At 51.8% G+C, this 48,540-nt stretch carries 40 protein-coding genes and 1 pseudogene; 26 read left to right on the forward strand and 15 right to left on the reverse strand.

All coding sequences use genetic code 11. The features are described from left to right. Positions 1-710: pseudogene (locus WCX19_RS10300) on the forward strand (hypothetical protein); the annotation flags it as partial. 90 nt (positions 711-800) lie between these two features. On the opposite strand, the gene WCX19_RS10305 reads toward WCX19_RS10300, so the two are convergent. The 3 genes from WCX19_RS10305 to WCX19_RS10315 form a co-directional block, all read right to left on the reverse strand. Further along, positions 801-1,085: a hypothetical protein gene (locus WCX19_RS10305; protein ID WP_373007796.1), complete on the reverse strand. Its 285-nt coding sequence runs from the start codon at positions 1,083-1,085 to the stop codon at positions 801-803. Between the two features lie 195 nt (positions 1,086-1,280). Then, a complete protein-coding gene (locus tag WCX19_RS10310; protein WP_373007798.1) occupies positions 1,281-2,072 on the reverse strand; it encodes a helix-turn-helix transcriptional regulator in 792 nt (263 codons plus the stop codon). 11 nt (positions 2,073-2,083) lie between these two features. Continuing rightward, positions 2,084-2,260 (reverse strand): hypothetical protein, encoded by a 177-nt coding sequence (locus tag WCX19_RS10315; RefSeq protein ID WP_373007800.1) that lies wholly within the window; start codon positions 2,258-2,260, stop codon positions 2,084-2,086. A 260-nt stretch (positions 2,261-2,520) separates the two neighbouring features. Here WCX19_RS10315 and WCX19_RS10320 point away from each other — a divergent pair, with 260 nt between their 5' ends. Together WCX19_RS10320 and WCX19_RS10325 are read left to right on the forward strand one after the other, a co-directional pair. After that, positions 2,521-2,964 carry a peptidase domain-containing protein gene (locus WCX19_RS10320; RefSeq protein WP_373007802.1) on the forward strand — a complete coding sequence of 148 codons (444 nt, stop codon included), beginning with the start codon at positions 2,521-2,523 and terminating at the stop codon, positions 2,962-2,964. A 19-nt stretch (positions 2,965-2,983) separates the two neighbouring features. After that, entirely contained in the window at positions 2,984-3,685 is a 702-nt protein-coding gene (locus tag WCX19_RS10325) for a winged helix-turn-helix transcriptional regulator (protein WP_373007804.1), read from the forward strand. A gap of 720 nt (positions 3,686-4,405) precedes the next feature. On the opposite strand, the gene rnz is transcribed toward WCX19_RS10325, so the two are convergent. The 6 genes from rnz to thiC form a co-directional block, all read right to left on the reverse strand. Continuing rightward, positions 4,406-5,344, reverse strand: a complete 939-nt coding sequence (gene rnz, locus WCX19_RS10330; RefSeq protein WP_373007806.1) for a ribonuclease Z — start codon at positions 5,342-5,344, stop codon at positions 4,406-4,408. After that, the gene (locus WCX19_RS10335) at positions 5,341-6,114 is read right to left on the reverse strand and encodes a sugar phosphate isomerase/epimerase family protein (protein WP_373007808.1); all 774 of its coding nucleotides are present in this window, start codon (positions 6,112-6,114) and stop codon (positions 5,341-5,343) included. Before WCX19_RS10335 ends, rnz begins: the two co-directional genes overlap by 4 nt. Next, positions 6,111-6,659 (reverse strand): dephospho-CoA kinase, encoded by a 549-nt coding sequence (locus WCX19_RS10340; RefSeq protein WP_373007810.1) that lies wholly within the window; start codon positions 6,657-6,659, stop codon positions 6,111-6,113. The genes WCX19_RS10335 and WCX19_RS10340 overlap by 4 nt, the downstream gene beginning before the upstream one ends. Continuing rightward, the gene (locus tag WCX19_RS10345; protein WP_373007812.1) at positions 6,619-7,362 is read right to left on the reverse strand and encodes an anaerobic ribonucleoside-triphosphate reductase activating protein; all 744 of its coding nucleotides are present in this window, start codon (positions 7,360-7,362) and stop codon (positions 6,619-6,621) included. The genes WCX19_RS10340 and WCX19_RS10345 overlap by 41 nt, the downstream gene beginning before the upstream one ends. 74 nt (positions 7,363-7,436) lie before the next feature. Next, the gene (locus WCX19_RS10350) at positions 7,437-7,907 is read right to left on the reverse strand and encodes a carboxymuconolactone decarboxylase family protein (protein WP_373007814.1); all 471 of its coding nucleotides are present in this window, start codon (positions 7,905-7,907) and stop codon (positions 7,437-7,439) included. A 249-nt stretch (positions 7,908-8,156) separates the two neighbouring features. Continuing rightward, positions 8,157-9,434: a phosphomethylpyrimidine synthase ThiC gene (gene thiC, locus WCX19_RS10355; protein ID WP_373007815.1), complete on the reverse strand. Its 1,278-nt coding sequence runs from the start codon at positions 9,432-9,434 to the stop codon at positions 8,157-8,159. 217 nt (positions 9,435-9,651) lie between these two features. Here thiC and WCX19_RS10360 point away from each other — a divergent pair, with 217 nt between their 5' ends. The 16 genes from WCX19_RS10360 (at position 9,652) to WCX19_RS10435 (ending at position 28,151) form a co-directional block, all read left to right on the forward strand. Then, positions 9,652-12,063 carry a CDC48 family AAA ATPase gene (locus WCX19_RS10360; RefSeq protein WP_373007817.1) on the forward strand — a complete coding sequence of 804 codons (2,412 nt, stop codon included), beginning with the start codon at positions 9,652-9,654 and terminating at the stop codon, positions 12,061-12,063. A gap of 806 nt (positions 12,064-12,869) precedes the next feature. Next, a complete protein-coding gene (locus WCX19_RS10365; RefSeq protein ID WP_373007819.1) occupies positions 12,870-13,025 on the forward strand; it encodes a hypothetical protein in 156 nt (51 codons plus the stop codon). A gap of 21 nt (positions 13,026-13,046) precedes the next feature. Beyond that, positions 13,047-13,592 (forward strand): nucleotide exchange factor GrpE, encoded by a 546-nt coding sequence (locus WCX19_RS10370; RefSeq protein WP_373007821.1) that lies wholly within the window; start codon positions 13,047-13,049, stop codon positions 13,590-13,592. 12 nt (positions 13,593-13,604) lie between these two features. Next, positions 13,605-15,488, forward strand: coding sequence for a molecular chaperone DnaK (gene dnaK / locus WCX19_RS10375; RefSeq protein WP_373007823.1), 1,884 nt, complete (start codon positions 13,605-13,607; stop codon positions 15,486-15,488). 19 nt (positions 15,489-15,507) lie between these two features. Continuing rightward, positions 15,508-16,560 (forward strand): molecular chaperone DnaJ, encoded by a 1,053-nt coding sequence (dnaJ, locus tag WCX19_RS10380; RefSeq protein WP_373007825.1) that lies wholly within the window; start codon positions 15,508-15,510, stop codon positions 16,558-16,560. Between the two features lie 219 nt (positions 16,561-16,779). Continuing rightward, positions 16,780-17,037 (forward strand): hypothetical protein, encoded by a 258-nt coding sequence (locus WCX19_RS10385; protein WP_373007827.1) that lies wholly within the window; start codon positions 16,780-16,782, stop codon positions 17,035-17,037. Further along, positions 17,034-19,625, forward strand: a complete 2,592-nt coding sequence (clpB, locus tag WCX19_RS10390) for an ATP-dependent chaperone ClpB (RefSeq protein ID WP_373007829.1) — start codon at positions 17,034-17,036, stop codon at positions 19,623-19,625. The genes WCX19_RS10385 and clpB overlap by 4 nt, the downstream gene beginning before the upstream one ends. A 92-nt stretch (positions 19,626-19,717) precedes the next feature. Next, positions 19,718-20,179, forward strand: coding sequence for an Hsp20/alpha crystallin family protein (locus WCX19_RS10395; protein ID WP_373007831.1), 462 nt, complete (start codon positions 19,718-19,720; stop codon positions 20,177-20,179). A 386-nt stretch (positions 20,180-20,565) separates the two neighbouring features. Continuing rightward, positions 20,566-21,468, forward strand: coding sequence for a class 1 fructose-bisphosphatase (locus WCX19_RS10400; RefSeq protein ID WP_373007873.1), 903 nt, complete (start codon positions 20,566-20,568; stop codon positions 21,466-21,468). A gap of 25 nt (positions 21,469-21,493) precedes the next feature. Then, positions 21,494-22,633: a class II fructose-bisphosphate aldolase gene (locus tag WCX19_RS10405; protein ID WP_373007833.1), complete on the forward strand. Its 1,140-nt coding sequence runs from the start codon at positions 21,494-21,496 to the stop codon at positions 22,631-22,633. 85 nt (positions 22,634-22,718) lie between these two features. Beyond that, a complete protein-coding gene (locus WCX19_RS10410) occupies positions 22,719-22,955 on the forward strand; it encodes an LSM domain-containing protein (RefSeq protein ID WP_373007835.1) in 237 nt (78 codons plus the stop codon). 22 nt (positions 22,956-22,977) lie between these two features. Further along, entirely contained in the window at positions 22,978-23,322 is a 345-nt protein-coding gene (locus WCX19_RS10415) for a helix-turn-helix transcriptional regulator (protein ID WP_373007837.1), read from the forward strand. A gap of 55 nt (positions 23,323-23,377) precedes the next feature. After that, positions 23,378-23,977 (forward strand): hypothetical protein, encoded by a 600-nt coding sequence (locus WCX19_RS10420; protein WP_373007839.1) that lies wholly within the window; start codon positions 23,378-23,380, stop codon positions 23,975-23,977. A gap of 200 nt (positions 23,978-24,177) precedes the next feature. Further along, positions 24,178-25,857: a PAS domain S-box protein gene (locus WCX19_RS10425; protein ID WP_373007841.1), complete on the forward strand. Its 1,680-nt coding sequence runs from the start codon at positions 24,178-24,180 to the stop codon at positions 25,855-25,857. Positions 25,858-26,059: 202 nt separating this feature from the next. Beyond that, positions 26,060-26,677 (forward strand): hypothetical protein, encoded by a 618-nt coding sequence (locus tag WCX19_RS10430; protein ID WP_373007843.1) that lies wholly within the window; start codon positions 26,060-26,062, stop codon positions 26,675-26,677. Positions 26,678-27,809: 1,132 nt separating this feature from the next. After that, the gene (locus WCX19_RS10435) at positions 27,810-28,151 is read left to right on the forward strand and encodes a hypothetical protein (RefSeq protein ID WP_373007845.1); all 342 of its coding nucleotides are present in this window, start codon (positions 27,810-27,812) and stop codon (positions 28,149-28,151) included. Positions 28,152-28,307: 156 nt separating this feature from the next. Here WCX19_RS10435 and WCX19_RS10440 read toward each other — a convergent pair whose 3' ends face one another. Together WCX19_RS10440 and WCX19_RS10445 are read right to left on the reverse strand one after the other, a co-directional pair. Then, a complete protein-coding gene (locus tag WCX19_RS10440) occupies positions 28,308-28,796 on the reverse strand; it encodes a hypothetical protein (RefSeq protein ID WP_373007847.1) in 489 nt (162 codons plus the stop codon). A gap of 83 nt (positions 28,797-28,879) precedes the next feature. Further along, positions 28,880-30,967: an acetate--CoA ligase family protein gene (locus WCX19_RS10445; protein ID WP_373007849.1), complete on the reverse strand. Its 2,088-nt coding sequence runs from the start codon at positions 30,965-30,967 to the stop codon at positions 28,880-28,882. 1,009 nt (positions 30,968-31,976) lie between these two features. Between WCX19_RS10445 and WCX19_RS10450 the strand changes: the two genes are divergently transcribed. Further along, on the forward strand, positions 31,977-32,315 hold the full coding sequence (locus tag WCX19_RS10450) for a hypothetical protein (protein WP_373007851.1): 339 nt from the start codon (positions 31,977-31,979) through the stop codon (positions 32,313-32,315). After that, the gene (locus WCX19_RS10455; protein ID WP_373007853.1) at positions 32,312-32,731 is read left to right on the forward strand and encodes a hypothetical protein; all 420 of its coding nucleotides are present in this window, start codon (positions 32,312-32,314) and stop codon (positions 32,729-32,731) included. The genes WCX19_RS10450 and WCX19_RS10455 overlap by 4 nt, the downstream gene beginning before the upstream one ends. A 743-nt stretch (positions 32,732-33,474) precedes the next feature. On the opposite strand, the gene WCX19_RS10460 is transcribed toward WCX19_RS10455, so the two are convergent. Beyond that, positions 33,475-33,639 carry a hypothetical protein gene (locus WCX19_RS10460; protein WP_373007855.1) on the reverse strand — a complete coding sequence of 55 codons (165 nt, stop codon included), beginning with the start codon at positions 33,637-33,639 and terminating at the stop codon, positions 33,475-33,477. 168 nt (positions 33,640-33,807) lie between these two features. Between WCX19_RS10460 and WCX19_RS10465 the strand changes: the two genes are divergently transcribed. From WCX19_RS10465 to WCX19_RS10485, 5 genes are all read left to right on the forward strand, one after another. Beyond that, entirely contained in the window at positions 33,808-35,562 is a 1,755-nt protein-coding gene (locus WCX19_RS10465) for a PAS domain S-box protein (RefSeq protein ID WP_373007857.1), read from the forward strand. A gap of 227 nt (positions 35,563-35,789) precedes the next feature. Then, positions 35,790-39,263: a PAS domain S-box protein gene (locus WCX19_RS10470; protein WP_373007859.1), complete on the forward strand. Its 3,474-nt coding sequence runs from the start codon at positions 35,790-35,792 to the stop codon at positions 39,261-39,263. A gap of 42 nt (positions 39,264-39,305) precedes the next feature. After that, positions 39,306-39,860, forward strand: coding sequence for a TATA-box-binding protein (locus tag WCX19_RS10475; protein ID WP_373007861.1), 555 nt, complete (start codon positions 39,306-39,308; stop codon positions 39,858-39,860). Positions 39,861-40,141: 281 nt separating this feature from the next. Further along, positions 40,142-40,546: a Tfx family DNA-binding protein gene (locus tag WCX19_RS10480; RefSeq protein ID WP_373007863.1), complete on the forward strand. Its 405-nt coding sequence runs from the start codon at positions 40,142-40,144 to the stop codon at positions 40,544-40,546. Between the two features lie 895 nt (positions 40,547-41,441). Beyond that, positions 41,442-42,512: a metallophosphoesterase gene (locus WCX19_RS10485; protein ID WP_373007865.1), complete on the forward strand. Its 1,071-nt coding sequence runs from the start codon at positions 41,442-41,444 to the stop codon at positions 42,510-42,512. 209 nt (positions 42,513-42,721) lie between these two features. On the opposite strand, the gene WCX19_RS10490 is transcribed toward WCX19_RS10485, so the two are convergent. The 3 genes from WCX19_RS10490 to WCX19_RS10500 all read right to left on the reverse strand — a co-directional run. Next, positions 42,722-43,588 (reverse strand): alpha/beta fold hydrolase, encoded by an 867-nt coding sequence (locus WCX19_RS10490; protein WP_373007867.1) that lies wholly within the window; start codon positions 43,586-43,588, stop codon positions 42,722-42,724. A gap of 336 nt (positions 43,589-43,924) precedes the next feature. Continuing rightward, a complete protein-coding gene (locus WCX19_RS10495) occupies positions 43,925-45,352 on the reverse strand; it encodes a DHA2 family efflux MFS transporter permease subunit (protein WP_373007869.1) in 1,428 nt (475 codons plus the stop codon). A gap of 505 nt (positions 45,353-45,857) precedes the next feature. Then, the coding region (locus tag WCX19_RS10500) for a beta strand repeat-containing protein (RefSeq protein WP_373007871.1) at positions 45,858-48,540 on the reverse strand (2,683 nt) is incomplete at its 5' end.

A 48,540-nucleotide genomic window follows, 5' to 3' on the forward strand; every position in this document is an offset into this window, starting at 1 on the left:
CCTGGGATGAGGCACATGCAACCGGGTACCAGAAGTTCGGCGATTACGGCGACGTGATCATCTATCGCCCCAACGGTGAGACAGATTTCTGGGCTCAGATCGGCCTGCTTCCGCTCTCAAGCCCCACTCCAATCATCCACCGGGTCATGACCTGGGTCGATGCGGGAGAGCCTGAACCGTATTACTTCAATTTCTATAGGGGCGCAGCGACTCCAACCAAGTATCTCCCTCTTGAGATAAGCAACGCAACCGTTGAAGGCTATAAGATCCTCTATACGGGGGTCAACCCTCCGCAATGGAACCTCACGCTGACATCCCTTGGTGATGGATTCAGTTACTCTACAGACCATTACCGCCTGCCCGCATCGTATGAGTCAAACGGGACCGGCTTTATTTGGTACGGTAATGTAACGACGCACGGGGGGTACATCACCAAAGGGGACAATAACCCAGTAAGTGATGAAGGAGGGTACCTTCCGGTTGGTGATATTCAGAACATCGAACCGGTGGAGAAAAACTGGGTTGTGGGAAAAGCTCTCTTTACGATTCCCCTAATAGGTCTGCTCCCGCTTCACATCTGGTGGGTGGTCGCCTTCGTTCTTGTGGTGATGGTTGCCTGGGAATTGTATGCCAGGAGTAAGGAAGCAGCTACCGGCAAAACGGCCGGAAAATCAAAGAACCCGAAAAGAGGTTCCCGGAATAATAAATAATCCGGCCCGTCCCGGTGGTAGTGAACATGGCACCCCTACTCATCCCCCTGTTAAGTGTTCAGTCCTGAAATAATTTTTCATTGATCTTTATTAAGAGCACATGAACGTTTCATCATCTAACTCACTTCCAAAAACACGGATACCGATATCTTTGATGCCACTGAATCCGACAGGAAGTCCTTTCAGGATCTTGGCTGGAATATTGAGGAATACCACCGAGGTATCAAACAATGCTTCGGTATCGAGAAGTGCCAAGGCAGAAAAGAAGTGTTCCAGCGAGGACATATCCTCTTTTCTCTCTTTGCCTTTCTCCGTATGGAATCTCACCGGTTGAATGCCGGAATCAACTGGTTCGAGGCTAAACGCAAAATCCACAGGTCTGTTACTGCCCGGTTTATTGCACATCCGGGGTTTTAGATCCGCGTCTTCTCCCTTCTGTCAATACGGTACGTTATTTTTTTCTGTAAATCCAACTGCTTTAGTCATAATGATTTAAAAAGTGGCTCTGTAAAGTCTGCGGGTGGTTGCATTAAGCCTTCTTCGAGGAAAATATGTCGCCACCCGCAGACTTTACAGAGCCCCTTCCTTGTTGACAGGATAGGACTTTTTCAGGTAGTGGGAGAAAAGATCCTCCCCTAACCTGATTGCGGATGAATCATTACTCACAATCTCCCTCGTTGAATCAAAAACACCGCTTTTCATGAAAAGGCTCATCGAGAAGTGAATATCAGTTACAATAAAAGCAAATCTTATATCTGTATCACAAATCGAAAGACTGGCTTTTTCGTACTGAAGTCCTTCGAGAAGCATATCATAATACTCATTCTGGATCTTGCTGTATGCTTTTTTCGTAAGGATAAGTCGAACTTCTCGACCCTCTTTTGCAAGGGAACGGAAGAATTTGGGGTATATAGGATGAACAATTGGAGATATACATGCTACCTTTTTGGACTGGATGATCATTTCAAGAAGCTGTTTATGTGGCTCAAAGCTTTCTTCTAAACCTTTTTCGAGAGTACGAGAATTTTGTATTTCCCCAATCCTAACGAAAATGTCATGAGGAAGTGCTTCGCAATCATGTTCCTGCCAATATTTCTTCTGTTGCTCAATTACCTTGAGTGTATTATCGAATGTTTTAAGATGATAAGCAATCAGACGACCGATATCCGTCAGACTATACTTCCTATCTTTTTTAACAATTAATCCTTCCTCTTCGAGAATTTTAATTTGAGGTAGCATTCCAGAAGCAGAGACGTTAAGTCGTATCTTGATTTCATCCCATAATAGCGGACCTTCATGTAATAAGATCAGGAGCCGTTTCCTTTTCTCCGAGGTAGTGACAACGGTGAGTAAATTCAGCATATTCAAAAATACTATTTACGAAGGTACTCAGAATTCGCGGGATTTAGGATAATTACTGAACCGTTACAAAGTGAAAAATCCTGCTGGGTAGTGCCGTAACGTTCTTCTGCGGCACTCACCATCGGTACTGTCACCATCGCTGCGAGCAGGAATGCAAGCAGGATGATGCCCCAGTATACTGTTTTCATCTGTATATCCCCCCATTTTTGATACGCGTCGCTCTCTAGCCTAGAATCTGCACAATCCTAATTCTTTCACGCCATCAAGATTTTAGGGCCCCAGATTTTGAGACTGGGATCTATCATCCGAGACCATAGGAATACCCCGAAAGTATTCGCAGATGGATCTCCTACATTTCCAGTTTTATATTTTCTGTCCAGATATTCCAACTGCCAGTTGGGATCTTTGGACAGAAAACATAAGTCACCCCTGTTTGAACGTCAGGTTCATGTCAAAAAGACTGGGATTATTGGTGATGGTGGTGCTCTTACTCTGCACCTCATCTGTAGTAGTATCGGCAAAGGAATTACCGGCATCTCTCTCAGTGAACGGTGGATACACCATAGTACCCGCTCATGGCACCGGGATAATTCCCCTAACGGTGTACAATTCCATCACTCAGGGAAAGACAAACTGGGAATCAAAAACGGTTTCCTCATACATCACTACCCTCAATGTGAACCTGAACTGGGGAAACCCCTCCAACTCGTTGCAGCTCACCATCTATTCCCCTGACGGGTACGTCTTCGGTCCGTATTACGATAGTTCCGACGGTGCTACTGATGGCCGCATTAATCTTAACATCCAGAACAGCAACGGGATTGCAGAAGGAACGTGGTATTATAAGGTGTACGGATACCAAGTCTCGGGGACACAAACTTATTCCATCTGAATTATAATGTACCGTTGTTATGAAAACTGCAACAAAGGTACTTCCCCTTTTTTTGCTTTTTTCTGTTTTTATTGCCTCGGTAAGCGGAGATTATACGGTAACACCGTACTCACCCCCAACCGGGCCCTATGACGCTTCCGGTGCGGATGCCAACGTATCGTTCTTCCAGCTCCCACTCTGGGTACAAGCGAGTGAGATTATCGGCGTTGTTGTTGCCGGCCTTGGGGCGAACAAATTCGGCCCGCTGGTCCTTGGCAGGATCGAGGAACTGCTGAACAATAAAAAACGTCGTACCATCCTTGAGTATGTCAGCAGCCACCCGGGTTGTACTATTGCGGATATTTCCCTCAATACTACTATCAACAGAGGGACGGTCAAGTTCCATCTCTTTCTCTTGCTCCGAGAACGAAAAATTGTCCGGAAAAATGATGGCAACAAGATGTACCATTTCAAAAACGGCGGCGCAAGCCCGGAGAGAAAACAGATGTACGGGTATATCCGGAATCCCCGGAAACGGGAGATCCTCATGGTCATTCTCAATGAGCCCGGCATCAGCAACACCACTCTTGCAGAACGATTAAGTCTCGACAAAAGTTCCGTTCACCGGCACCTGCGCCAGTTCCTAGACGAACAGATGGTGGAGAGTCGCTGGGATGGGAAAAATGTGGGTTATTCCGTTACACCGGAAGTGGTGAAACTGCTGGCAGAGTTTTCCGGATAAGGTGGCACGGTTAAGTTAACAGGCAATCACGTATTCTTCTCATTCATAAAAATTTTCTTATACCTACCATTTTCTAATAAGTAAATCCAGCCTGACCTTCACTCGACAGGTTATCATTAAACGCCCCTGAAAATCCGGGCCCAATTTGCCCGTTTTTCCACTCCTCTCCTGAAAAAAGATCCTCATATTCGCGTTTTTTCGGCCTTTCCGGGTACCGGATGGGTAAAAACATAGATCAAAATGATCCTCGATTCCTGGGCCGTTAAGGGCCATTCTTTGACATTGAAATCGGGCGAATTTCGACAAATGGAGCGATTTAAATGCTTATTTTCCACGCGAACTGAAAAGAAGCATTTTACTGGCGTTTCCACGAGGGGGCAGAACAGGAAACGGATAATCCGGGCTCAATTCAGGCCCGGATTAGTGCACGCCTGATTCAGGTATGGCAGGGGTGTCGGATCCACAACTTCATGGGGGGTGTCTGCTACCCAACGGGACGCCCGTGTGGTAAGGGAGCGGCAGATACCAAGCCGCGGAATCTTCCTCTCGTAAAAACCTTAAATCAACCGACAATGCATCCACACCCATAACCATATTATGCGAGTCGAATTGTTTACGGAACCCCCCACGCAAAAAATGGGTGTAGCCGTGCCACCCATTTTTTGTGAAGGGGGGACTGGGGGGAGTTGGCTCGTAACCCAGTTGAGACAAAAATCTCGATCAATCCTGCCACGTGACTTCCAGCATGAACCGGTCTTCAGGAACAATGACGGTCCCGGCAAATGCAGCCTTGGCCTCATTGGCATGGTTTGCCGTGTCAGTATACCGGGAACTGATATGGGTGAGGGCGAGGGTCCGGGCATTCACCGCGGCTGCTGCCTGCCCGGCCTGTGCAGCGGTCGCATGATAGAATTCTGCGGCCCGCTTTACCTCGCTCTCATCGTACGTCGCATCGTGGATGAGGAGATCCGCATCCTTTGCGTATCCCAGGAGCGCCGGGATCACGGGGCGTGTATCGCCGGTATAGACGATCTTGCGGCCCGGGCGCGGCGCACCCATCACGTCCGAAGGTGTTACTTCCCGTTCGGCACCGTCTTTTGTCACCCGGATCGTCTCGCCGCGCTGGAGCCTCCCAAAGAGCGGCCCGGGCGGAACGCCGAGTTCAATTGCATGTTCACGGTCGAACCGGCCCGGGCGGGGATCTTCTTCGAGCACGTACCCGAGGGCCGGCATCCCGTGGCTGACCGCAAAACCGGTCACCGTGTACCCGTTAAAGCGCACCCACGATCCATCCGAAAGTTCTACTGAATCAAGGGTAAATTTCAGGTTGAACCGGCTGATCTTTTTCAAGGTCTCGACAAACTCGTGGACCCAGGTCGGGCCGTAGATGGTCAAAGGCTCGGTACGCCCGTTGAACGACATGGTCTGGACAAGGCCGAAGATCCCGAGGAAATGATCCGCGTGCCAGTGGGTCACAAAGATCGCGTCAACCGTAAACCCGCACCGGGCCCGCATCATCTGCTGCTGCGCCCCTTCCCCGCAGTCAAAGAGGAGCGTGTCGTTCCCGCGCCGGACCATGATGCAGGAGGGATTGCGCGTCGGTGTCGGGAGCGCCCCGGCCGTCCCGAGGAAATAGACCTGAAGTGTCTCGCCGCTCATACAAACACCTTCGAAAATACGGAAAAGCTCTTTTTTGCTTCCTCAACCGAGCGCCCTTCGACAACAATCACGCCACTGTACCGGGCGGCAATGGTTTTCCCCACGTTTTTCCAGTCGATGGTGCCGTCACCGAGCGGGAGGTGTTCGTCAGAGAGCCCGTGGTTATCGTGGATATGGATGTGGTTTGCATGCCCGATATTGGAAAGAAACTCCGGGACTTTCCCGAGCGTGTTTGCGTGCCCGAAATCAAACGTGAGACCGATGCCCTCGATACCCTCTGCCATCCCCATGAGTTCCCCGGCATCCCTGCAGAGAAATTCTTTCTGGCTGATCATATTCTCAAGGCAGGCAAGCACCCCGTGCTCAACGGCACATTTACCAATCCGGCGCAGGGCCTCTTTCTGGAGTTCCCAGACCTTCTGGGGCAGGAGTTTTCCCGCGGGAGACAGATACCCCGGGTGGATGGTGACCCGGTCGGTGATCTCTCCTGCCCGCTCGATGCAGATCTCAATCTGCCGGATGGACTCGTGCCAGATCGGGTCGTTGAGGGTGGCAAGGTTAAGATCCCCATAGGGTGCATGCACCGTGATCCCGAGGCGGGTACTTGCGATCACTTCTTTAATCTTTTCAAGGTTTCCCGGTTTCTCCAGCCGGTAGTTGCCGTCCGCGACGATCTCCCAGCCGGCATAACCGGCCTCTTCAATGCCGTACACCCACGTGATATCGTCCCAGACTTTTGCCGACGAGGAGAAATACGGGCGGAGGGTCATGCGTCACACCCCATCCGTGCGATCAGTTCCGTGACTTGGGCGGTAAAGTCTTCGAGACTGCCATCGTTGTTGATCCTGATATCTGCAAGTTTCAATGCGTTTGCAAGACCCCACCCATTTTCGCGCTCGTCCCGGGTCTTCAGGCCCACTTCAGATCCCACGTCGTCGCTGCGCTTGCGATCACAGAGACGCTCCAGCCGTTTTTCAAACGATGTCTCAATAGCAATAAGGCGAAAGCCCGGGAAATTCTGCCGGAAGACCCGGACTTCTGCATCGCCACGGATGCCATCGACAAGGACAAGCGGGGCGGCCTGTTCTTTTATTGCGTCAACACAGAGATTGGCAATCGCGTCCATGCCCCTTTCGGCCCGGAGCCGGTTTGCCGTCGCCCCGAGATTTGCATCGGTGGGAGGGAGGCCGGCTTTTTTCACGGCGTTCCTGATCACATCCCCCATGACGACGACCGGGATCCCCAGCCTCTCCGCTATCTTTGAGAACTCGCCTTTACCGCTTGCGGGAAGCCCGACGACTCCGATCACTTTCATAGACGATTTCACCACTTTCGCGCGTACGGATCAGGACCCTGCGCGAGAGCCCGTCCGCAATTTTTTTGAGTTCTTTTTCTGAGAGCGGGGGAACGCTTTCGGTTACACCCTGCTGGAGGACGAGATCGATATCGCCGGTTTCGGATGCGATGATAGCAACCTCGTCATCGTAGCCACGGAAGAGTGTGACAACGACCTGGAATTCGGGCAGCGCTCCGCTTATGTGCGCCTCTGTGCAAAGGGCAAGTGAGCGCTGCACGTTCTTTACATAATTTCCCCCGAGAAGGTTATTATACCGCGCCCAGCGGGCCTTGATGTCAAGTGCCACACGGTCGAGCAACCGTTCCTTAATGAGCGTCTCAAGAGTGTCGGGAAAGACGCCGTTTGTCTGGATACCGGTTGCGAGTCCAAGGTTTCGTGCCGCGCGGGCGAGCGTGACAAGCGCGTCCTTCTGCAGGGTGGGCTCTCCCCCTGAGAAGACCACGCCACTGATTGCAAGTTTCGAGCCTTTGATAAGCGCGACAACCTCGTCGATCTCGCGGAAATCCTGCCCGGTAAGGATCATGGCGTTCTGGCAGTAGGTGCACCGGACCGGGCAGCCCCGGAAAAAGACCGTGCAGACCGACCGGCCCCGCCAGTCGACTGTTGAGAGCGGGACAAAACCCCCGTAATTCAGCTGGATAGCATCACCGTTAAGGATCATTTTGAGACGGGATTATTTAGCGTACCCGGGTAACGGCGCTGTTTTTTCTTCACGGATCTCCTGTCTGGTCCGTTTCACCGGGATTTCCTGCGGGATTTCCCGGTTGTGCCCGAAGTCTTATCGCATAATGCGGTCTTTTCTTTTTTATCTGCGGGAAACACGTCGACCATCTGCCGGAGTGCCGATGCAAGCACTTTTGTCTTTCCGATCGTGCCGGCAATCATGATGGTATCAAAGATCTCATCCCGCGTCGCGCCCGCTTTTATTGCTGCTTTCAGGTGTACTTTCAGGCAGTTGTCCGCCCCCGCCCCTGCCGCAGCGGCAATGGCCACAAGTTCGGCAGTCTTTGGCGTGAGATGTTCCGGGCGGCAGACCCGGTAATCGGCAAGCGCAGAAAGCGCAAATGTTCCTGTGCGTTCCCGCATGACAGGAAAGATAAACGGCAGCGTGCCAAGCATTTCCTCGGTATCGTCCATAACCTCGTCGCTTATTGCATCGGCATGAGCAAGGAATTCATTGACAATTTTCTGGTTTTTCTTCTGCATCGAATCACTTCTCAAACGTACTTTTTTTTAAAGTACTCTTTTTTAAGGTACTCTTTGTTATCGGGCTATAAATGGAAAATGATATGATTGGCAGGGGCCCGGTTAATCCGTTGGCAAACAAGGATGGGCGAAACAAGTACCTGTGCAGCAGCATCGTACCGGGACAGGAAAGGAAATCAGATCCCATCGCGAATGAAGGGGAAAATCTGAAACGACGATCGTCTGGTGAAAAACAAAAAAAGGGGAATATCAGAACTTGAAATACCGGTTTACAATCTTGATGGCGCAGAAGTCCCCGCACATCGTGCAGCCATCGGTATCGGCCGGCATGCGTTCCGCACGGATCTGTTTTGCCCGGGCCGGGTTCATGGCGACGGCGAACTGGCGATCCCAGTCAAGGTCGCGGCGGGCATGGCCCATTTCGAGATCTGCGGCCCTCGTCTTCTTGAGTTTTACCATGTCGCCGACATGGGCGGCGATCCGCGAGCTCATGACACCCTCATACACTTCTTCGGGAGTCGGGAGTGCAAGGTGTTCGGCCGGGGTCACGTAGCAGATGAAGTCAGCGCCAAGGGACGAGGAGATCGCTGCACCGATGGCGGCGACCCGGTCGTCATAGCCCGGCGCGATATCGGTCACGATCGGCCCGAGCATGTAGAACGGCTTGTGATTGGTGACTTTCTTCATGAGCTGGACGTTTGTTGCGATCTCGTCGATCGGCACGTGGCCCGGACCTTCAACAATCACCTGCACGTCCTTGTCATGCGCCTTGTCCGCGAGTTCCGCGTTGATAAGCAGTTCCTGGATACCTGCCCGGTCGGTTGCGTCGTGAATGGCTCCTGCCCGCATACCGTTCCCCATCGAGAGCGTGACCTCGTGCTCCTTCATAATTTCGAGCAGGTAATCGAACTCCGAGTACAGCGGGTTCTCCTTCTCGTTGTGGAGCATCCATGCGGTCATGAACGCCCCGCCCCGGGAGACAAGCCCGGCGTGCCGGCCCTGGTTGCGGAGGCGCTTTACCGTCTCCCAGTTGATGCCGGTGTGGATCGCCATGAAGTTCGTCCCGAGTTTTGCCTGCTCGGCCGTGATCCGGAAGAGGTCGTCCTCTTTCATGTCTACGACGGCGCCGTTCTTCTTGACCGCCTCAATAAATGCCTGGTACAGCGGGACACACCCTACAGAGAGCGTGGTATTGGCAATGATCTGCCTTCTGATCTCGGCAAAATCCCCGCCGGTCGAGAGTTCCATGAGGGTATCTGCGCCGGCTAGTTCTGCCTGTCTTGCCTTCTCGATCTCCTCGGGGATATTGACAATATCGGTGGATGTCCCGATCGAGGCATTCACCTTGGTGCGGAGGCCTTCGCCGATACCGCAGATCTTCACTTTGCGGTAGGGCGAGACCGGGATTACGATGTGGCCTTCGGCAACGCTGCGCCGGACAAAGTCTTCGGTGACTCCCTCCTGCGCCGCGACCTGCTTCATCTCATCTGTCACGATGCCGCGCTTGGCATCAGCAATAATACTCATACCTTACCGGTACCACAAAAGGACAAATAAAGGCTCGGTTTTGCATTATCGGGTGAAATCTGGCTTGTCCTCCGGACAAGTAAAATTGCGTTTAAGTAAAAAACAAGGGGTTATGGCGGAGTCCCAATCTCCGGACATATTTTTGCTGCTGCCCTTACTGGTGCTTTTATGATTTGCCAGAGCCAATCATAGAAGTTAAAAATATCACAGGTTATCGATGGCAGATGAACATTTCTTTGAAGTAACGGTTAAAGAGGCGGCGCACAACGATGCGAGTCGCGGGATTGCCCGGCTTAGCATCGATGTGATGAAAAAGCTCGGGCTTGTATCCGGTGACATCATTGAGATCGTGGGAAAGCGGCACGCGGCGGCGATCGTCTGGCCGGGTTTTGCCGAGGATATCGGTTTTGCCACCCTGCGCATAGACGGGAGTATCCGTGCGAATGCGAATGCCGGCATCGATGAAAAGGTGAAAATCCGCAAATCGGAAGCAGTGTACGCCACAAAGGTGGTGATCCAGCCGGCCCAGGAAACGAAACTTGTTGGGGGGGAGCAGTACCTCTCCCGCATCCTGCGGGGACGGTCAGTGGTCGAGGGTCAGACGCTGCGCCTCGATATCATCGGTAATTCCGTCACGTTTGTCATCGTAAAGGTTTCTCCACGGGCGATTGCTGTTGTCTCGGATGATACGGAGATCGAACTTAAAGCGGAACCCTTCAAGCCCGAAGAGGGCAAACGGGAGATCACCAATATCCAGTACGAGGATATCGGCGGGCTCGAACGTGAACTCCAGCTCGTCCGGGAAATGATCGAGCTCCCGCTGCGCCACCCGGAGATCTTCGAAAAACTGGGGATCAAGCCCCCGAAAGGTGTCCTCTTCTACGGGCCGCCGGGCACGGGAAAGACCCTTATTGCAAAAGCGGTCGCAAACGAGGTCGATGCCCACTTCATCACGCTCTCGGGTCCCGAGATCATGAGCAAGTTTTACGGGGACAGCGAGAAGGCCCTGCGCGAGAAGTTCCACGACGCGGAAGAGAATGCACCCTCGATCATCTTTATTGATGAAATCGACGCCATCGCGCCGAAACGCGAGGATGTCCAGGGCGAGGTTGAACGTCGCATCGTTGCACAACTCCTGGCCCTCATGGACGGTCTTGCCGGCCGGGGGCAGGTCATCGTGATTGCGGCGACAAACCTCCCGAATTCCATCGACCCGGCGCTCCGGCGGGGCGGGCGGTTCGACCGGGAGATCGAGATCGGTATCCCGGACAAGAGGGGCCGCTTAGAGATCTTCCAGGTACATACCCGGGGCGTCCCGCTTGCAAAGGATGTCGATATCGCCGCGTTTGCCGAAACAACCTTCGGGTTTGTCGGCGCGGATATCGCGCTTCTCGTCAAAGAAGCGGCGATGAACGCGATACGGAAGATCATCCCCCTCATCGATATCGAAAAGGAAATCCCAAACGAGGTCATCGACCAGCTCAAACTCACGAAGGGTGATTTCGATGCTGCACGGAAAATTGTCCAGCCAAGCGCCCTGCGGGAAGTCCTTATCGAAGTCCCGGATGTCCCGTGGGAAAATATTGCGGGTCTTGATGAGGTTAAGGAAGCACTCATCAAAATTATCGAGGGCCGGTTGCGCTATCCCAAAATCTTCGAACAGTTAAACTACAAACCCCCAAAGGGCATCCTGCTCTTTGGCCCCTCGGGAACGGGGAAGACCCTGCTTGCAAAAGGCCTCGCAAGCAAGCGCCACCTCAATTTTATCTCGGTTAAAGGGCCCGAACTGCTCTCAAAAGGGGTGGGCGATTCCGAGAAGCACGTGCGGGAAGCGTTCCGGAAGGCCCGGCAGTCCGCGCCCTGCATCATCTTCTTTGACGAGATCGACGCGCTGTTTCCCAAAAGGGGCACGGTGAACGATTCCACGCACGTCACCGAAAGTGTCCTCTCCCAGTTCCTGACCGAACTCGATGGCGTCGAGGAATTAAAGGAGGTGTTTGTCATCGGTGCAACGAACCGTCCCGACCTTTTAGATCCCGCACTCCTGCGCCCGGGCCGGCTTGAAAAACACCTGTACATTCCCCCGCCCGACGAGGCGGCACGAAAGGAAATCCTTTCCCTCTATCTTAAAGATCTGGAAGGTGTTCTTGACCCCGATATAAACATCGACGAACTGGCCGCGAAGACCCGGTTCTTTGTCGGGGCCGATATCGAGGCGCTGGTGCGCGAGGTAAAGGCGCTCGTCATCGATGAACTGACCCATAACGAAATCCCGGGTGAACACGGCACAACACCCGAATACGGCATAAAAATTACCCGGCAGCATTTTGATACCGTTCTTGAAAATATCAAAGGCACGCTCGATGGCGCGGATTTCGAGCGGCACGAGGAGAAGTCCTGGGATCTTTTGTATGCAAAAGGAAAACGCGACATCCTGCACCAGGCAGTCATCCTCGTCAACCAGATCGAGTACCTGAAAGAAAAACACGCACTCGGCGATAAGATTGTCCGGCAGGCCGATGAGCTCAGGGACCGGGTATACTGGCAGAGAAAATCCTTCGACGAGATCCAGAAACGTACCGAGAAACTCAGGAAGGCGCTTGAGGCCGCAGCGGGTGCGGGTAAGTAAGTACAGTACCCTTTTTTTGTTCCTTTCCCGGGCCGGGTGGATTTTTTGTCCGGGAATCCATGGTTCCGGGAAAAGTGGGGAGGGGGTACCCCCACCCCCCTCCCCTTTGCAGAAAAAATCTGAAACCCGGTTGTCAGATGTTCATTTGATTATCAGATGTACACTTGATTATCAATTGTCCATCTGACAAAAAACCGGTAGCCTGCGCCGGACGATCCGGGCTAGGGGGGTAGGGGTACCCCAATTTTATTTTTCTTTCCAAAGGGGGGGTGCCTTGGTTTTTTTGTGCGTGAAGGTGGGGGTGGGGGGATAGGTCATTTGAAAAAAAAGTCCGGAAACCGGTTGTCTCATGTACATGCGTTTATCGCATGCGTTTGCGATTATCGCATGGCTATGTGACAAAAAACCGGCAGCCCACGCCGGACGATTCGGGTAAGGGGGTGGGGATCCCCCTTAAAAAAAAAGAACGGTGCGGAAATTTTTTTTGCGGGCAATGAAGTGCCCTAAAAGGGGGTAACCGGATCCTGCAAGAGGCCACCCCCTCCCCCGGGCATTGAGTGGGGATGCGAATACCCCGCCCGGTATCGCAGCGTTATTTTAAAAACCGGTGACTTATGGGATTATCGAAAGCAAAAGCGCCACCTCATATTTATCGCGTATTGTATACCAAAAACCCGCTTTTTTAATCCCTCCATCTGGCTCCTGTTTGTTTTCAGTCTAAAGGCCCGGCGACGCACCAGGATCCCCAACCCAACGTTTTATATACCAAACCATACTAACTTATGGTTAATCCTAGAAAAGGAGGCATGACGATTATAACAGATACTAAAGGCGTAAAACTGACCGTGCAGGAAGCGTTGATCAATGAAAACGTCGGACGAGACCTTGCGACACTTCCCTGGCGGGTGATTGACAGGTTACACATGTCCGGCGGGGACATGGGGAAAATATCACCGGTCTGATGAAGGCCCGGCCAAGTGCAAATGTTAAAGAGCGTTAAGAAATCAATGCAGGTTTCAATGGATACCGATGATGTTCAGCAGAAAATTCAACTGCTGACGGAAGAGATCGAACGGCTGAAAAAAGAACTCGATGAAAAAACAGTTCTTGCAGAGGAGCGGCTCAACCGGCAAAAATACCTCCAGGCAGAGTTTGATAACTATCGCAAATGGTCTGAGAAAGAGAAAGGAGCGGTAATCGCGCTCGCAAACGAGGACCTGGTCAATGACCTCCTCGTGATTCTCGACGATTTCGACCGGGCGCTGCCATCTCTCGAACAGGAAAAAAACAAGGAGGGGATTCTTATGATCCAGAAAAAATTCTTGAAAATCCTGTCTGGTTATGGACTCCACCCCATAGACTGCGTGGGAAAAAAATTCGATCCGAATTTTCACGACGCGCTGTGCAGGGAGCAATGCGACAAAGAACCCGATACGATCTTAAGTGAGATCGAAAAGGGCTATATGCTGAAATCAAAGGTTATCCGACCATCGAAAGTTGTGATTGCAGGAAAAAATGAGAGAACATGAAGGTGAGGAATTATGAGTAAAGAGAAAATTATTGGAATTGATCTCGGGACGTCGAACAGTGAAGGTGCGGTGATGCTCGGGGGCAAAGCGACTATCATCCCATCCGCAGAAGGGGCAACCGTTGCCGGGAAGATGTTTCCCTCGTACGTTGCGTTTACCCCGGACGGTCAGCTCCTTGTGGGAGAACCGGCGCGGCGGCAGGCAGTGAGCAACCCTGAAGGTACGGTTACGGCGGTAAAACGGAAGATGGGATCGGATCACGTGTACAAAATTTATGGCAAGCAATACACGCCCCAGCAGATCTCTGCATTCATCTTACAGAAGATAAAAAGAGATGCAGAAGCCTTCCTGGGAGAACCGGTGACAAAGGCCGTGATCACCGTCCCCGCCTACTTTAACGACAACCAGAGAACGGCAACAAAGGACGCAGGCAAAATTGCAGGGCTGGATGTTGTCCGGCTGGTCAATGAGCCCACGGCAGCATCGATGGCCTATGGCCTTGACCGCAGCGGGGAGTACAAGATCCTTGTCTTTGACCTCGGAGGAGGCACGCTCGATGTGACCATCATGGAATTCGGCGGCGGGACGTTTACGGTCCTTGCCACCTCGGGCGATACCCAGCTGGGCGGGACCGATATGGATAATGCAATCTTTGAATGGATTGCTGACGAATTCAAAAAACTCGAGGGGATCGATCTCCGGAGTGACAAGATGGCCGTCAACCGGGTAAAAGAGGCAGCGGAAAAAGCGAAGATCGAACTTTCCACGGTCCTTGAAACCGAGATTAACCTTCCCTATGTTTCCGCAACCCAGTCCGGCCCGAAACATCTCTCCATGAAACTCTCCCGGGCAAAACTCGAACAGCTGATCGAGCCGATTATCCGTCGCTGCATCCAGCCGTGTGAACAAGCCCTCAAGGATGCTAAACTCAAAAAGGAGGATATCCAGAAGGTGATCCTTGTCGGAGGGCCGACACGGATGCCCGTTATCCAGAAGTTCATCGAGGACCATGTCGGCAGCAAGGCAGAGCGGGGAATCGACCCGATGGAATGTGTCGCTATCGGAGCGGCGATCCAGGGTGCAATCTTAGGTGGCGAGATCAAGGATATGGTGCTCCTTGATGTGACACCGCTCACGCTTGGTCTTGAGACGCTCGGCGGTGTGAGGACCACGTTAATCGAGAGGAACACGACGATCCCGATTAAAAAGAGCCAGATCTTTTCCACCGCAGCGGACACCCAGACCTCGGTTACCATCCATGTGCTCCAGGGTGAACGCCCCATGGCTGCAGACGATGTGAGTCTCGGGCAGTTTAACCTCGTCGGTATTCCCCCGGCACCCCGGGGTATCCCCCAGATCGAAGTCTCGTTCGATATCGATGCATCGGGTATCCTGAATGTATCCGCAAAGGATCTCGGGACCGGAAAAGAGCAGAAGATGACCATCACGGCCTCGACCAAACTGGCTGAAACCGATGTAAAAAAGATGGTCAACGAGGCAAAACAATTCGAAGAAGAAGACAAGCGACGAAAAGAGGAGGTCGAGGTCCGTAATACGGCTGACTCCCTGGTCTACACGGCGGAAAAGACAAAATCCGATCTTGCCGGAAAGATAAGTGCCGATCTCGTTGACAAGGTGAATGCAGCCATCGTTACGGTAAAAACAGCACTGGAAGGAAAAGATACCGCAACGATCAAGGCCGAGGTCGAAAAACTCCAGAAAGCCTTAGAAGAGGCCGGGTCAGCCGTTTACGAGCAGGCTGCCCGGCAGCAGGCCCAGGCACAGGCCCAACAGCAGGCGGGTCCTTCAGGCGATGAAGGTCCCCGGCAGGAGACGACCGGGCCGGGCGGCGAAAAGGTCGTCGACGCTGATTTCAAGATAAAGGATGAAAAATAATTTTTTTTAAAGAAAAACCATGGCAGAGAAAGACTATTACGAGATCCTCGGCGTGAAAAGGGATGCATCGCAGGATGACATCAAGAAGGCATTCCGGCAGCTTGCACGGAAGTATCATCCGGATCTCAACAAGGGGAGCAAGGAGGCCGAGGAGAAATTCAAGGAGATTAACGAGGCCAACCAGGTGCTTTCCGATCCCCAGAAAAAAGCGCAGTACGACCAGGTCGGCCACGCGGAATTCCGGCCCGGCGACGCTGCCGGGTATACGCCGCCCAGTTATGATGATCTTTTCCGGGACTTTGGTCTCGGGGATATCTTCGATGCATATTCCGGTGGGTCCGCCCGCACCCGGCAACGCAGTGGTGCTGACCTGAGGTACGAGATCGAGATCTCCCTCGCCGATGCATTTCACGGCACGAAAAACACGGTCGGGGTGCCGCATCATTATACCTGCGGAGCCTGCCATGGCACCGGCGCAGAATCGGGTTCTATGCGGATCTGCCCGACATGCGAGGGGAGTGGGGAGGTCAGGAATATCCAGAGAAATGGCAACCGCCAGACGATGAATATCGCGATCTGTCCTGCCTGCCGGGGTGAGGGAAGGATCATCGACAAGCCCTGCCCGACATGCAAAGGAAAAGGATCGGTGCAGAAGATCCGGAAGATCGAAGTCTCGGTTCCCCGTGGTGTGGCCGACGGGCAGTTCCTGAGGATCCCGGGGGAGGGGGAACCCGGAGAGAACAATGGGCCCCCCGGTGACCTGTATGCGGTCATCCATATCAGGCCGGACCGCACGTTCGAGCGCAAAGGTGCAGATCTCTATAGTTCCGTCGTCATCAAAATTGGCACCGCACTTCTCGGCGGGGATGTGGAGGTACCCACCCTCACGGGCACGGCGCACCTGAAAATTCCCCCCGGCACCCAGAGTCATACCCTGTTCCGGCTCAGGGGACAGGGGATGCCGCAGCTCTCTTCAGACAACCGTGGAGACCTGCTGGTAAAAGCGATTGTAAAGATCCCGGAAAAATTGTCAAAAAAACAGGAAGACCTCGTCAAAGAGGCTTTTGGGTAGGGAAGGATAAGAACAGGTTATTAAAAAAAATTGCACCATGCAACAGATAAGAAAAATAAAAGCATCAATTTTTTTGGTTTTCTCGTAAAAAGTTGAATGTTGTCAATTGTGTATCTGTTTTAAAAAAATCCCTTCAAAACACCAGATCCGCCCAACCAATAATTTATATACTATATTTCACTAACTTATGGTAAATCACATGAAAGGAGAATTACGATTATGACAGATAACAAAGGCATAAAACTGACCGTGCAGGAAGCGTTGAACAATGAAGACGCCGGACGACGCACCATTGCGACACTTCCCTGGCGGGTGATAGACCGGCTGAACCTGTCCGGCGGGGACGTGATCGGGAGAGAAGGCCAAAACAAGACCTGTGCGATCGCGTACCCGTCGCCGAGTACTGAGTTTATCCCCATCGAAGAGTATACCCGGCCTGCGGCTGGTGAGGGAATCAGGGAGATGGTGACACTATGAATTTCAACAATTTCACCATAAAATCACAGGAAGCCGTGCAGAAAGCAACCGAGATAGCGGAGGCAAAACAGAGCCCGGCCATCGAGACGTCCCATATACTCAAAGGGATGCTTATGGTTGACGAGGATGTCATCCCCTATCTCTTAAAGAAACTGAATGTGAACCTTGATAGTCTTACTCCAGCACTCGACCGGATCATCGATTCGTCTCCAAAAGTCAGTGGCGGGGATCAGTATCTCTCACGTGATGCCACAAAAGCCCTGCAGAAAGCCACCGCACTTGCCCAGGAATTTAAAGATGAATTTGTCTCCATCGAGCATCTTCTCCTGGGAATTCTCTCGGTAAACGACAGCACCTCCCGGCTCTTAAAGGAGAACGGGGTTACGGAAAAAGACCTGAAAACTGCCATCAGCCAGTTACGGAAAGGTTCGACGGTGAAAAGCCAGAACGCGGAAGAGACCTATAATGCCCTGAACAAATACGCCCGGAACTTAAATGATCTTGCCCGTACAGGCAAACTCGATCCGGTCATCGGCCGTGACGAAGAGATCCGCAGGGTGCTCCAGATCCTTTCACGGAGAACAAAGAACAACCCGATCCTTATCGGGGAACCGGGCGTGGGAAAAACAGCCATAGCCGAAGGTCTGGCCCACCGGATCATCGACGGGGATGTACCGGATAACCTGAAGACCAAGCAGATCTATGCCCTCGATATGGGCGCCCTGATCGCCGGGGCAAAGTTCAAGGGAGAATTTGAAGAACGGTTAAAGAGCGTGATAAAGGAAGTGATCTCTGCTGAAGGAGAGATCATCCTGTTCATCGACGAAATCCATACCCTTGTCGGGGCCGGCGCGAGCGAGGGCGCAATGGACGCGGCAAACATCCTTAAACCCGAGCTTTCACGGGGAGACCTGCATGTCATTGGCGCAACGACCTTAAAAGAATACCAGAAATATTTCGAGAAGGACAAAGCACTTGAGCGACGTTTCCAGCCGGTGATGGTCAATGAACCGGATACCGTAGATGCTATCTCCATCCTTCGCGGCATCAAAGGGAAATACGAAACCCATCATAATGTCCAAATCAAGGATGAAGCGATCATCGCCGCCGTTGAACTTTCGCAGCGCTATATCTCCGACAGGTTCCTTCCGGACAAGGCGATCGACCTGATCGACGAAGCTGCCGCAAAACTGCGCCTTGAGAGAAACTCAAAACCGGAAGAACTCGAAACAATTGAACGCAAAATCCAGCAGCTAAAAATTGAGATGGAAGCCTTCAAACGTGAGAAGGACCAGGAAAAACTCAAGGCATTAAATACAGAGATCGGGAACCTGACCGAAGAACGAAACCGGCTGGAGGCAAAGTGGCAATCGGAAAAAGATCTTGCAGACCAGATCCAGTCGCATAAAAATGAGATCGAGACCCTGAAATTCGAGGCCGAAGGTGCCGAACGGAGTGGCGACCTTGGCAGAGTGGCAGAGATCCGCTATGGTCGCATCCCGGAGACCGAGAAGGCCAGTGAGGGCCTCAAGCAAAAACTTACCGCGCTGCAAAAGGATTCGCCGATGGTAAAAGAGGAGGTGGACGCAGAGCAGATTGCCGAAGTGGTTTCGCGGTGGACCGGGATTCCCGTGAGCAGGATGCTGCAGAGTGAGAAACAAAAACTGCTGAACCTCGAGGCCGAACTCCACAAGCGTATCGTAGGCCAGGATGAAGCCATCGGGGCAGTGTCCGATGCAATTCGCCGGAACCGTGCCGGGCTGCAGGACCCAAAACGTCCGATTGGTTCTTTCATCTTCCTTGGGACGACCGGGGTTGGAAAGACTGAACTCGCAAAGGCGCTCGCAGAATTCCTGTTCAATAACGAGAACAGCATGGTGCGGATCGATATGTCGGAATACCAGGAACGGCATACCGTATCAAGGCTGATCGGCGCACCGCCGGGCTATGTCGGCTACGAAGAGAGCGGACAGCTGACCGAAGCGGTCCGGAGAAAGCCCTATTCCGTGGTATTGCTGGATGAGATCGAGAAAGCCCACCCGGATGTCTTTAACATCCTCCTGCAGGTTCTTGACGACGGCCGCCTGACCGACAACAAGGGCCGCACGGTGGATTTCAAGAATACCATCATCATCATGACCTCGAACATCGGGTCACACCTCATACAGGAAAACCTGGAGAACGTCACCGACAAAAACCGGGACGAAGTATTCGACCGCACCCGGGAACAGGTCTTTGACCTGCTCAAGAAGACCATCCGTCCCGAATTCCTCAACCGGATCGATGAGGTCATCATGTTCAAACCGCTCACAAAAGGCGAGATCATGGAGGTTGTCGAGATCCAGCTGGGGCTCATTCAGAAAATGCTCGGGAAGAGCGACATCCGGCTCAAGGTAACAAAGAAAGCCATCCAGTTCATCGCCACCTTAGGCTTTGACCCGCAATTCGGCGCACGGCCGATCAAACGGGTGATCCAGAAGAACCTGCTGAATGAACTGTCAAAAATGATCCTCGAAGGAAACGTAAACAAAGACAAGGAGATCGTGGTTGATGAGAAAGAAGGAAAGCTGACATTCAGGAATGCCTGATCCTGAAACCTGCATTCAGGTGGAAAAAAACAGAGAATCAGAAATCCTGTAAACAAGCATATCAAAGAAGAAAACTAACGGATGAACCTGCTATGAGCATCGACAACAAGGATCTGTTCAATGCGATAAACGGACTGATGGACCGGCTGATGGCTGAAATGGGGGAAAATTCTCCCTCGTTTCAGCCGCACATTGTCGGTTACCGTATCGTCATCGATGGAGTACCGGTAGCGCCCGGGACGCCCGGGTCAGCGCCGACCGACGGGGCGGACCAACCGGCACCCGAGGTGGACCGGATCGGCGACGAAGTTTTCGTAGTCGCGAGCCTCCCCGGGGTAAGCGAGGAGTCCTTAAACCTCACCTGCAACGGTGAAACGCTGGTCATCGAAGGCACGAGCAGCCTTGGCACCTGTCATGCCACCACACCCCTGCCACCGGTGGACCCGGCCACCATGAAGCATGCCCTTAAACACGGCGTACTTGAGGTAACGTTCAAAGCCCTGCCGGAAGCAGCGGAAACCGGCGAAACACCAGAGCCGGAAAAGACCGGTTAACTTTTTTGGCATCCCGCTATTACGGGGTACGTTAAACGATTGATTCACTTTACCGGTAGTTGCCTGATCCGCCCCGGGGGCTTCCCCGCCGGGGCGGCGGAGTCCATCGTAATGGGATGGTTCTCAAAGCGTCAGCCCCCACCAATGTGCCTGGCAAGGACTGGGATTTACTCCTGCAATTTAACCAAGCGCCCTTTTTTTTAGCACGTCCTTGCACCCTTCAAGCGTCAGGAATAATTGCCGTCGGGGAACACACCTCCCGGAAAATCCCCGGAACCAACCGATAATAATCCTGATAAACCTCAAGGATCAAAGGACTAACCACAGACCCGGACACCCGTCCGGGTAATCGAGAAAAACGCCCGGGAGGGCGGGATCCGGTGGCAATGATGATTCTCAAAGACTTCCTTATACAATCCGGAACGGAAAAAAACCTCGCTGAACTCATCCTCTTCTTAAGCGAGCAGGCAGCGCCGGTCAGAAAAGGCTTCCTTACCTGCATGAATACCTCTGCGAGCGGCACGAAGAACATGTTTGGCGAAGACCAGAAGCCCCTTGACAAGTACGCCGACGACGTTTTTGTCCAGGGCCTCAAAAAATCCCGCCTTGTCCGGTACATCGCGACCGAAGAACAGGATTCGATCATCGAGGTCAAAGACGCAAAGAATAATTTCGGCGTCGTTATCGATCCCCTTGACGGTTCCTCGCTCCTTGATGTAAACCTCTGCGTGGGCTCCATCATCGGCATCTATCCCGGCCATGTCCTCTCCAAAGGTTCGACCATGGTCGCCGCCCTGTACATGCTGTACGGGCCCCTCACCCTCCTGACCGTTACCACCGGGCACGGCGTCCATGAATTCGTGAGAGATGAGACCGGAGCATTTGTGCTGCGCGCGAAAGATATCCGGATCCCGGACGGGAAAATTTACGCACCCGGGGCGCTGCGCAGGGACTGGCTCCCGGCCCATGCACGGTGGATCGGCGATCTTGAAAACGCCGGTTACAAACTCAGGTTCTCCGGCTGTTTTGTCGCAGACGTCCACCAGATCCTCCACAAGGGCGGGGTGTTTACCTACCCGGGGTACAAGGGAAAGGAAAAGGGAAAACTCCGTATCCTCTATGAGGCAAACCCCATGGGCATGATCGTCTGCGAGGCCGGCGGGGCGGTAAGTAACGGCAGCACCGATTACCGTGAGATCAGGCCGGAAGCGATCGATCAGGTCACGCCCATCTACATTGGTGGCAAAAAAGAGATCAGCCTGATTGAAAAATATATGAGGGAAGGATAAGTATACTCTTCACGTGAGCAGGAACATGAACGCACAAACCTTTGGTCCAATCCCCGGTTCGACCATCTTAAACGGCATCTCCGGTAAAAAAGCCATTATCATGGCGGCAAATACCCGGATCGCAACCGTCGCCGAGGGAATTTTCAAGGCAGCACAAGACACCGATTCTGCGGTTTTCATGGAACTTGCCCGGTCCGAATGCGATCTCAAAGGAGGATACACCGGGATGACACCGCAGGTATTCTCCGAAAAGATGAATGCAGCAGCAAAGGCAGTCGGATTTGATACATGGGCGCTCCACGCAGATCATATTACCATCAAGAAAGGCGATGCCGCTGAAGTCGAGGGGACAAAGCAGCTGATCGATGCGCAGGTAAAAGCCGGGTACACCTCCTTTGCTATCGATGCGTCGCACATCTTTAACTTCGAAGGGAAAAATGTCCGGGAAGAGTTAGAGGAGAATATCCGGGTCACGACAGACCTTGCCCGGCATATCCGGCAGAAAATGAACAAGAAGGAATTCGGCCTTGAAGTTGAAGTGGGCGAGATCGGGAGAAAAGGCACGGAAGGTCTTGTCCTGACCCGGCCGGAGGAAGCCGTCGAGTACATCAAAGCCTTAAACGAAAACGATGTCCATCCTCACGTGCTTGCCATCGCAAACGGCAGCTCGCACGGCCACGCATATGACGCGAACGGGAACGTCATCGAACAGCTCTCCATCGATATCCCCCAGACAAAGGCAATTGCAAAAGCCCTCCGGGACAACAACCTGCATGTCGGCATCGCCCAGCACGGCATCACCGGCACCCCCCGAGATCTCATCAACCTGCATTTCCCAAAGGGCGACATCATCAAGGGCAATGTCGGGACGTTCTGGCAGGATGTTGCGTTTAACACCCTGAAGATCTACGAACCTGCCCTTTACAAGGATATCATGGACTGGACACTTGAGAAATACCGGCCGGCAAATCCCGGCAAAAAAGATCGCCAGATCATTGACGGCAACTGCAAGAACGCCATAAAGCAATTCTATAAAGAAATTTATTCTGTCGATGAAGAGACCAACAAGGCGATGCAGGCAATGGCCTACGCGGAAAGCCTGGTCTTTTTTAAGGCGTTCGGGTCGTACGGCACGGCGTCAGTCATCAGGAAAGCCCTGCACTGATCCAACCCTCGTTTTTTTAAGATCCTTTCCCGTGTCTTTGCCATTCTAGCAAACTTTAATTATCTTACGACCCTAATCCGGACAGATGGTTAACGGAATTGTTTTGCCCATAAAAAAAGTGTTTGCACTCGTAGATTCCAAGATTACTGTTGAGATCAAGGATGAGGGGCGCAAACTGCAGGGCCGGCTTGTCGGGGTTGATGAATACTTAAACATCCACATGGACGAGACGATTGAGTATGTCAACAACGTGCGCGGGCGCAGCCTGGGCACGGTCGTTATCAGGGGCAATAATATTCTTACCATTGCCCCGGTTCTCTAAATGTATTGGGACTTGATTTACGATGCCTGAACCTGAAGATGAAGCATTTACCCTGATCCAGTCAAAACCGGAGGGTGTCCTCCAGAGCGAACTCTGGAAGGAACTGGGTGTGGACAGCCGGAAATGTTCAAGGATCGTAAAGAAATTAGAAGAGAGCGGGCTTATCGGTCGTGAAGAATTCAAAAAAGATGGGATCAAGACCTATCTTCTCCGGGCGCTAAGGCAGCCGGTTCATCCTGAAAACCTGCTTGCCGGGGACGAACTCATCCCGTGCATTGCCTGCGATCTGGAATGTGTCGTACAGGAATGCCATCCCCTGATGGACTGGATGTACCAGCTTGTAATTGTCGGGAACACCAACCAGTGATCGGTTCCCGGTCATTCCCGAAATTTTTGGTACATAAAAAACGTTTTTACCTGTCATGACCCGTCTCCGGCTGGCGTTCATCTTTGAGTGCCTGCTCTTTTTTGTCCCGCTTAATATCTATGGTATCGGGGACAACCTGGCAAACGGCGTGCAGTGGGCCCTCTTCCGGTACCAGCAGAGTTACCTTGGAAACAGCCTGATTACCCTGCACAGGGATCTCTTCTACGTCATTGATGGTGTCCTGAAAGGGACAACTGCGTATTCAACCGGCATCTGGTTCTTCGGGGCGCTTCTCCTTGTCGCCGCACTCATCCTGCTTGCTTTTGCCGTAATGCAGGGTAAAACCTGCCTGGTAAAACCCGCCGGCCTCCTCACGATCACCGGGGGTCTGCTCTTTTTGGCCGCGATGCTGGTCCAGTACGGCGTTACCCTTCACAGCGACCACGGTTTTTCTCTTCCCATCGGCGTCCCGCTCATCGTTGTTACCGGAGGCTGGCTCGCCTGCGGGGAATTCTGTGACGAAGGAAAAGACACCGGGGATGACGGAGAAGACGGGGATAATGGGAATAACGAGGATAACGTGGATAATGGGGATAACAGGGATAACGGAGATGACGTGGATGATGGGGACAATGTGGATGCAAAAAAACCATGAAGGCGATGGCTCCTGGAAAAAAAGAGTGGCTGAACTACCCTCATGCCTGTGAGCCCGTCACTGGAGAACAATTTTGCATTCCGGCCATAAATCACGTGAAATCTGCAGTTTCTCCTTCGTCCAGTGTACTATTTATCGCAAAAATATACAGATTATAGGTATACACCGGAGGAAAACCGCCCCCGCCCCGGGAGTTCCTGATGATATCCGTCCTGTTTGTCGATGACAATACCGATTCTCTCGCGCAGTTCCGCCCGTTTTTAGAGAAGAGCGGAGAAGTTCAGCTGGACGTGGTGCAGTCCGCAAAACTGGCAATCGAGAAGATCAAGAGCCGGAGATTTGATGTCATCATATGTTACGGGAAAGTGTCAGCGGTCAACGGGATCGAGTTTGTCTCTGACATGGACGGCATCGGGTTCCTGCTCTACCTTCGCTCCATGGGAAACCCCACACCGGTCATTCTTTTCAATCGTGTGAGCGAGAACCGGATTGCCTTTGAGGAGGTTAATAACGGTACCGAGATCACCCTCCCCAGAAATGCGGATCTGCGTTCCCCGGCAGCAGAGCTTGTCACCCTGATCAAGCAGGCGGCGCTGCGCAAGAAATCGGAGCGCGATATCAAACTACAGAACGAGCAGCTGACCGCGATCCTCTCGGCAACACCGCTTGGGATCTTCCAGATGCGTAACGCGACCGTCGAATGGGTCAACCACCCGTTTTTGGCACTGTTAGGCATGACTGAATCCGTTATTGTGGGAAAACCGGTCCGGGCGCTCTTTAAGAGCGAGGAAGAGTTCGGGCAGGTCTGCCGGGACCTCCAGATCCACCGGGATATACTCGGCAACGGTCTGGCGGAATGCGAACTTGTGCGGGCCGGTGGCGGTCTTGTCGCGTGTATCCTCCAGGCCCGCCTGCTCGACCCGCTTGACGCAAAAAAAGGCGGCACGGTCGTCGTGACCGATATATCCGACAAAAAGAAAATGCGGGATGCCCTCAAGGAGAGCGAGGCAAAGTACCGGGAGATGATGCAGAACTCCCAGAGTATCATCATACGCATGGACATGCAGGGCGTCATCACCTACGCCAATACCTTTGCAGCGGCATTCTTTGATTTTTCCTCAAGCGAACTTGTCGGAAAGAATGTTGTCGGGACGATTGTGCCGGAGAAGAACCGGGGCGGCCACGATCTCTCGATGATGGCAAACGACCTGGGTTTTAACGCTGAAGGGTACGCCATCAACGTGAGCGAGAACATTCGCCGGAACGGGGACATCGTCTGGATCGCGTGGATCAACAAGGCGATCCGCGACCCGCAGGGCCACATTATTGAAATCCTCTGTATCGGCCACGATATCACTGACAGGAAACGGACCGGCGAAGTAAGGATCAGCACCGATACGTGGAAGGACCAGGTGATATCCGATACCGATGTGCGGGATGAGGTCTTTGATTCAGTCTTCCACATTTCCACCGAGATCTCGATCGAAGGCCGGGAAGGAAAGGCGGTCGGCACGACATTTTTAATCGGCGATACCAAAAACGTGCTTGCCAAGTCCCGGCAGATCATGCTCAATGCCTTTGAAGGTCACCAGCCCGAGATGCGCATGGTGACAAATCCCGACCTCAAGGAAAATATCAAGGAGTTTGCCCAGCTCGACGGGGCATTCGTGATTACCGGCGACGGTTTTATCGAGGCTTCGGGACGATACATCACGGTGGACTCAAGCAAGGTGACGCTCCCAAAAGGCATGGGCACCCGGCATAACTCGGTTGCAGCGATCACGAGCGTGACAAAAGCCGTCGGGATTGTTGTTTCCCAGAGTGGCGGGGGGATCACGATCTTCAAGAACGGGCAGATCTTAAAGAAGATCACACTATGAGGGCCGAATTTCGGAAGAGTGCGTTAATAACTGTGATAAGTAGGACTATTATTCATTTCTTAATCGATATTTAAAAGGAGTTTCTGCCCTGATCTCATGATTTCTTTTAAACAAGAACGCCAATAAAATTTTAACACACATAACGATATCAATTGAAAAAAATGGAATGGGTATTATTTTATATCACACCAAAAATTGAATAATGACAAGACTTTTGGCTCCCGGTGGAGGGTACGAAATAATCAATTATCCAACATGTGAAATTAAGGATGATGATAATAATACATCATTTCTTCATATTACACCGGAAGCTTGGCAAAATGCCAATGTGATAATCACGTCAATCCGTCAAAATCGTGGAAAATTTATATCCGGGTGCGTGGATGTTGAAAACTATTTAGGACAGGCCATTTCCTACTTCTTTTTTAAAGAGGATCCAACTAATAGAGAGATGTTACACAATTTTATTCTCGATACAACAGTTTTTTCATTCTCTCAAAAGAGAAAAGTCCTCCAAAGAATTATGGAAACATATCCCGAGAGATTTGAAAGTTTTTCGAATCAATCTCGGCAGGAAATGTTCGATAAAATTAACTATCTCATAAAAACTCGTAATATTTTTGCTCATGGTGAGATGATTATTGACTTTAAAGAGGACAAGGCATATCTTCGATATTATGATTCTATGACTAATCAAAAAGCAGAGATAATTGTTTCTATGGAATTATTTGAAAGTTTAAAGAAAAAAACTGAAGCCGTTATCTCTGACCTGTTAATAATAATACCCGAACCCAGATTTACGGCGATGAGGTTTGGATAACTTCTAATTGATGCAATTGATTCTGTACGAGCCTAGAGACCTATATCGTCGGGAAGATTATTCACCAGTTAAGATCCCAACACAGTCTTCCATTTTAAACAGAGAAAAAAGATACTGGGTGGCACTTTGTCTCGTAACTGTGCGAGCACGCGCCCCCTCCGCCCCCTCGCGCTCGACGGGTGGCACAGCCACACCCGTCTCGCTAGGGGGAACAACCGGGAAACCCACCTCTCTTTTTCGCGGCCAGCTGTTGTTTGATGAAAAAGGACAGCTCAGCAGCTGATAATTTCGTAAAAAGAGTGATCCTGTTGTGGAAGATTTTCGAAAACGTCCGGGTCGGTAGCTGAGAATTGAAAATTTTGAAAAAAATTGAATTGTTGGATGAAAAATCCTGCCCTCCCTAACTGGGGTACAGGGGCATCCGCCCCCCAGTCATCCGATCTGAGTTACACTAATCCGGGCCCGAATTGAGCCCGGATGCACTCTCCTGGGATCCAAACGGGGCCCGTATCGGGCTCCTTTCCAAAACAAGCCAAAATCAGCCGTATTTTCTCAAACGGACGAATTAAAACGGCCTCATAGCGCGGTTTTAAGGCCCAATCCCCGGCCCGGATGGGTGTTTTGTTGATGAAGAAAATGATGGCCGTTACAGGGCCGCCACGGCACGGTAAAACACATTATATGGGACTCAATTTGGGCATATTTTCGCGAATAACGCGTAATACTGGCCCAAATTTACTTCCACTGGAATCGGGCGGTTTTACGGGCGTATTTTTGGGAGGGTATCGAGACAATCTCATTTGCGATTCCCCCCCTCGCGTTGCCCGGAGTCGCTCGGACGCTTCGTCAGACCCTCTGCTTTGGCGAGTGCTAATCCGGGCAACTCCATTGATCCGCCGCGGGGGCGCCCCGTCGGGGGCGGCGGCACTCCTCGCTCGTGGGGGTGTGGGGGCGACAGCCCCCACGATATCCCCACCATGCAATCCGGATCATACGGCTCAAAAATTTTCGAAAAGTTTGGGTCAGGAGCCACCTATTCCGGAAAATGATCGATCAGGCAGCGGAACATTTCAAAAAAATCCGGACACTTTGTTGAACGTTTCAAAAAAATTTCAGGAAGGTTATCGAGATTTTGCAAAAACGTCCGACAACGTTATCGAACTTCCCCAAAAAAGGCCACCAACATTATCGAACTTTTCTAAAATTATCTGGCAACGTTATCGATCTTTTCAAAAAAAGTTTGTTTGAGTTCCCGGCCTTTCCGGAAAAAAAAAGAAGGCACAAAACATACCACTCCATGCCTGATCGACCAAAGGACTTTGCCGGACTTTCTGGAAAATGGCCGGCAAAGTTATCGGACTTTTTGAAAATTGTTCGCAAAAGTCATCGGTCTTTTCAAAAAAAGTCTGGCAATATTATCGATCTTTCCGAAAAAAGTTTGCCAAAGTTCCCGAACTTTCCGGAAGATGTCTGATGAGGTTATCGAACTTTTATAAAAAAGTCCGGCAAGGTTCATGAAGATTAAAAAAAAAGATTAATCTCGCAACTGAAGATTCCAAAAATGTTCAACTCAGCTGCCGAGAATTTTGGAAAATGGATATGTTGGTTTTCCCGGTTTTTCCCGGAACCGTTATCCGGTATTATACGACCGGAACGGCACATACTGGTCGACGATCTTGACCCGGTCACCCTGCGGAGTGATTGCCCAGACGATAGCCCGGTCGTTGTTCTGTGTTGTACCTTGTAACGTGACGGTCTTACCCACATAGAGGGGCTGGTACATTGTACCGGTCTCGACGATCCCATCCGACCGGATGACTTCGAGATCGATTTCGGGAATAAAGTTCAGGCCCTTGCCGCCACGGAAGGTCATGATGATCTGCGGGTCAATAGACTTCCCGTTGCTTGCGACCTGAACATCTGCTTCCCAGATATCAGGCAGATGTTCTGTCGGTCCCGGGGTAACGGATATTGTCGGGAGGGTGGTGGGGAGCGGGGTTGCTGCCGTCGTGGGGATGTGAACCGGAAGGGGCATGATAGATTCCGCTTCCGTGCAGCCTGCAACTGCGAGCAGCAGCGAGAGCAGGAGTGCGAAGCAGAGGATAAGTTTTGAATGCATAGCTGAACGTTTCACCAACCGGTATTTAGGATGGTAGGATGGCAGAAGTATGTTGATGTATCTGGTAGTTTCTGCCATCCCGCTTACGGTGTACGGGGTTTCGGCCGGCACCCGCAGGGAGCATCCGTGTTCCGGCACGTGTACTGGCAGATGTTTCCCACCGCACGGAACGCATCTTCAAGGTCCGGGAAGTTCTGGATGTGTGCCTCCCTTAATATCCGCTGCGGGGTCTTCATGGAATCGCCACCGATCATGCAGCCGACGATCATCTTATGCGTGTGCGTGGAGAACCGGACGATCTCGTTTGCAATCCGGATGGGATCCGCGATCGCGGTCGGGACGGTGATCACAAACGCGATGTCCCAGAGGTCCTGGTGTTGGATCATCACATCGAAAGTCTTTGCGTACCGGTCCGGATGGGAATCGCCCACCATGTCGATGGGGTTTGCCCGGCTCCAGTTTGCAGGGAGCACTGCGTCCAGTTCCCGGGTGAGCTCCTCCGGGAACTCCACAAGCCTGATCCCGAACCGCTCGGCATAATCCGAGGAGAGCACCGCAAACCCGCCGGCGTTTGAGATGACGACGGCTCGGGTGCCATTGGGATACCCTTCGGATGCGAGGAGTTCTGCCGCCTGGAACGCTTCCCGGATCGACCGGACCGGGATCATTCCTGCCTGGCGGAACGCAGCCTGGTAGACCATTTCACTGCCGGCAAGGGAGCCCGTGTGCGACGAGGCCGCTTTCTGCCCGATCTGTGACGAGCCGGATTTCAGCACGATCACGGGTTTTACCGGGGTGATCCGGCTGACGGTCTCCATGAAGCGCCGGCCATTTTTAATCTCCTCGACATACAGGATGATCGCGTTTGTTGCAGGATCGGCAGCGGCCCACCGGATGAAGTCCTCAAAGGTGAGGTCCAGCTGGTTACCCACCGAGATCACGGCGGAAAACCCAATCTCTTCGGGCAGGCTCCAGTCCACGATCGTAGTGACGATCGCCCCGCTCTGGGAGAGAAACGCGATGGAACCGGGCCGGGGGGAGACCGAGTCAAAGGTGGTATTGATCCCCTGTGCCGGGAGCATGAACCCGAGACAGTTGGGGCCCATGATCCGGCACCCGTACTTTTGTGCAGCGGCAAGCACCTGCACTTCGAGCGCTTTTCCGGCCGGCCCGGTCTCACGGAACCCTGACGAGACAATGACGACGAGCGGGCACTTCTTTTTTCCCGCGTCCTCGACGACCGCCGGGACGCCCGGTGCTGGGATCGCGATAACTGCCACATCCACCGGCCCCGGGATGGCGGCAAGCGAGGGGTACGCGGTCTTTCCAAGGATCTCCGGGCTTTTGGGATTGACCGGGTAGAGGGCGCCGGAAAAGCCGAGCATGTTCCGGCAGATCGCGTACCCGATCTTGTCCGGGTCCCTGGATGCGCCGACAACTGCGACCGACCGGATCGTAAACAGGGAATCCGGCAACGCCGGTTCCGGTTCCTCGGTCTGAGCCGGTCCAGCCGCTGTGTCTGTGTAGATCCGTGCATCCACCGCACAGCCGCCTTTGTCATAGAGAATGACCGGGTTGATGTCGAACTCCCGGATCTCCCCATGGTCAAGGAACATACGCACAAGCGCCCCGGTGATTGTTACAAGCGCTGCCTCATCCCGGGGGGCCGCATGCCGGAACCCGGCGATTAAGGGGTATCCCCCGAGGCTGTGGATCATGGTGCGGATCTCGTCATCGCTCGCCGGGAGGATCCGGATCGAAACGTCCCGGATCAGTTCCACGAGCGTGCCGCCCATGCCAATTGTTATGACCTTCCCAAACGATGGGTCGGTTTTCCCCCCGATGATCAGTTCGAGGCCCGGTTTCTGCTCTGCCTCAATGATAATTCCTTTAATCTCTGCTTCGGGGTACGCTGCCCGGACATTTTGCGTGATCGCGGTAAACGCCTTCTCTGCCGCAGCGGCGGACATGATGCCCGTGATGACACCGCCTGCATCACTCTTGTGGACGACCTGCGGTGAGACGATCTTTGCCACCAGCGGGAACCCGATGTCGTCTGCTGCCCGTCCCGCTTCTTCAGCGGTACTGACAATCGCTGACCGGGGCACCGGGATGTTGTAGTGTTTTAACAGTTCATAGCCGTCCGATTCGGAAAGCAGGGTGCGTGACATGGGGATAGGTTGCTCCTGTAGTGATATTGCCGGTGGGGAGTTAATGAGGATTGTGCAAAGATACCCATCAGGATTTTTTTACAGGATTTCATGTGAAAACGGACATGATGCCAAAAGGCCACAAGCATAAAAGGATGAAAATCCAGGGGCATTTTCATATTAAATCTTATAAGAGTTCGCGTGCGGAAAAGACCGTCACCTCTCCTTCTCACGTGCGGGGTATGCAGCCAGCCCCCGGCGGGAAGTCCCCGGCGGTCCGTGACCAAAGAATTTCCTGTTAAATTCCTTTACCCCGCCGTGTCCCCCTGATAAACAGGGAAGACTCCACCGGGGGTTATGCATAGAAGTTTAAAAAAATAAAAAAAATATTTATATATCTTGCAAAGATAGTGTGATTTGGTCCTATGGTATGTCTTTCCGAAGATGGTTTTTCATCATTTTGGCCGTATCCTTACTGTCTGGTGTTTACCTGGCACAAGCCGCCAACCAGTGCGGATGGGAGGAGGGAAAATCATATGATTGTTATGATACGTGTAATAACGAGTATCATATTTCATCCGGGACATGTTATTCACTCTGTTACGATCAATGCAAATATGCCACCAGACCCCCAACCCCCACCCCGTACCCTGCTACAACAACCTCTACGTCACCCACACAATCTTCTGACTCACATCCTGATCCGAGAAATTGTGGGTGGACATTACAACAAGGTAAGGATTGTGTAATTGCCTGTTACCAGCAATACGATAAACCGTTCGAAGAGAATAAAAATTGTGCTGATAGTTGTAGTTATTGTATATCTCCTGTCATCTCACCAGAATCTGCGGGAACTACTGTTCCGACAACAACCGGGACACCTGTTAACTGCCAGGCGCTCTATTCTGCCTGCATTCAATCTACCTGCCCCGGCGTCCAGGGAAATAAAGCCTGTTACGATTCCTGTCAGAAACAAGTCGAAGTGGGACATGGATCTGAGTGCGTCCTTCTGCCCGAAAAAATAAAGTCCATGGGGAACGGGAATATCGGGGAAGTAACCGGTGATGTTCTGCTGACGACAGCCAATGGTCAAAGCAGCGTGCAGCTCAAAGATGGCGATGTGATTCCTGTTGGAAGCAAGGTTATCACAAATAATGGAAATGCAAAGATAACATTTGCCGATGGAACGCCAATTACTCTGCGTCCACACACAACATTTTCCTATGCCAGTGACGGATATAGACTGACTGCCGGGCAAATGAAAAATTTTGCCTTATGCTCACTTGAAAACCTGGCCTCGGGCAGTTTCGCCTGTCCTCCCATTTTTACTCCGGTTGCCCGCTTTACTGTGAGAGGTGGCACATCATGAACACATGCAGAAAAAGTCACATCAAGAAACCACATCTGGTCTGGCTTATCGTCATTATTTTACTTGTTTTTTATTGTGTACCGGTAGTAGAAGCAGCACTGCAACCTGCCAATGGAACTGACTATATCATTGAACATGATCCAGACACGAATATCTCAGTACTATACTTAAATCACGGCCAGATGGTTGTTTCCTCACCCGTCTCCGGTAAGATGATAACCGTGAATGCAGGTCAGAAGGTAACGATTGACAGCAAGGGAATTATTACCGTTGAAACGTTTGCTCCAGCGACATGGAACGATCTCAACCAAAATGTCGAAGCCGATAAGATGCCCACTCAAAAAACAGCGCTGACAACAATTATTCCAATACTGGCTTTGATGTGCTTTATCGGATTTCAAATGCGAAAAAAATGAGTGAAGATTTTATTTTGATCCCAGACATTTTTACCATTTTCACAAGTCAACTATTGTGGTGGTCATGAAACGGACATGATACCAAAAGGCCACAAGCATAACAGGATAAAAATCCCGAGGCAGTTTCATATAAAATTTTCATAACTTCAGATAACAGAGCAGGCAAATGAAAATTCGAGTTTGGAGTGCAAAATTTTTCATTGCTTTGGTGCGAAGTCTTTGACTTCCTGCATTTTTTTAAAGAAGTCCATGCCGGTTATCGATCTCCGGTTCCGGGAAAAATCCTGTTTTTATTGCAGTTGCATGGGGGTATGCCGTCATCAGTTCCCAAAAAAACGCCCGTAAAACAGTCCGATTTGATCTGGCCAAAAACAAGGCTCATATTGTGCCCTGTTTGCCAAAATAACTCCAAATTGAGCCCCATATAATGCGTTTTACCGTGCCGTGGCGGCCCTGTAACGGCCATCATTTCCATCATCAACGAAAAACCCATCCGGGCCGGGGATCGCGCCTTAAAACCGCGCTATGAGGCCGGTTTAATTCGTCCGTTTGGGAAAATACGGCTGATTTGAGGGTCTTTTAAAACCGGGCCCGATATGGGCTTCTTTTGGGATGGGAGGAGGGCAATCGGGGCTCATATTGAGCCCGGATTTGACCCGGTATGAAAACCCGGTATGTCGTGACCGATACCCGGCGGTTCCGGGAGGAACCGTCGTAGTATGTGCGGCCATCGACACAGGATTTTACCCGACACTTCCTGAACCGGGTATAGCCCGGAGATCCGGCATAGCCCGGAGATCAGGTAAACTGTTGACCGGTGATGCAGGTATCTCCTGAACCGGGCATAGCCTGGAGATCCGACATAGCCAGACGATCAGGTATACCGTTGACACCGGTGATGCTTGCATGCCCCCGGGATTTCCCGGACATTTGCCACGGGATAAATTGTCGGGGACTACCCTTAACGTACCAGCAGTCGTATCGTATGTCCTTATAACCGTTTAGAGCAAAATAGCGAATAAAGAAATACGTTGCCGTATAAAACATGCCAGCCCGAAAGGAGTTAAACATCAATCATGTGGCAGGTTTCCCCTAAAAACCAGATCGTATACGATATCTGCATTATTGCAAGTACCATTGTTGCAACAATAGTCACGTACTTTTGTCTCAAGAACGGGATCCAGGACATATTCCCGTACTTGTATCTCATTCCAATCGTGCTCATTGCATATTCCCGCCCGAAGTTCGGCATCTACGGGACAATCCTCATTGGCTGGTTATATTTCACGCTTGTCTATTTTTGGCAAATGCCGGATTCAAATCTTTTTACACGAGCCACCATCAGGTTCTATGTCTTTGTCTCTATCGGTATTCTCATATCCCTCTATTCTCAGGAATACCAGAAGGTGGGGGAGAGAAACTTCTCGATGTATTATCATTCCCAGGCGGGAACGTTCATTGTTAATAACAAAACCCTGAAAATAACGGATGCCAACCGGAAGTTCGCGCAGATGATATGTTACGAACAAAGCGATCTGGTTAAAAAAAACCTTGCTGATATCCTTACGGATCCTGCGGAGCGGGAATTATTCCTCTCAAAAATTTCCGACGGTTCCCGGGTGGAGGACCGGGAATTACGCCTGTCCGCACAGGATGGAACCGTGCGATGGGTAATTGTCTCTGCCTCATTAACACAAGGCGGGGAAATTATCTGTACGGCGGTGGATATCACCGAACGCAAACGGGCGGAAGATGCGTTGCAGCTGGCAAACAAGCAGTACGATACCATCGTCTCCAATATCCCCGTGGGCATTTACACCCTGCGAAGTACACCGGAGGGATCCTACTCGTTTGACTACGTCAGCCCCAAACTCGTGGAAATGTTCAACGTAAGTTCAATAAGTTTTCTGGCAGATCCCATGTTAGGGCTCAGGCCGATACACCCCGATGATCTAAATGCCCTTTTAACATTAAACCGGGAAACATTTGCGCATGAACGATCTCCACAACCGCATTCATTTGAATGGAACGGCCGGGTTATCACCGGGGGGGCGACAAGGTGGATCCATATCGAGTCCTTACCTGTACCGCAGGAAAATGGAGATGTCTTATGGGATGGCATCGTCACCGATATCACCGAGCGCAAACGGGCGGAAGATGCATTGCAGCAGGCAAACAAGCAGTTAAACCTCCTGTCCAGTATCACCCGGCACGACATCCTCAACCAGTTGATGGCGCTCAAAGGGTACCTGTATCTCTCAACTGAGGTAATCGACAAGCCCACGGTACTTTCCGGGTATATCCAGAAAGAGACGGCGGCGGTTGATACGATCGAACGCCAGATCACGTTCACACAATATTACCAGGAACTGGGTGTAGTAGCGCCCGAATGGCAGAACGTGAACGCGAGTATAAGAAAAGCAGTCGCCGGGCTGCCAATGCGGGACATCCATATCGAAGTTGATCCGAAAAATCCCGAGGTTTTCGCTGACCGGCTCTTTGAGAAAGTCTTCTACAACCTGATTGACAACGCCCTGCGCTATGGAGGCGACCAGATGAAGACGATCCGGGTCTTTTCACAGGAGAGCGACCGAGGACTCCGGATTGTCTGTGAGGATGACGGCGTGGGGATCACCGATGAAGATAAAAAACACCTTTTCACCCGGGGTTTCGGGAAGAACACCGGTTTTGGTTTGTTCCTCTCACAGGAGATTCTCTCGATCACCGGCATCACGATTGCTGAGACCGGTATACCCGGCAAAGGGGCGAGATTTGAGATCACGGTGCCAAAAGGGGCGTACCGGTTCGCCGATATAATCACAAAATCCTAAAAAAGGAAGCGGCGGATACCCGGGTTTTACCTCTCTTATGTATCCCGGCCATAAGAGTAAACCGGGGCACGCGGACAAATGAGCATGTCCTGATACCTGCGTGGCTGGTGACCGGTTTTTGGCCTCATCCGGACGTTCCCAACCATCCCTGTCAGGAAGTGCCAAAACATATAATTTATTAACCGCCTATACCGCAATAATCCCTTACACTACACGGGTGTCGTATCATGTATACCCTCCTTTATGTCGATGACGAACCCGGCCTGCTTGAGATCGGCAAACTTTTTTTAGAGCAGAGCGGGCAGTTTCGCGTTGACACCATCACCTCCGCCCCGGCTGCACTCGCCCTCTTACATTCAAAGACCTACGATGCCATTGTCTCTGATTACCAGATGCCGGAGATGGATGGTATCGAATTTTTAAAGAAGGTAAGATCATCAGGAAATCTGATCCCGTTTATCCTCTTTACCGGGCGGGGACGTGAGGAAGTCGTTATCCAGGCCTTAAATGAAGGTGCCGACTTCTATCTCCAGAAAGGCGGGGAGCCCAAAAGCCAGTTTGCCGAGCTTTCGCATCAGATCCGCCAGTCAGTCCAGCAGAGAAAGGCGGAACTTCGTATCAGGGATCTTACGCGGAGAGAGGCTGATATCATCAACTTCCTGCCGGATGCAACGCTGGCTATTGACACCCGGGGTATGGTGATCGCATGGAACCATGCGATGGAGAGGATGACTGGTATCCGGGCAGATCAGATTCTTGGAAAGGGCAACTATGAATATGCCCTTCCCTTTTACCATGAGCGCCGTCCCATCCTCATCGATCTTGTCCTCCCTGATGCCCCTCTGACCCAGGTAAAATACCAGAATGTAATCCGGGACCAGAAGAACCTCACCGCCGAGGTCACGATCCCCCACTTCAATAACGGGAAAGGGGCCTCGCTCTGGTTTGTGGCCTCCCCCCTCTATGATACCCGGGGTACGATTATCGGTGCAATTGAGTCGATCCGGGAAATCACTGCCCGCAAACGGGTGGAAGAAGAACTCCGTGCCGCCCACGAACACCTCACGGCTTCGGAAGAAGAGCTGCGCAGTCAGTATAATAAGCTTGCCCGGAGCGAAGGCCAGATCCGGGAGAGCGAAGAGCGGTACCGGAATGTTGTCGAAGACCAGACCGAGTTCATCTCCCGGTTCTTACCGGATGGCACCCATGTCTTTGTCAATGAAGCCTATTGCCGGTATTTCGGCCTGAAACGCGACGAGATCCTCGGACACCGGTTCCGGCCAAAGATCCCTGCCGACGACCGGGAGCGCCTGGACCGGTTCTTTACAACCTTAACCCCGGACCACCCGGTCGATAGCATCGAACACCGGATCATCATGCCGGACGGTACCATCCGGTGGCAGCGGTGGAGCGACCGTGCGATCTTCGATCCTTCTGGAACTATTACTGAACACCAGTCGGTAGGCCGGGATATTACCGAGGAAAAAGCAACCGAAGCAGTTTTGGAGGAGAGCGAAAAACGCCTGAATTCCATCTATAATACTGTCGGAGACAGCATCTTTCAACTGGCTGTCGAACCCTGTGAGCAGTACCGCTTCACTTCCGTCAACTCAGCCTTTAGTAAACTCACGGGATTGTCGTATGACCAGGTGATCGGCAGGATGGTAAACGAGATCATCCCCGGGTCGTCGCTCGACCTGGACCTGGGGAAATTCCGGCAGGCTATTAAAGAAAAGACCATCGTTCGTTGGGAGGAAACCTATCATTATTCATCCGGGCAGATTTTCGGAGAAGTCAGTGTCGCGCCCATCTTTGATGCGGCAGGTTCCTGTACATACCTGATCGGATCCGTGCATGACATCTCCGGGCGCAAGCAGGCAGAGGAGGCCTTAAGTGAGAGTAACGAAAAGTTCCAGACACTCTACACCCATATGACGGAAGGTGTAGCCCTCCACGAGCTTGTGTATAACGACGCGGGTGTCTTGGAGGATTATATCATCATTGAGACAAACCCGGCATTCGAGAAACTCCTTGGCATCTCCCGGGATGCAGTTCTCGGGAAGACGAGCAGGGAAGCATATGGTGTAACCGAGCCCCCCTACCTTGAAATATATGCCCGTGTCTCCCTGACCGGAACACCGGAGGTTTTTGAAACCTACTTTTCCCCCATGGACAAATATTTTTTAATATCTGCGTACTGTACGTCCAAAGGCCGGTTTGCCACAATCTTTGAAGATATTACCGTTCGCAAACGGGCAGATGAAGAGCTGCTGCGAAACGAGGCACTGTACCGGTCCATCATCACCGCCATTCCGGATGGTATCGCAATAACGGATGTTTCCGGGGTAGTCAGCCTGGTCTCTCCTGCCATGCTAAAAATTTTTGGCGTTGAAAAAAAGGAGGAGGTTGTAGGTAAGCCCGTCGATATGTTCCTTGTCCCGGAGGATCGTGAGCGTGCACGGGCTAATATCGCGCTGATGCAACAGGGAGTTTTTACCGGGCCGGGTGAATACCGTGCACTGCGTGCCGGTAAAACGATGTTGGATATTGAGGCAAACGCTGAGTTTGTGAAAGACGAAAAAGGGGATCCCACCGGGCTCGTATTCGTCGTCCGTGACCTCACCGGGCGCAAGCGGGTGGAAGCGGCGTTGAAAGAGAGCAAGGAGCGGTACAGGGATCTCATCGAAACAACCAGTGACTGGATATGGGAGATCGACAAAAACGGCAAATATACCTATGTCAGTCCAAAGATCCGGGATATACTGGGATATAAACCAGAGGAGGTCATCGGCAAAACACCCTTTGACCTGATGATTCCGGGAGAATCTGAAAAAGTTGCTGGTATTTTCAATAAGTACGTCATTACCCAAAAGCCATTTTCCGGACTGGAAAACATAAACCTCCACAAAGACGGCCGGCACGTGGTTTTTGAAACAAGCGGCATTCCGTTCTTCGATGACGGGCATGCTCTTCTGGGTTTCCGGGGAATCGACCGGGACATCACCAACCGAAAACAGGCCGATGAGGCACTCCGCCAGGCAAACAAGAAACTTAACCTGCTGTCCAGCATTACGCGGCACGACATAAACAACCTGTTAACCATGCTGCAGGGCTACCTTTTCCTGATGGATATGAAGCGGTCCGATCCCAAATTCCCGGAGTATTTCGAGAAGGCCCGGACCGTTGCAGAGCGCATCGCTGTCACTATCCGGTTTACCAAAGAATATGAATCGATCGGTGTAAAAGCCCCTCTCTGGCAGGATTGCCTCACACTTATTGACCGTGCGGCACAGCAGGTTACTTCCGGGAAGGTCAAGGTGATAAACGATCTTCCTGCCGGGACAGAGATGTTTTGTGACCCCCTGGTTGAGAAGGTCTTCTACAACCTGATCGATAATGCAATCCGGTATGGGGGCACAAAGATGACAAAAATCCGGTTCTTCTCAAAGGAGACGGATGACGGGCTCATCCTTGCCTGTGAGGATGACGGGGCCGGGGTCAGCGTGGAGGACAAAAAACATCTCTTTGAGAAGGGATTTGGGAAAAATACCGGTCTTGGGCTGTTTCTCTCCCGCGAGATCCTCTCGATCACCGGCATCACGATTACTGAGACCGGTATACCGGGCAAAGGGGCGAGGTTTGAGATCACGGTGCCAAAAGGGGCGTACCGGTTTTCCGATATACCCGTAAAACGGACATGATGCAATAGTCTTATGGTTAAGAGAAAGTCATAGAGATCTAAGATGACGGATAAAAAATACGAATCATTGAAGATTGAGAATATCGTTGCATCCGGTGTCATTGCAGAGGCCCTTGATCTTGCACTGGTGTCGAGTAAGGTCAGGAACTGCGAACTCAATACGAAACGGTTTCCCGGTGCGGTCTATCACATTGAGACTCCCAAGATGGCGTCCCTGATCTTTTCGTCGGGCAAGATCGTGCTCACCGGCAGCCATACCACGAAGGCGCTTGCCGATGGACTTGCTTTTATCCTGAAATCGTTAAATGAAGCGGGTTTTGAGACGTTCAAAGAGCCTAAAGTTGTGGTCAATAATATGGTCTGTTCTTACGATCTCGGTAAATATATCAACCTCAACAAGATTGTCGTTACGCTCAATGTCGAAAATATAGAGTATGAACCCGAACAGTTCCCCGGGCTTGTCTACCGGATCAAAGATCCCAAAATGGTTGCTCTTATCTTTTCTTCAGGAAAGATTATTCTCACGGGCGGCAGAAATCTCAACGATATCAAACTGGGGCTTGCCGTTCTCGAACAGAAGCTCGCAAGCGTCCTGTAAAAAAAGATGAGAATTTTTAATTAACCGGCAGAAATGCAAGGATTCACAAAAATATCCCCGATGGAAAAATAAATCGCAGATTCTACAAAAAGAGGGTTTAAAAAAATCACCGGTGATTTATTTCTCTCGCACCGGGTTAAACACGTCCCGGCAGATCCGATCGCTGCGGTTGTTTTTTTAGCCGGGCCCTTTTCTTGTTCTCCCTTAAATTCCCGTCACGGTATTGGAACCGTACATTTAATAATTGTTAATTCAATATAGTTATATTACAGTGAAAATTAATGAAATCTACTTTGCTTACGAACCGGCAAAAAGAGGTATTGAGATACCGAAAGAGTGGGATGACCCAGCAGCAGGTAGCGGATCTTATCCATACTTCAAAAACAAACGTCTGGACGATAGAGAAATCTGCAATCGAGAATGTACAGCGTGCAAAAGAAACCCTGTATTATTTCCATACGCTCAATGCACGCCACCTCTGTACCCTGACGGCGGGATCCGATCTTTTTGATTCGGCCCCCCTAATTTTCAGGGAAGCGAGGAAGATCGGGATAATCATGACCATCGATTCGATGGATCTGATCAACCGGCTGCGTACCGAGATCCCGAAAGGTGTCCATGGCCGGTTCATCAAGCGGGATATCAGGGTGTTTTTGGGAATCGACGGGACACTTGAGTTTGGATAACCGGTCTCCTCCGGTTACGTGATCCTTGTGCTTTGTTTCATCTAGGTTCTTCTTCCGGGCGGGCGTCAGCATCTCTTTTTCTTGCCGGCGCTCTTCTGGGTCTTTGACCGTTGTGGTCATGGAACTCTCTCATTTGCCGGTGTCAGTACTTCTCTATTTTCAAGTTAAATGAACAACCACCAAAAATTCGTATAAGCCAGATCTGGAACCGGAAGTATCCTTTTTTAACAGCCACCCCCCCTACCCCCGGGCCACAAGAGGGGGGTAGGGGTATCATGCTTTTAAAAAATTGGTCGGGGTGTGTTGGGGCCTCTCCTTTTTGGGAGCGGGTACCCCCAAGGGACCGGGAATCACTTCGGCAAGTCCTATTAAAAAATTCTGAGATTTGCATAGGAGAATTTAGAGAAGTACTGGGATCTAATAAATCAGGACCGGTCATGCGAGTCTACCGGCGCGAAAAAAAGAAAGGGTCTGATGTATGGGAGGATGACGGATTATTTCTGGACCGGGGCGGACGGGGTATTCATTCCGGCCCCTGCTTTTGCATGGTCCTTCTTGTACTCGACCTTGTGGGACACATGTACTAATGCTTTCACACCTCTTGTCCGGGGGGTGGTTTCCTGTATTTTTGTGCCGGTTATCTTTGTATCGTGTGTTGGTAGATTTGTCAAAATTGTTCAACTCCTTTCATGACGCTAAAAGCTGATATGATGATTGTGCCCGGGCTTTTTAGGAAAATAGTCCTGAATAACCCGTTGTTTGTTATTTCATACCAGACAAGGTGAATACATGGTTCGCGAATATAGAGACCTTCCTGTTGTTTACAAAAAATATGAGGTTTGTTTTTTTAAAATCCTCCCCAGCCTTTTTCACATCAGAACAGAAGTACACCTCTATGCGATTTCTTAATCTGACGCTCTTTTTGATCCTGATAATTGCCGTAAGCGTGTGCGGATGCACAACCCCGTCTCCGGCACCGGCTCACATGAGCCCGCAAACAGCAGGACCCACGACTCCTGTTGGATCTACCCCCTGGAAATTCGTGGTATTCGCGGACTCTCCCGATCCCGCTGCGAATACCACAACGGGTGTAAGCCCGGAACTGATCCCGATTGCAACGGCGATTGCCGCAGAAAAGCCGGACCTGACCCTGTACATGGGGGATCTGGTCAACGGGTGGGAATTAACAAATGCATCGCCGATGGCCGGCAATTACACCGGCCAGTTGGGAAACTGGATGGCAGACGTTGATCCCATTCATAATTATACCACGGGTACCGGTATCCCGATTTATGTTGTCCGGGGTAACCACGAGGATGGACTCACCCAGACCGTAGCTCCCCTGCTCAACGCCTACCGGGCCACGGCGGCATCAGGTATGCCGGCAAATGGCCCGCCCGGAGAAGAGAAACTGACGTATTCCTTCACCTACAAGGGTGCAAAATTTATCGGCATCGACAATTACATCGCACACGATGGTCTTAAGGAGACCGTGAACCAGAGCTGGATGGATGAACAGCTTACCAAGGACACCCGGCCGTTCATGTTCGTCTTCGGGCATTCTCCCGCATACGTGGTGGTAAATGATACGGATGATGAGGATTTCGCCCTCGCCACTCATCCACCGCAGCGCGATATATTCTGGGAGAGCATGGTAAAGACCAATGTCTCGGCTTATTTCTGCGGGCACGCCCACCTTTATGCGAGGAGCGAATCCCGGAACGTCCAGCAGATCGTCAGCGGGAACGCCGGGGCACACATGATAGCGTTTGATCCTGCGGATATCGATCCTGCACTTACCCTGGAATACCCGGTTAAGGCAATCGCACTCAAAAGTCAGAGAGTTGGCTACCTCGTCATCACGGTCCACGAAGACACCGGGACGTTTGACGGGATCCAGAAGACACTCAACCCGGTGACCAACGTATGGGAAACCGGGGATACCTTCTCCCTTAAAGCCCGGTGAAACAGCCGGGATCTCCTGACCGGGGGAACTCATCTCCCGATATCAGGGACCCGCACATAATCCGGCTCATGTTCCCATCAGATTTACGCTTTTTTATTAGGTTTTGGTCCCGCATCAATACGTTTCGATAGTAACCTGTTTCAACGGGTGTGGATACGTTAGATCGGCCTGATCTTTTTTTAGACAATGATCCCGTGGGAAAAATAAAATTATCCGCCATAAGGCGGCGATTCATTATTGCCGAGAAACGCGAGTGCGTTCTTTCCGTACTCTACGGGTGCATAATGGGACCCGACATGCGGGAGGTCTTTATACCGCACGAGCCACGATCCTTTGATCTGCCCGGCTATCTGGACCGTAACCGGTTCAGGAGTCATTACATCTGCGGTACCCACAACGAGCATGACATCCTTATGGATACCGGAAAGACCGTCATAAGACCCGTTCCAAGCAAGGTTTGCCTGTGCCTCCCTGTGGACACCTCGAGGCTTGGCGGGATCGACAGCACTCGCATTAATGCTGTCGAAGAGTAGTTTTGTCTGGGGAATCCGGATACTGTATGTCACAGAATCCAGGATCAGTTTTCGCACGCGTTCAGGGTGATCGATAACCAGCTGCTGGGAGACCGAGGACCCCATGGAGACACCGTATACGTGCATACTGTCATAGCCAAGGGCAGGCATCAGCAAAGCAGCATCATCTGCGTACAAGGAAATGGAAGGTGTCGCGTTGTTGTCACTGCTGTATCCCATCCCCCGGTGGTCGTAGGTATAGACGTGGTATTTCGAGGCAAGGATACCAATGAAGGTGGCGTTCCACTCACTATCGATAGTAGCACCGAATCCCTCCAGCATCAGGAGCGGTTCACCGGATCCGAATTCCCGGTATCCAAGGGTTACCCCGTTAACCTTTGCATACTGGATGGGGGTTGCGTTGATCGATACCGCCGGGTAGTGCTGGAGGGTTGGCTGAACCTGTGGCTGGGCAAAGGTACCGGAAGTACCCGTACATCCCGCCGTTGCGAGAAGGCTGATGATGATGACGATGGCAAGCGCGGAAAACCGTTTCCTGTTCATATAAAAAATCCTCTAATCCACTAATCATTACTTACCTTTGATAAACTCAGTGCTTTACTCATTTTTTTAGCCGCAGTTCTGGAAAGAGCGTAAGATCATTATAGGTGACAGAAAAGTTCGGGAAGAGCGGCGACTCACCTGTAGCGGGACACTGGGTGTAAAGGTACCGGTTAAAACAGTCTTTTTTTATTCCGAAAAAACCGGAATGTGTCGGTGAATTTTTTTTAACTACTTTCAAGAATTACTCAACGCGGGGGTTGGTGTACCTCCCGGTTCTTCAGCCGGAGCCCGGTCGCTTTCCCGGCATGGATCCTTTTTACCTGGTCGCGATATTTTTTACCGTGTTCCGGGATTATCCTTTGCAATTGCCGACAGGATAACCGCGAGAATAACGATACCTGCCGCCGCCAGTACTGCAACATCAAATCCTTCCACAAGAATTCCCATGGGGATATCTGCAGCGGGGGTCTTCGGATCGAATCCCGTGTTGTGAACAACGGAAAAGATGGCAATGGTTCCCATCAGGGCAATCCCCACCGTCTCGCCGACATTTTTCATCGTGGTCATGATGCTTGAACCGGCACCTTCCTCGTCTTTTTTGCTCTGGCCGAGAATCTGGTTCATGTTGGGCGGGAAGAAGACACCAAGGGCAACTCCCACGCAGAGCAGGGTAAGCACGATATAGAGAATGCTCGTGTTCTGCGTATACATGCTGATCAGGAAGTACGTCACGACGGCAAAGAGCGCCGATATTGTGGCAAGCCCCCGGGAGCCGAACCTGTCGGAGAGTGCACCGGAAAGAGGACCAAAGATCATGAGAGCAACGGCCGGGATAGCAAGGAGGAGTCCGGCGAAACCGGCCTCGTAGCCAAGCACCCCTTCAAAGAAGAAGGGGAGCAGGAACTCAATGCCGGAAAATGCGAGCATCATGATTGCGGCTGCGAGAGTGGCAGCGAGGAAATTTTTGTTCCGGAACAACCCGAAGTCACAGAGCGGATCCTGGCACCGGGTCTCCCGGATGATAAAGAGGATCCAGAGCACGGCGGAGATGCCAAAACTCCCGAGGATTGCAGGGGAGGTCCAGCCGAGTGTCAGCCCCTCGTTAACCGGCCAGAGGAATGATGCGAGGGCAAAGAAGAAGAGAATGGCCCCGTAATAATCGAACAGCCCGGGTTTTTTTGTCACATTGTCTGCGGGAATGCATTTCATGCCCATGATTATTGCACAAATCCCGATGGGGACATTGATGAGGAAGATCCATTGCCAGCTCACGTACTGGGTGAGGAGCCCCCCAATGATCGGGCCTGCGGCAATCCCGAGGGAGACTACCGTTGCAAGGATACCAAGGGCCTTGCCCCGCATCTCTTTTGGGAGATAGATGACCACCATGGCCGGACCGATGGCTTCGAGCGCGGCGGCACCGATACCCTGGATGAGCCGGAACCCGATAAGGGCTTCAATGCTAAAGGCGAAGCCGCAGAGGAACGATCCCAGGGTGAACACGGTAAACCCCAAAAGGAAGATCTTCCGGAATCCTTTCATGTCGCCGAGTCTCCCGAAGACCAGGAGGAATCCGCTCAGGACGAGGAGGTAACTCATGGCCACCCAGGAGACCGTGTTGATGGGAACCCGGAATGATTCGGCGATGGCCGGGAGGGAGATATTGACGATGGTTGCGTCGAGTGACCCCATGAATGAGGAGAGTGCGAGAATAAAGAGGACAAGTTTCTGTTCCCTTCCGGTAAGGCGCTCGCGTAGTTCCATAGAGTTTTTTCTTAGGTTCCATCGTAATATGGATTTTGCTTTGTATCCTCTATTTGGACCGTCTCATGGATCACCCGGGGAATCAATGCCAGTCCCGGGGGGGAGGTATCCTGAAAAAAAGGCTCTGTAAAAAAATCTCTGTAAAAACCCTCTGAAATAAACCTGCGTTCACCGAAGGAAAATAGTGACCAAAAGATCTAAGGTTCAGTGTTTCATTAAACGAGGTATCACGATCCGATCCCCCGCTTTTGGTTCAGTCACGTCTAAGTATCCCCTCTCCCAATCCAGATTCACCCGAAAGGCGCCCGAGGGTGGAGTAAAAAAACATGAGTGACTTCGTTTTTGTGCAACGAAACCAAGCGTGAGGTTCGGAAACTGACGAACCCGATCGCGGATGTGACAAAATTTGATACTATCGTCCAGTCTGTGATCACCGCGAACTCTCTCGGAAGCACCGGTACATGCTTTTGCCCCCGCTTGTATGAGGCATCCTCTCGAAAAAAGATTAATTCCCGTTCTTCCGGAACAGGAAGATCGCGCCGCACAGGCCGAGCGCACCGAGAACGGGTACCGCATCGAGCCCGGACCGGGGTGTATTCGTTGGAAGCGGCGGTATAGTGGACGTGGTGGAACCTGCACCCGATACCGTAACAACGGTCTGCTTCACCGTGGGCAGCGGTATTGGATTGGATGTTGCCGGGGTGAGAGTCGGACCGGTATAACCCGGGTCCCCGCTGGAATCATATCCCCCGACAGCCTGGCGATGAGCCCTTGTTGGTGTCGGCGTAGGTGTTGGTGTGGGACTTGTTGTCACTCCCACAAGACCATAGATGGATAACCCGTTTGAATATGCGGTGAAGTAATCGGTTGTGCCGTCGCCACCGGCATACGTTGTGGTCAGGACTTCCGCTGAGCCGCTTTCAGGCAGGTGCAGGATTCGGATCGCTCCCGTACCACCATTCGCTGTTACCCATGAATGGCTTGCACTCAGGTTAATAAAAATTGAATTTGTTTGAGTCTTATTGGCATTAAACGGGGCCGCACCGGTAATCTCAACGGTATACCCGATGACATTCAGGGTGGCACCCTGTCCCTGCACTGCCTGCTGGAACCGGGAAGTAACCGAGTTATTGGCGCCAGGAACAAAGGCCTCGCCGAACGTGGCTCCCTGCGTCAGGGTCTTCTGGTTAAGGACAAACTGAGACCGGGCAGTTCCAACACCGGTGAATATATGGGTGTTCGGAGGGGTTGTCATCACAACGAGAGTTATTGAATCGCCACGGATATACCGGGTGTCGTTGGTGATGTTACTTCCGGTCAGAATAATATCCTCCCAGCCAGCCGGCCGATAGTCAATTCGGGTAGAAGATATGTCTATAACGGATCCTCCCGCATTCACGACGTCGGTAATGTTGAACAGCCAACTATTATTTCGAACGTCAGTGTTGTGAACCCCCAAAAAAATCGTGTCGCTCTGATGTACAGGTGTTGAAACCGTGATATTCTTCACCGCTGTGTACGGTGAACTGCTGCCGGCACTGTTTGTCACGATAAGGGTTACATTGTAGACCCCGGGATTCGTATACGTGTGGTTCGGGTTCTGGCTGGCTGAGGTTTTGCTGTCACCAAAGTTCCAGTTCCAGCTGGTCGGATAGTTGGTCGAACGGTCAATGAATGTAACGGTTAACGGAGATGCACCGGATGTCGGGGTTCCACCGAAGTTTGCGACCGGGGGCTCTATACTGGACAGGTAAGTGAATATCCCCGGGCCGGTTACCGGGCCGCCGGGTGTGGTGACGACAATATCAACCGCCCCGGCTGTGTGGGCAGGAGTGGTTGCCGTCACCGCTGTATCATTGACCACCGTTACATTGGTTGCCGGTACTCCGCCAAGGGTAACTGCTTTCGTTCCGGTAAAGATTGTTCCGGTGATGGTAACGAATGTACCGCCGGCAGTTGTGCCGGATGCCGGAGTTACTATCAGAGTGGGTGTCGGACCCGGCACGGCGTTCGTAACGGCCTTGTTGTTGAAGGTGGCAAGGATGCCGCCATCGGTGGATGTTACGGTACCTGCCGTGTAGTTGACGGTGACCTTGTTACCATACGCGATGGTGGAGCCGGCAGTTGTCAGGTCGATGACCGTGGGGTTACTGCCGGGAGCTGCCGCACTGAATGGCTGGGCAGTTCCACCGTTAACTGAGTAGGAGAAATTACGTGCGTCGCCAGAGGGACTGTTCATCGCCTTGTTAAAGGTGATGCTGATAGCGGTACCGGCAGTGTTGGTTGTGGCAGAAACAAAGGTCGGTGCGGTTGGTGTCGGACCCGGCACGGCGTTCGTGACGGCCTTGTTGTTGAAGGTGGCAAGAATACCGCCATCGGTGGATGTTACGGTACCTGCTGTATAATTGACGGTGACAACATTACCGTACGCGATGGTGGAGCCGGCAGTTGTCAGGTCGATGACCGTGGGGTTACTGCCGGGAGCTGCCGCACTAAATGGCTGGGCAGTTCCACCGTTAACTGAGTAGGAGAAATTACGTGCATCGCCAGTGGGACTGTTCATCGCTTTGCTAAAGGTGATGCTGATAGCGGTACCGGCAGTGTTGGTTGTGGCAGAAACAAAGGTCGGTGCGGTTGGTGTCGGACCCGGCACGGCGTTCGTAACGGCCTTGTTGTTGAAGGTGGCAAGGATACCGCCATCGGTGGATGTTACAGTGCCTGCTGTATAATTGACGGTGACAACATTACCGTACGCGATGGTGGAGCCGGCAGTTGTCAGGTCGATGACTGTGGGGTTACTGCCGGGAGCTGCCGCACTGAATGGCTGGGGAATTCCGCCGTTAACCGAATAGGTAAACTGATTTTGGTTTCCTGTTGGATTGGACATCGCCTTGTTAAAGGTGATGCTGATAGCGGTACCGGCAGTGTTGGTTGTGGCAGAAACAAAGGTCGGTGCGGTTGGTGTTGGAGGTGGGGTCGGTGTTGGCGAGGTCGTGGGTGGTGCTGCGTTTACCGTGAACGTTACTGATGAATTGGACCCCTCCTGTCCGTCCGGGTTTATGACGGTTACGTTCCAGATCCCGGCGGCAGCCCCGGATATCGGGAGCGATACACCGGTTATCGATGTTGTCGATGCCGGGGTGAGACCGGTTACGGTCAGGTTAGCCTGGCCTGCCCGGGTCAGGTTA

The sequence above is a fragment of the Methanoregula sp. genome (assembly GCF_041663825.1).
In the GTDB taxonomy this organism is placed as follows: Archaea; Halobacteriota; Methanomicrobia; order Methanomicrobiales; family Methanospirillaceae; genus Methanoregula.

Coding starts and splice junctions, on each gene's coding strand:
- WCX19_RS10310 (WP_373007798.1), bottom strand. CDS start 2,072: ATGCTGAATTTACTCACCGTTGTCACTACCTCGGAGAAAAGGAAACGG.
- WCX19_RS10315 (WP_373007800.1), bottom strand. CDS start 2,260: ATGAAAACAGTATACTGGGGCATCATCCTGCTTGCATTCCTGCTCGCA.
- WCX19_RS10320 (WP_373007802.1), top strand. CDS start 2,521: ATGTCAAAAAGACTGGGATTATTGGTGATGGTGGTGCTCTTACTCTGC.
- WCX19_RS10325 (WP_373007804.1), top strand. CDS start 2,984: ATGAAAACTGCAACAAAGGTACTTCCCCTTTTTTTGCTTTTTTCTGTT.
- rnz (WP_373007806.1), bottom strand. CDS start 5,344: ATGAGCGGCGAGACACTTCAGGTCTATTTCCTCGGGACGGCCGGGGCG.
- WCX19_RS10335 (WP_373007808.1), bottom strand. CDS start 6,114: ATGACCCTCCGCCCGTATTTCTCCTCGTCGGCAAAAGTCTGGGACGAT.
- WCX19_RS10340 (WP_373007810.1), bottom strand. CDS start 6,659: ATGAAAGTGATCGGAGTCGTCGGGCTTCCCGCAAGCGGTAAAGGCGAG.
- WCX19_RS10345 (WP_373007812.1), bottom strand. CDS start 7,362: ATGATCCTTAACGGTGATGCTATCCAGCTGAATTACGGGGGTTTTGTC.
- WCX19_RS10350 (WP_373007814.1), bottom strand. CDS start 7,907: ATGCAGAAGAAAAACCAGAAAATTGTCAATGAATTCCTTGCTCATGCC.
- thiC (WP_373007815.1), bottom strand. CDS start 9,434: ATGAGTATTATTGCTGATGCCAAGCGCGGCATCGTGACAGATGAGATG.
- WCX19_RS10360 (WP_373007817.1), top strand. CDS start 9,652: ATGGCAGATGAACATTTCTTTGAAGTAACGGTTAAAGAGGCGGCGCAC.
- WCX19_RS10365 (WP_373007819.1), top strand. CDS start 12,870: ATGACGATTATAACAGATACTAAAGGCGTAAAACTGACCGTGCAGGAA.
- WCX19_RS10370 (WP_373007821.1), top strand. CDS start 13,047: ATGTTAAAGAGCGTTAAGAAATCAATGCAGGTTTCAATGGATACCGAT.
- dnaK (WP_373007823.1), top strand. CDS start 13,605: ATGAGTAAAGAGAAAATTATTGGAATTGATCTCGGGACGTCGAACAGT.
- dnaJ (WP_373007825.1), top strand. CDS start 15,508: ATGGCAGAGAAAGACTATTACGAGATCCTCGGCGTGAAAAGGGATGCA.
- WCX19_RS10385 (WP_373007827.1), top strand. CDS start 16,780: ATGACAGATAACAAAGGCATAAAACTGACCGTGCAGGAAGCGTTGAAC.
- clpB (WP_373007829.1), top strand. CDS start 17,034: ATGAATTTCAACAATTTCACCATAAAATCACAGGAAGCCGTGCAGAAA.
- WCX19_RS10395 (WP_373007831.1), top strand. CDS start 19,718: ATGAGCATCGACAACAAGGATCTGTTCAATGCGATAAACGGACTGATG.
- WCX19_RS10400 (WP_373007873.1), top strand. CDS start 20,566: ATGATGATTCTCAAAGACTTCCTTATACAATCCGGAACGGAAAAAAAC.
- WCX19_RS10405 (WP_373007833.1), top strand. CDS start 21,494: ATGAACGCACAAACCTTTGGTCCAATCCCCGGTTCGACCATCTTAAAC.
- WCX19_RS10410 (WP_373007835.1), top strand. CDS start 22,719: ATGGTTAACGGAATTGTTTTGCCCATAAAAAAAGTGTTTGCACTCGTA.
- WCX19_RS10415 (WP_373007837.1), top strand. CDS start 22,978: ATGCCTGAACCTGAAGATGAAGCATTTACCCTGATCCAGTCAAAACCG.
- WCX19_RS10420 (WP_373007839.1), top strand. CDS start 23,378: ATGACCCGTCTCCGGCTGGCGTTCATCTTTGAGTGCCTGCTCTTTTTT.
- WCX19_RS10425 (WP_373007841.1), top strand. CDS start 24,178: ATGATATCCGTCCTGTTTGTCGATGACAATACCGATTCTCTCGCGCAG.
- WCX19_RS10430 (WP_373007843.1), top strand. CDS start 26,060: ATGACAAGACTTTTGGCTCCCGGTGGAGGGTACGAAATAATCAATTAT.
- WCX19_RS10440 (WP_373007847.1), bottom strand. CDS start 28,796: ATGCATTCAAAACTTATCCTCTGCTTCGCACTCCTGCTCTCGCTGCTG.
- WCX19_RS10445 (WP_373007849.1), bottom strand. CDS start 30,967: ATGTCACGCACCCTGCTTTCCGAATCGGACGGCTATGAACTGTTAAAA.
- WCX19_RS10450 (WP_373007851.1), top strand. CDS start 31,977: ATGGGGAACGGGAATATCGGGGAAGTAACCGGTGATGTTCTGCTGACG.
- WCX19_RS10455 (WP_373007853.1), top strand. CDS start 32,312: ATGAACACATGCAGAAAAAGTCACATCAAGAAACCACATCTGGTCTGG.
- WCX19_RS10460 (WP_373007855.1), bottom strand. CDS start 33,639: ATGCAAGCATCACCGGTGTCAACGGTATACCTGATCGTCTGGCTATGT.
- WCX19_RS10465 (WP_373007857.1), top strand. CDS start 33,808: ATGTGGCAGGTTTCCCCTAAAAACCAGATCGTATACGATATCTGCATT.
- WCX19_RS10470 (WP_373007859.1), top strand. CDS start 35,790: ATGTATACCCTCCTTTATGTCGATGACGAACCCGGCCTGCTTGAGATC.
- WCX19_RS10475 (WP_373007861.1), top strand. CDS start 39,306: ATGACGGATAAAAAATACGAATCATTGAAGATTGAGAATATCGTTGCA.
- WCX19_RS10480 (WP_373007863.1), top strand. CDS start 40,142: ATGAAATCTACTTTGCTTACGAACCGGCAAAAAGAGGTATTGAGATAC.
- WCX19_RS10485 (WP_373007865.1), top strand. CDS start 41,442: ATGCGATTTCTTAATCTGACGCTCTTTTTGATCCTGATAATTGCCGTA.
- WCX19_RS10490 (WP_373007867.1), bottom strand. CDS start 43,588: ATGAACAGGAAACGGTTTTCCGCGCTTGCCATCGTCATCATCATCAGC.
- WCX19_RS10495 (WP_373007869.1), bottom strand. CDS start 45,352: ATGGAACTACGCGAGCGCCTTACCGGAAGGGAACAGAAACTTGTCCTC.